The sequence below is a fragment of the Collinsella sp. AM17-1 genome (genome assembly GCF_003470665.1).
Classification (GTDB): Bacteria; Actinomycetota; Coriobacteriia; order Coriobacteriales; family Coriobacteriaceae; genus Collinsella.
Window position 1 is genome coordinate 1 of sequence record NZ_QRJZ01000021.1, and the last position, 45,417, is coordinate 45,417.

Sequence of the window (45,417 nt, forward strand, 5' to 3'; positions counted from 1 at the left end):
GTCATGCGGACTCCAAACCGGACCTGATGGTCCAACTTTTTGTCCGCAGTCCCCAGTCTTCACTGCCAGACGAGAAGGACTGTCCCAATCTGCCGGCACTTGGGGACGTTCCTAAAAGGCCGGCACAAAAGGAACGTCCCCAAGTGCCACCCAAGTGCCAAGGGTGTCCCCAACGACTAGTCATTCAAGAACGTCCCCAATGACTAGTTGGATGGAGTCGGGATTGGAGTTGGGAAGGTAGCGGATTTCTAGCTCTATGCCGAGTTCTTGCAGCTCTTTGAAGACGGCGATATCTGCGTCGTCTACGGCGACTGCGAGCGTTATGGGGTGCTTGCCCTCCCCTACCTGCATATGGCCGATGCTTATCTTGGCGATCGGCACACCACCCTTAACCAGGGCGAGCGCATCGGCGGGTGAGGCCACCATGATCAGAATCCATTGGCGCGGCGTTGCAGTATGTATGACGTCGATGGCCTTTTGCACCGAGAAAAACCTTGTCCAAACGCCTTCTGGCGCCGCGACCCTCATGGGTGCCCATTGGCGCGAATCCGCCGCGATCTCATCGTTGACGATTAGGACAAGGTTGGAGCCCACGGCCTCGTTCCACAGTTCAACGTCTTGCCCGTAAATAAAACGGTCATCAATACGTGTAAGAAGGATCCTGGGTTGAGCCATGGCAGCCCCATTCTGTTTGAGACCCATACGAGCGGGACGTCGGCCACCAACTCAACAGCAGGTCAAGCGCCAGATGAACGCCGCAGACATCACGTCTCCAATATTAGTGCATTTAAAGTGAGAAAAGCCGCCAGAACCCTTGCGCGGATGTGCGATGTCCCGTATCATAGACAGCCGTTGACGCTTCAGTTGCGTCACCATATGGCCGCCAGCGTAGCTCAGTTGGTAGAGCACCGCTCTCGTAAAGCGGGGGTCACCGGTTCGAGCCCGGTCGCTGGCTCCATTGCACAAGATAGCCGCCTTCGGGCGGCTTTTTTGTTGCCGATTTTGATTGCGCATGCGCCAACCCAAGCATCACCACGTCGACAGCTCCCCTGCTCAAAAACAGAAACCCCGCCACGTTTGATTTGAATCGCGCCCGCCCGAGTTTTCGGGGAGGTGGTCGCTATGTCCGAGTTCTGTCTTATGATCGTCGCTCTTCCTCTGGTGACCATTCTGGCCATTTTGGGCTAGGGTAAAACCTGGCCTTTAAAGACCAAAGCCGTCCTGCCTGGGACGGCTTTGTTTTCTCGATTATCAACTTCATACGGATGGATGCGGGGTTCGATACCCCGGCGGTCTGATCGGCAGGCCGCCGGGAACTCTCACTCCTCGATAAAAGCCGGCGCTCGGTTAGTTCTGCGCATCTTGAAATCGTCAGTTTCGTGGGAGACGTAGAGGATGCCGTCCATCCCGTCTCGCGATGCATATGAAAGGTGAACAGAACCGCAATCCGCTCCATCATCGTCGAGAAGATCGAACGAATTCGGATCGCTCGTTGCGGCCAAACGACCACTCAGACAAGAGCCATCGTCATTACAGATTTGCCATTCCATGTCTTCGCCTGCAAGAATCGCCATAGACGTCCTGGTCGCGCCATCGTTGACATACATCCCGTCTATGCCAAAACCGTTTTCAGCGCCATCAATAAACGATTGCTCGGACCTATACTTCGCGAATGATGCGCATAGTGCCATTGCAAGACCGATTACAAGGCCAACAATCGCTATCTTTACATAGCTCTTGGCCGTCATGCCATCCCTCTTTTCGCTTGCCTAAAGAAATGCGGAAGAAGCTGTTCGTCGCGACTTGTTTGTACGCCTTTCTGCCCCGTTCGGTTACTTAGGTTACTTGAGAGATCCTATATATAATTGTTACCCATATACGTAATATGAATTTCGGACATGTCGAAATCAATCAATGGTTGCGGGAGTTTCCAACCTCAGTGAAATGCCGCCCTATACCCACAGAATCAGACGGGCTTGACATGTGCTAATGGACGCTAATGGCACTTGGTCGGCAACGGTCTTGGCCCATCGGCCCCAACAGTGTCTCCTTCTGTCGCGCCGCGGGCCAGGCGCGCGGCGGTGGCGCTGTGCCGCGGCAGCTGGACGACCGCGTCGTCGACCGTGGCGATTACACTCGCGACGACACGCCTCGCTAGCTTTGAACTGTCCTGCCCTAGCGCGCTGCAATTCAATCAGCTGTTACAGAATCCTGAAAGAAAGGGTCGAACCGAAGTGTCTGGCCGGACGCCAATTGTCCGGGAACTGCTTCTGGTTCGACCCTCTTTTACTTTCGCCCACTCGGTGGACTTCGGGTTTGGTGGTTGGAGCCGACGATTTACCAAAGAGAAAAATGAAATATAACCTAGCTGCAATAATCGCCTTATTGGGGGCTCGAATTGGCCATATAGATCTAAAATAGTCACAATATACAAATGTCGAGAGACATTGGGGATATAGATGAAAAGAACTAAGGGTTTTCTTTTGTTGGTATTGATGCTGCTCGGACTGTTCTGCCTGAGTGGCCCTTCTTGGGCCGAGGCTGTCTGTCCTGAAGGTGAGCCTCAGCAGTCTTATACGGGCAGCCTGCTGATAACTGCTAAGGAGGGCTATGCCGACTCCCAGTCTGGGGTAAATCCCCTTGCCACTTTTGAGGGGGACGGCGGAACGGTCAAGCTTGACCATATTGGTAGCGGGATTTTGAGGTGGCAAGTTCTTCCGGACAAAATCGCGAACGATCCCTTCTCTTTTGCTGGAACGATATATCTATACAAGGTTGTGAGCGGAAAACAAAAATACGTCGATTGCTATCCGACAAACGGGTCTGGAATTGCATTCACCGGCATTTCGGGGCAGATTGATACACATGTACGAAAGGGAACCTATGTGGTGCGTTGGGTTGGAGCTGCTGCAGGTCCGATATGGATTGCGGTCTTGCGCCCCGATGTCCAAATAGGTTTCTCTCTCTAGACGGGAAGTTGCTCATGAACGCCATATATGACGGAGATGACTGGGTCGATCACTATACTTGGCGCCTGGTCGGCTCGAACGACAATGGGGATGTGGTGTTTGATGGACTATGTCCAAAGCATCTCCATCCTTTTGTCTCGTCGTTAATTGAGAGTTCCGCTCGTGTTGCCCCCTACAGCTCGGCATCGCTTCATGATACGGACGTTTTGAAGACCATAAGGGAATCAATTGACGAGGGCACGATGAGCGGCCCGCTGTTTTCTCGGCTTGTGGGGCTAGATGAGATTGGCTCGAAACGACTGCTTGCGGGCGAAAAAGTGGAACTCACTTATCGGTCGATGATTTCAATCCTGCGGCTAGCCGATGTTCTTCGCAAATAAATGAGGCTTCCCTATTCAAAAACCGAAAACCCCGCCAAACGTGATTCCCCTAGGGAAAGCACGTTTGGCGGGGTCCTAGCGTGATTTTCCTAGGGGAATCACGCCATCAGACGAACAGCTCAGCCGAGCAGCTCGCTACTCCTCCCAGTAGGCGTCGGCAAGCAACTTAAAGCAGATCTTCTTGACCGGCTGTGCGCCATCGCCCGGGAACTCGAGCGTGGGCATGTGAGGCTCGCCGGCAACGAACAGCGCGAATTTGTCGTCGGCAAGATCGCCGGCGATCGAGGCGTCGGAATCGACCAGATCATAGTCGTCCTTCTCGTCAAACTCCTGGACCAGCGTCAGGCTGCCCGTAGCGACCTTGAAGGCCTCGCGACCCTCGACGTCGATCTGCAGGTCGTGATAGCGCTGATGCGTCTCATAGTGAGCCTCGGCCTCGGGACGCGTCGTGGGAGCCATGACGTTCGCAAAGACCTTCTCACCCAGAATCGGATGGCTGCCGACCTCGAGCTCTGCCGGGTCGTTCTCCTCGAGCCAGTCGATCAGCACGTCGAGGCCCTTGAGCATTCCGCGGTACTCCTCGATATCGCCCAATGCACCGTAAATCATCTAAATCCCCTCTCGGATCACTTCTTTGGCGGCTACTCGGCAAACGCGTTACCGACGCTGTTGCCACCCACATACGCCTCGACCAGGGTAAGGTCGGGATTGAACACGACAAACTCGGCGTCGCGCCCCAGCATAATGCTACCGCACTTGTCGTCGACATGAGCTAGCAAGCAATGCCGGGGCCGACGCCCAGGCTTTTACAGCTCGGTCACGACAACGCCGTTGTAGACCTCGTCCCAACGATCCATAACCAAGTGGCCAGTCATGGGATCCATGGCATTGAGCTTGCCGCAGGTGTTGGCGGTACGCAGCACCGTCTCGTCATCCGCGCCAGCAGCAATCGCATGTGCGAAGCCGGCAATGGTCGAATCGCCAGAACCCGTAGCGTTAACGGCGGGGATATCGGGGGTCTTGGCGCGGAATGCACGGCCATTATGGAAGCCCACGGAGCCGGCAGCGCCCATGGACACGACGACCCAGGGGATATCGGAGAAGCGGGCATCAGAGGCGAGCGCGGCGCGGAGCTCGTCCACATCGTCGGTGGTAAAGCTCGTGCCCAGAAGGCCGTTAATCTCGGTCAGGTTAGGCTTGACCAGCTCGGGCTTAATTTCGGACTTAAGGGCGGCCTCGAGCGAAGCACCCGAGGTATCGAGCAGCACCTTGGCGCCGGCGTTCTCGGCAATGCCCGTGATCTTGGCGTAGTAGTCCGCCTCGACACCACGGGGCAGCGAACCCGAGATGGTAACAACAGCGGCCTTGCTCGCAAGCTCGGCGAACTTGACGGTAAAGGCATCGAGCTCCTCGGGGGCAATCGTCGGGCCGCTCTCGAGTAGCTCGGTCTGGTTGCCGGCGTGGAGGATGTTAAGGCAAATGCGAGTCTCGCCCTTGATGGGCACAAAGTCGTTGTTAATACCGTTGGCGTCCATGAGCTCGGCCATGTAAGCGCCCATGTGGCCGCCGAGCAGACCGGTTGCCACGACGTCGTCGCCCAGCTGACCCAGCACACGGGCCACGTTGAGGCCCTTGCCGCCGGCGGTCTTTTCGGGCGTCACACGGTTGACGTCGTCGATAACGAGCTCATCGAGCTGATAGCGCGTATCGACAGACGGGTTCATCGTAACGGTGAGGATCATTTTTAGCTCCTTATCTCGCAGGCTCCTTGTGCCTCGCGATACGAGTCGACAAAACGGAATTACAGAATTTCAATCGTGAACGAGCGAACGACGGTCTCCTTGGGCTTGGCGACAAGGCAGCCGCGCTTATGCTCAAGCACGTCATCCTCATCGGAGCAGGTCGAAAGGCCGCCCCAGGGCTCAACTGCCACAAAATCGCCCTCGGGCTTACTCCACACAATGAGATACGGGAAGCCCTCAAAGCTCAAGCGAACGCCCTTGTCCTCGCCCTTTTTGGAAAGCGTGACCTGCCGGCTCTCGAGCACGTCAAAGATCGTCTCCGCAAAATCGAAGAGCTCGTGCGACAGGGGCAGCGTCTTTCCCACCATGGGGTTCTTGGAGCGGTTTGCCACGTCAATCAATCCAGTCGAGGGAACGGCGGTGCAGAGCTCCGCAGCCTCGTCTTTCTCGAAGCGCAACTCGTAGTCCGTATAGGCCTCGCCCTCGTCGAGCGGGCACCTAAAGCCGGGGTGTCCACCGATAAAGAACGGCATGTCCTCGGTGCCCTCGTTGGTCACCTCATAGGAAACGCGCACGGCAGCGTCCTCGAGCGTATAGCGGGCGACGAGCTTAAACGGGTAGGGATAATCGCTCAGCAGCGCCGCGTTATCCTCCGAAGCCAGGCACATCGCCAGCTCGTTCTCGCCTTGGCCCAGCAGCTTCCACTCCTGCTTGCGCGCAAACCCGTGGCGGGCGAGCTTCACATGATGCCCGGCGAACGTCATGGCGCTGCCATCGCGCAGGCCTCCGCAAATCGGGAAGCAGATCGGCGCCTGGCCGGACCACACGGCGGAATCGCCCTGCCACAAATACTCGCGACCGTCGGCCTCAATCGAGGTAAACGAGCCGCCGGCTGTAGACACCTTAATAGAAATCGAATCGTTGGAGAGAGCGTATTCCATTGCCCATCCTTTCGAACAACTGCTTTTTGCTCGCAAGTACCCGTCTCGGCCCTAACCAAAGGACAAACCCGCACGTTCATCGATGCGTCCGGTATCCCAGCCATGCAACGGGGTACCATACAGACATTGATGCAATTACAGCTGAAAGGCCTTCTTATGCGAACCATCATCCTCTACGCCTCGCGCCATCACGGCAATACGAAAAAGCTCGTGGACGCCATCGTCGAGGCGCACCCCGAAATCGATACCCTCGATGTGAAGTCACTCGGTAAAAACGAGTACCCAGACCTGCACGAATATCATCTAATCGGTGTCGCCACGGGCATCTATTACTCCGAGATCGACAAGGACATGGCACGCGTGCTCACGAACGTGCTGCAGCCGCAGGACAAGGTGTTTGGCCTTATGACCTACGGTGGCAAAAACAAGTGGTACGGCAAGGATATCGATGGCATCTGCCGCATGAGGCAGGCCATCTTTATGGGTGTCTACGGCTGCCCCGGCTTTGATACGTGGGGGCCGTTCAAACTCGCCGGCGGTGTCCAAAAGGGACACCCGACCGCTGAGGAAATTAAGGGCGCCGTCGACTTCTTCGACAAGATCGAAGACGAGTATGGCGACATCATCGTCGAAGAGTACGCCAAGCGCGAGAAGCGTCTAGCATACGAGAAGGAGCATCCTGCAGGAGGCCTGGTGGCCGGCGTCAAGCGCACGGCAAAGAAGATCGCTAACAAGCTGTAACTGTGAAGGTGCTTTTGAGCGTTTAACCCATACGGCGGGTCCGAGCAGATTCGGACCCGCCGTCTTTTTCTATCGCTACTCGGTAAAGGCGTTGCCGACGCTCTGGCCGCCAACATACGTCTCGACGAGGGTGAGCTCGTGGTCGAACACGACAAAGTCGGCGTCGCGACCCGGCATGATGCTGCCGCACTTATCCTCGATGTGCGCGGAGCGTGCCGGCACCTCGGTTGCCATGCGAATGGCGATATCGGCGCTGGCGATGCCCCAGTCGACGATGTTCTTGACGCCCTGGGCAAGCGTGAGCACCGAGCCGGCAATGCTCTTGCCGTCGGCGAGCCAGCACAGGTTGTCCTTCATGATGACGTCCATACCACCACTGGTGTAGCTGCCCTCGGGCATGCCGCCGCAACCCAGGCAGTCGGTGATGAGCACCGTGTGCTGCCAGCCCTTTGCCTGCAGCAGCGCCTTAATGGCGGCAGGGTTTACGTGCTTGCCGTCACAGATGATCTCGGCGTAGGTCTCGGACGTGGACATGGCAGCACCCACGACACCGGGCTCACGGTGATGCAGCCCGCGCTGGCCGTTATAGGTATGCGTAAAGCAGCTGGCACCAGCGTTGATGGCGGCAATGCACTCATCGTAGGTGGCGTCGGAGTGACCGATGCTGGTCACCACACCCTTGGCGTTCAGAGCAGCCGCATAAGCAGCGGCACCGTCGCGCTCGGCCGCCATGGCACTCTTAACGATGCGACCACCCGCAGCCTCCTGCCACTGATCGAAGACCTCCTCGGAGGGATCGATAAGATAAGCGGGGTTCTGCGCGCCCACGTGCTTCATGGTAAAGAAGGGGCCCTCCAGGTAGATGCCCTGAATGCGAGCACCGCAGAAGTCGGGGCCGCGACCCTCGTCAGCCTGGGCGATGGCGGCGCAGGCGTCCTTGATCTGCTCGACGCCATCGGTGAACGTCGTGGGCAGCCAGCTGGTGGTACCGCGACGGGCAAGCTCGGTCGAGCTGATATCGATGCCCTCGGGATCGTTATCGGTAGTTGAGTGGTTATAGAAACCATGGATGTGAGTATCGACCATACCCGGTGCGATCCACGATCCCGTGTAGTCCTTAATCTCGCAAGAGGGCTCGTCGGCCTGCCAGGCGCCAAAGACGCCATCCTCGACCATAAGATAGCCGCCCAGTTGCGGACCTGCCGGCAAGAAGAACTTGTCAGCCTTAATTGCGTACGTGCTCATATGCACTCCTTGCTTCTTGAAGCAGTTAACCGTGGTGATACTTATACCCCGGTCTAAATAAAAACAAAAAGCGCCCGCCCGCCGTTATGAGCGGACGGGCGCCCTTACAGGGGGACGCGATTAAGCGGTGAAGGGGTGAATCGTCACGCCCTTGACCACGCGGTTGACCGTGCCGGTGGGGCTCGGCGTGTCGGGCGTGTTGCCCACGCGCACGGAGTTGAGCAGGCTGATAGCCTGGGCAAACATCACGAACGGCAGGGCAAGGTAGCCCTCGGGGAGTGCCTCATAGCCCTTAAAGGTGAAGGACTCGCCCTCGTAGACGGTAGCGCCATCCTGCTGAACGGCAACGGTGTGCTGAGCGATCTTGTCGCCACCGATCTCGTTGAGGATGTCGATATCGTACTGACGGGTGTAGGCATCGTTGTTGACGAACACGAACACGAGGGTCTTGTCGTCGACGAAGGACTTGGGTCCGTGACGATAACCCATAGAGGTGTCGTAGGAAGTAGCGACTAGACCGTGAGCGAGCTCGAGGATCTTGAGCTGGCTCTCCTGGGCAAGGCCACCGAAGGAGCCGGAACCCAAGTAGGTCACGCGGTTGAAGTCGCCAGCCAGGTAATCGGCAACCTCGGACTCGCGAGCGATGACCTCCTCGCCCATCTTGGCGATGGTCTCGACCCACTCGGCCTTCTGCTCGTCGGAAGCCTCGTCAAAGATGAGGGTAGAGAGCAGGGTCATGCAGGTGTAGGAACCGGTCATGGCGAAGCCCTTGTCGTTGGCGCGCGGGATGAGCAGCGTCAGCGCATTGGGGTCATCAGCGGACTCGACAGCGAGCTTGCCCTCGGGAGCGCAGGTGATGTTGAGGAACTTGACGTTGTGGACGAGCTCCTTGGCAACGGCGACGGCAGCAAGGCTCTCGGGGCTGTTGCCGGAGCGGGCAAAGGAAACCACGAGCGTGGGATCCTCGGCGCGCAGGAAGTCGCGCGGGGCGCTCACGATATCGGTCGTGGCGATGGGCTTAAAGTCGTAGAGATCAGTGTTGCCAGCGTGACGCAGGTACGGGGCGCAGGTATCGCCAACGTAGTCGGACGTACCGGCACCGGTGAAGACAACGGACAGACGGCCCTCGCCCATAGCGCGAGCCTCGGCCAGGAAGGCCTCGATGGCCTCCTTGTTCTCGCGATAGATGTTGAGCGTATCACGCCAAAGCTCGGGCTGCTGAGCAATCTCGGCCGTGGTGATCTGGGCGCCGAGCTCGGTGAGCTCCTCGACACTCTTCTCGAACATTTCTAATACCTCTCTCTAGAAGTAATCCTCTGACGTGCAATTATACACTTTGGTTGGTTATCTGGTAGTAACCAGTTAAATACAAAGAATCATCATATGGAAACGGTGCAGACACTAATCGCTACGCTGGTGGTAAACCTTGTATTTAAACTGATCGGCACGAGCAACCGAGAGCGTATACTCCACAACCTCGTTTGACTCGTTATACGTAGTCCTAACCAAATCGAGCACAGGCGAGCCCTCGACGATTTCCAAAAGGTGGGCATCGGTGGGACGGGCTATGCTCGCATAGAACTCCTCTTCGGCCACGCGTATTTTTTGCTTAAAGTCTTGCTCAATCACATCGTAAAGCGGCTTACGCTCCAGCAGCGGTCGCTTTAGGGACAGAAATTGACGAACCGGTAGATAGCTACGTTCGACCATCATGGGCATGTTGTCGGCAGAACGAAGGCGCTTGAGCTTAAAAATGCGATCACCGATACGTAATCCCATATGCTCGGCCAGATTCTTATCGGCCTCCATCTCGCAAAAATCGAGAATCGTGGTCTCGGGGTCGCGACCCATCGCACGCATCTGCTCGGTAAAGCTGTAGGACTGCATAAGATTGGTTGCCTTTGCCGAACGGTCGGTCACAAAGGTACCGCGACCGTGCTGCCGAACCACCAGTCCTAAACGCTCCAGTTCCTGCAGAGCCAGGCGTACCGTAGTGCGCGAGAGACCATAGCGCTCCGAAAGTTCGCGCTCGGAAGGAATCATGTCACCGGCGCGATATTCATGGTCAATCTTTTCGGTCAGAATATCGACCAGCTGATCGTACAGCGGTTGCTTGCGCGCTCCGATCGCCATCCTATCCTCCCTTTTGCTCAAACTAGGCTACTACCTTGGGTGTTTAGCATTATCTGTCTGCCACACCCGAATCATCAAGAAAACAAAAGCCGCGCGCTCTTTCGAGCACGCGGCTTTTAACATACACATGGCTTAAGGGGTCGGGGCGTGAGCCGCGTAGGGACACACCCCTCAAGCTAGAGCCTTACCAGATGCTCGGCCAGAGACCAAGCGGGCCAGCGCCCAGGATGCCCAGAACGAAGAGCAGCAGAATGCCCTTGGTCGGGGTCCAGCTGTGCTTAGCGAACATGTAGTAAAGCAGCAGCGTAAGCATAAGCGGGACAAGCTTCGGGACGATGGTGTTGAGGGTGTCGGCAACAGAGAAGTTGACCGGATCCTCGGTGACGGTGCCGTAGGTAACGGACTCCATGCCGTTGCCCAGATCGGTGACGCCGCACTCGACAGCGTTGCCGTCGGCATCGGAAGCGGTGAGGGCGTTGCCGTCCTCATCGGTCATGGCGATGGTACCGGCCTCAGCGGTCTCGGTATCGATGCCCTCCATACCGGTGAAGTTCTCGGCCTCCTTCTCGGAGACGATCACGGTAGTAGCGGAGAGGCCACGGGTGGTGCCGTTGGGGATCTGGAGGTTGATCTGGGTGCCGCCCATGGTGACGACCAGGCAACCGACGACGAAGACGCCCATGATGGAAGCGGCACGCGTAAAGGCCTGCATGTTGGCGGTCAGAGCGTCAATAGCGCTGGTGCCAAGCTTGTAGGACCAGTTCATGAGCCAGAAGCGCAGAGCGAACTGGACGACGTTGAAGATCACCAGGAAGATGATCGGCGCAGCGGCGTTGCCGTTGATGGCCATGTTGGAGGTGATGCCGGCCGTGATAGGCACGAGCGTCAGCCAGAACAGGGCGTCACCGATACCACCGAGCGGGCCCATTGCGGCGACGCGGACGGCGCGGATCGTGGGGATGTCAACCTTGTTCTGCTCGAGCGAAAGCACGATACCCATAACAAAGGTGACGAGGAACGGGTGAGTGTTGAAGAACTCCAGGTTGTGGCTCATGGAAGCCGCGAGGTCGTTCTTGTTGGTGTGGATCTTCTCCAGACCGGGGATGATGGAGTAGAGCCAACCGGCGGCCTGCATACGCTCGTAGTTGAACGAGGCCTGCAGGAAGCAGGAGCGCCAAGCCATCTTGTTGAGGGTCTTCTGGTCGAGCTGCGGAGCAGGAGTGAGATCCTCGTAGTGCTCCGGGATCACATACTCATTAGATGCCATCTTCGAAGTCACCTCCGTCAGAAACAGCTGCACCCTTCAGCTCGGTCTGCTGCTGGAAGTCCCAGAAGGCGATGCCGAAGCCGATGAGAGCGAGGATGAGCAGAGCAGGGGTTGCCAGAGAATCGTTGGCAACGGTGATGAGCGCGAGGCCAAAGCCCATGAGGAAGAAGCCCCACATATCGCGGTTCATCATAACCTTGAGCAGGACGGCGAAGCCGACGAAGCGCATCATGCCGCCCGCAGCGGAAAGACCGGTCTGCAGCCAAGTCGGGATGGCGGAAGCGATGGTCTGACCGATGGTGGCGCCAGCGATGAAGAACAGGGTGACGACGACGGCGAAGATCAGGCCGAGCAGAGCCATGGCGAAGTAGTTCAGACGCTCGATACCCTTGGTGTCAGCGTTGTGAGCCATGTTGTCCGCGGAGGACATGAGCGGCGACATAAGCGTGAAGACCAGGGTAACGCCGAGCTGACCAAGCAGAGCGAACGGAATGGCAAGGCCGACTGCCGCGTTGGGCTCGAGGCCCGTAGCGATAGCGAGAATGGCTGCCATGATGCCGCCGATGACGGCGTTAGGCGGCTGAGCGCCTCCGATCGGCATGTTGCCGATCGTCATGAGCTGATAGGTACCACCCACGAGAAGACCGGTGTTGAGGTCGCCAAGGATAAGACCGATGACGGCGCCGGTGACGATGGGCTGATAGAGAGACTCGAGGAAGTTGAACTGGTCGATTGCCGCGACGAACGTGACGATGAAGACCAGAGCGACCTGGATGATCGAGTATTCCATCTTGCTCCTCCTTTCAAAATGTATGTACGCACTTTGGATTTCACGTACAGAATGTCAGGGTTTCATTCCTGACAGCGTGGATCATGAGGATTACGAGAAGAGCTTGCTCGTGTCCTCAACAGGCGTGCTCGGAACGCGCCTGATCTCCAACTCCACCCCCAATTCCTGCAGCTCTTTAAACGCAGCGACATCCTCGTCGTTAACTGCGACGGAGGTGGCGACTTGGCGCTTTCCTTCCGACATGTGCATGTTGCCGATGTTTACCTTCTTTATAGGCACACCGCCCTTGACGAGCGTAAGCACGTCTTCCGGTGTTTCGGCCACGATGAAGATCTTCTGGCGCGGGCTCGCCTTGCCAATGACGTCGATGGTCTTCTGCAGGGAGAAGAAACGCGTAGCGACGCCGGCGGGAGCGGCCATCTTCATGAGGTTCTGGCGCATGGTGTTGGTCGACACATCGTCGTTGGCGACGAGGATGAGGTTGGAGCCCAGGGTGGAGTTCCACTGGGTAGCGACCTGACCATGGACCAGTCGGTTATCGATGCGGGTAAGAAGAATGTTGGGTTCTGCCATGTTGATCAGCTTCCTTTCGTTATTTGCTGACGACAGTTACTTGATCTCCTGAATCGCGTAACGCGAAACATCTACGACGGCACCGGATCGGACTTTGATTTGGACCTTTTCGCCTTCGATGCCCTTGACGGTTCCGTAGATACCGCCGGCGAAAAGAACCTCCTGACCCGGCTTGAGCTCGGTGTGCAGCTCCTTGAAGTACTTCTGCTTCTTCTTCATGTTGATTTGCGACCAGATGGTGTAAATCAAGCCCATGATGACAAGCAGGCCTAAAAGGGCGACCGAGGAGCTCAGGACGTTGGCTCCGAAATCAGCCATTAGATGCCGTCCTCGTCGCCGAAGATATCCTCTTCGTCGGAGCCGGCAACGGATGCGACCGTCTGGGCGGTGACGCCCGTCTGACCAACGGTCACGGCCTGCTCGCCAAGCTCGGCGAGCGTGGCGTTACCGCGGAGGAACAGAAGCTCAATAACCATGGGAAGGTTGGTGCCAGTCAGTACCTCGACGTTGTCGACATCCTGGGCAATCATCATCGACTGATTGAACGGAGTACCACCGAGCAGGTCGGTAAAGACGAGCACGCCATCGCACTCCTCGCGCATGGCGGTAATAGCGGCGCGGAGATCCTCACCGTAGGAAGCAGCCTGGTCGCCCTCAAAAGGAACGACGGTAAAAGCGGGCTGGTCGCCGGCAACCATAGCGATAGCACTTGCAAGGCCGGGTGCGAACTGTCCATGACCGGTAAGAATAAAGCCAACCATTCAAATTTCCCTTCCGAAGGTGTGTACGATCTGAGTCCGATGATTTTCGGAAGCCAGCGGGCGCTCGCCCTTAAAGCTTCTTGGAAAGCGTTCTTTGAAGACCAGTGGTTTCTAAACTGGTAGTAACCACGTGATGTGTTGTTGTCACTATATCACCCCAGAAGAGGTCGCTTTCGTTGATTCATACAGTAAAACGTTTTTGCACCGCTCACGGTGATAAATCGACCGTTCACCGCTCGTTAACACTTCTACCTGCAGTTTTGAAACCGTTTCGAAATGCTTTGGCAAAAGATCGGGGCTATCTTAGCGTCTGAGCAACGCAGGATGGCTAAAAAAAGCGTGTAGAAAAATTGCAGGTCATTGTGAAGATTTGTGAATTGGTCTTTTTGACTTAATACCAGTTAAAACCAGTTGTGAAATTATCGGTGAACGGTAGTTTTTGACCGTTCACCGATAATTTGCAATCGTTTGCAGCCTTTTTCCTAGATGAATTGGGGAGACTCGATGAAGCACTTGCGCGGGCGCGGGTCCTACCCCAGTGCTTTCGGTAGCAAAAAGCCCGCCAGAACGTCGTTCTAGCGGGCTCAATCAGATATTTCGACTTCGCGCTCGAAAGCTCGGGCAACCTTTAAGCAAACAGGCCGTAGATGCTGATGTTGGCCTTGGCGTAGAGGCCGTTAGCATACTCGGTCCACTTGGAGCTGGCGCTCGAAGCCTGCGAGGAATACTGCTGATAAGCAGTGTAGTAGGCGGTCATGGCCTGCTTGTAGGTGGCGCTATCGGCCGTAAAGGCATCGTCGGCGAATGCCTTAGCGTAGGTGCCATCGGCGTCCTTCCAGGTGCCCTTTGAGCTATCCCACTCATCGCCGGCAAGGTTGATGATGTAGTCGGCGTAGTCCTTGCTCGCGGTCTCCTCGTTGCCGTCGGCAGGCTCGGTCGGGGCGGTCGGCATGCTTGCGGAGCCGTCGCCAACCTTCTTCTTATAGAGCTTCTGCAGCGTCGCGGACTGACGGACGATCTGCTTGGCCTGGTCCTTGGACACGCCGTACTGCGTGGCCATGGTCTTGTAATCGGAGGTGCCGATGGACTCCTCGGCGTACTTCTTCATCTCCTTGGAAGAGACGGTAATGCCCTCGTCCTCGGCAGCATCGAGCAGAATCTGGTTGCGCACGTAAGACAGGATGACGTCAGCAGACGGAGCGGTGTAGTTGCCGTCGTCGTCCTTGACGGTGTCGAGGCTGTACTGGCTCTCGATGGCCTCGCGCGCAGTGATGTCGCTCTTCTTGCCGTTGTAGCTATAGCTTGCCACGGTCGAATCGAGCTGGCCCTCGGTCAGAGTCGCCGAGCCGACGCCCTTGCCGCCAAAGCCGCCATTGCCAATAAAGAAGCCGACCACGGCAGCGATCACGACTGCGACCACAAAGGCGGCAATCATCGTCTTCTTGTGCTTGCAAGCGTGGCCGTCCACATCGGAGTCATCGTCCTCGTCCTGCTCCTCGGGCATGAGGTTCTCGTCGGCGGCGTCCGCGGCGATCTTTGCCTCAAGACGGGCATCCTCCTCCTCGGCCGTCGTACCGGCGGCAATGTGCTCGGCAGACGTACCGGCGACCAGATCGATCTTCTCGGTCTCGTCACCGTCGGGGCCTTCGCCGCGCTCGATGATCTGGATGCCGTCGATCTCGTCCTTCTCGTCCTTCTTTTGAATCAAACCCATATCGGTTACTCCTTGTTAGGAAACATAGTCCCCAATAGAATACGCCCGACGGAGCGCCGGGCGTATTGATTCTTAGGTTATACGCAAACACTTAAGTACTATTTAGGCGTTTGCAGCCTGCATGCCTTAGGCCAGGTGCGCGATAACGGCATCGGCAAAGGCCTGCGTACCCACGGCGCCCTCAACGGAGCCGGTCTGGGCACGACGCACGTCGCCGGTAACCTGCTCGCCCTCGTCGAGCGTGGCAGAGACGGCGGCGCGGATGCGATCGGCGGCGTCGTTCTCGCCCAGGTGATCAAGCATCATCGCAGCAGACAGAATCTCGGCCGTGGGGTTAGCGATATCCTGGCCAGCGATATCGGGCGCGGAGCCGTGCGTTGCCTCGAAGATGGCGCAGTCGGCACCGATATTGGAGCCCGGAGCCATACCCAGGCCGCCCACCAGGCCGGCGCACAGGTCGCTCACAATGTCACCGTACAGGTTGGGCAGCACCAGAACATCGAAGTCGTTGGGGTTCTGGACCAGGCCCATGCAGGTGGCGTCGACAATCTTGTCGTTGAACTCGATGTCGGGATAGTTGGCGGCCACCTCGCGCGCAACGCGCAGGAACAGGCCGTCGGTCGCTTTCATGATGTTGGCCTTGTGCACGGCCGTCACCTTTTTGCGGCCGCAGCGGCGGGCGTACTCAAAGGCGTACTCCACAATGCGGCGGCTCTTGGCGATAGAGATCGGCTTGATCGAGATCGCGGAATCGGCGGCGAAGGTCTTTTGGCCCGAACGCTCGACGAGCTGCGAGAGCTCCTCGACCTCGGCAGCGCCCTCATCGAACTCGATACCGGCGTAGAGGTCCTCGGTGTTCTCGCGCACGATAACCAGGTCGACATCGCGGAAACGAGAGCCGTCGCCCGGCTGCGACAGGCAAGGGCGCACGCAGGCGTACAGGTCGAAATGCTTGCGCAGGGCCACGTTGACGCTGCGGAAACCCGTGCCGACCGGCGTGGTGATGGGGCCCTTGATGGCAACCTTGCTCTGGGCGACCGCATCGAGGACGTGCTGGGGCAGTGGCGTGCCAAACTCGTCCATGACGCCGGCGCCGGCCTCCTGGACGTTCCAGTTGATCTGGACACCAGTGGCCTCGACCACGCGGCGCATGGCCTGCGTAATCTCGGGACCGATACCGTCACCGGGAATCAGGACTACATCGTGCGCCATAATCTGTTACTCCTCGTCTTCGGCGTCGTCAGATTTTTTAACGCTAGCACGCTTCTTCTTTTTGGAGAGATCCAGGCCAAAACGTTTAACAAGCATTTCGCAAATCTCGCTCGAACGGGCCTTGAGATAGCTGCCCTTGCCGTTCTCGGCGTCGAACTTAAGGCGCAGCGCGAGCTTCTCGGCAACCTCGGCATCGATCTCGCCCTGGCCAAACTCGTACAGGCAACCGAGCATATCACGATACTCAAGGTCGCCGTGGTAGCACTGAATGGCCTCGTCCAGGATGGGCCAAGCCTCGCGCGAACGCTCAACGCTCGTGGCGCCCCACACGCACAGCAGGCGGAAGGCGGCATAGCGCAGCGTGGAGGAAATCTCGTCGAACAGCGCGGTCTCGGCACCCTCGAAGGCATCGCTCATCTGCTCGGGGCAGGTGGTGGCGAGCGCCGCCAGGGCATCGAGGGCCTCCCAGCGGGTCTGAGCCTCGGGGCGGTCGAGTGCCTCGATCAGCGCGGGCACGCAGGGCACGACGCGCTGCGGGTCGCGCTCGGCCAGCAGATGCAGCACGCGGGCGGCAAACTGGCGGATGCGGCGTGTGGGGCAGCCGAGCTCTTGGACCAGGCGGTCGACGGCATTCTCGTTCTCCTCTGCCAGCTGAAGCTGTGCCAGCTCCTCGTCGGTGAGCTGTTCGTCTTTGTTTTCTGCCATAGTTACCTCTTCTTACTATTTCTTAGCGTGCTTGCCAGCACCCTTGCTGTCATCGGTGACCGAGATGAGCTGTCGGTCGGCCGCGCCATTGCGACGCGCACGGCGGCGCTCCTCGGCGTCGCCCGCGTCGGCGGCGGCGCGATGGGCCTTGTTGACGTTAAAGACCTCGTCGTGCTTGCGCCACGGGCCGACGGACTCGCCAAAGCTCATCTTAAGGCCGGCGATAAAGCCGCCGAGCCAGCCGATCGGCGCAAACTGCACCAGCGGGAACAGCGAAAACACCCAGGTCAGTAGGACAACCGCTGCCGCACCTGCAAAATTGGCAATCCAGTAGTCGCGCTTGGTGATCACGCGCTTTTCGCAGGCCCACTGGCCGCACAAAAAGCCAATGTAGATCGCAAAGATAAAGAGCACCAACGCGAGCACCACGAACGTCCAGCTCATGGGCGCTACTCCCCGTGATGGTGGCCGCAGCAGCACTCGTGGCCGTCATCATGGCCGTGGCCGCCGCAGCACTCGTGGTCCTCGCCGTGATGGTGGCCGCAACCGCACTCATGGTCGTCGCCGTGCTCGCCGCAACCGCAGCCGTCCTCGTGAGCACCATGCTCTTCGGGACGATACTGTGACCAGTCCAGACCGGCGGCGATGGCGTCAGCCTCCTCCTTGTACAGGACCGTGATGGCCTGGGTACCCAGCTTAGCGCCACCGATGGCGTCGAGCATGTCGTAGAGCGTAAAGGCCACGTCGGCACCGGGCAGCGCGAGCTCGCGGTCATCGGCGTAGGCGAGCGCCAGACGCAGGTCCTTGATGAAGTGCTCGACCATAAAGCCGGGCTTGTAGTCGCCGTCGAGCGCCTTGGGAGCCAGGCTCTCCATGGCGCCGGACTTGCCGGTACCGCCCAGGATCATCTGGCGGGTCTTCTCCAAGTCAAGGCCGCTCAGCTCGGCAAATGCCATGGCGTCTGCCATGCCGACCATGCAGGCGCCCAGCGACACCTGGTTGGCGAGCTTGGCAGCCTGGCCCTTGCCGGCGCCGTCGAAGCAGCAGATGTTGGCCGCAAAGGTGGCAAGGATGTCGCGGACCGGCGCGATGTCGTTCTCGGTAGCGCCCACGATAGCCGTGAGCGTACCGGCGATAGCGCCCGACTCGCCGCCGGTGACGGGGCAGTCAAACGCCATGCGACCAGAAACCTGGGCGGCCTCGGCAATGTCACGGGCGAGCTCGGGCGAGCTCGTGGTGAGGTCGATCAAGACCGCGCCCGGCTTGGTGCACGCGAGTAGGCCGTCGCCCGCCAGATAGAGCTCCTCGACCTCGGAGGGATAGCCCACCATGGTAAAGACGACATCGGCGTTAGCCACGGCATCGGCCGGCGTATCAGCCCAGGCGGCACCGCGCTCGATGAGCGCCGCGGCCTTGGACTTGGTGCGGTTGTTAACCGTGACGGGGTAGCCGGCGTCCAGAATGTGACCGGCGATGGGGGCACCCATGATTCCGGTGCCGATAAATGCGACAGAGAGCTTGTTTGCCATGAAACCTTTCCTTTTGGGTTGGGTGTTATTACCAGGTTGAATACTCGGTGCCAGCGTTTGAGCTGCGGGGCGCCTGCGGTCGTAGCGCCTGTCTACTCGCCGCGCACGCGGCGGGCGATGCGGTCGGAAAGCGACGCCTTGTCGGCGCGGTTCTTGCCCCAAAACGCGCAGGCCACCATGCCGGGGCCCACGTGCGAGCCGATGGTGGGACCCACGGAGCTGCGAATGATCGTGACGTCGGCGCAGCCCTCCTCCTTGCGGATGGCGGCTTCGAGCCAGTCGCCGTCCTTTTCGGCATCGGCCGTCATAATGGCGATGGGCATGGTGCGATCGGGCACATAGTTCTCGCGGAACGACTTGAGAATGGACTTGAGCGCCTTCTTGCGACCGCGGTTGACGCCGATCAGCGACAGCGAGCCGGCCAGGTCGTAGGACAGCTCGGGTTTGACGTCGAGCTTTGCCGTGAGCTGTGCCGCCGCGGGCGGAATGCGGCCGCCGGCAGCCAGCGCGTCAAAGCTCTCGAGCGTAAAGTAACCGTGGACATAGGTCTTGGCCTCGTTTGCCCAGTCGACCAGCTGCTTGGCAGTCAGTCCCGCCGAACGCTGACGCACGGCCTCGAGCGCCAAGAGCGCGCCGGTCGCGCAGGGCAACGCGTTGTCGACCACGTACAGCTCAAAGTTGGGATACTCGGCACGCACGGCGTCCGCCGCCTGGCACGCGGAGTTGTAGCTCGACGACAACGCCGAGGTAAAGCACAGGTAGACCGTAGGCGTACCCTCTTTGGCGCACTCGGTAAAGAACTCGATATAGCGACCGAGCGACACAGCCGAGGTGGACACGCGGGCGCCGGCGCGCATGCGGTCGTAGAACTCCTTAGGGCTCATGCTCGACCAGATGTCGTCCGTGCGCTCCTCGCCATCGATAATGAAGGGGAAACCCAGGATATCGACATCAAGGTTCGCGGCGACCTCGGGGCTAAAGTCGCAGCAGGTATCGACGACGATGCGGCAACGGTCCGAATGACCGGCGGATGCGGCCTTGTCCATCAAAGCGACTCCTTACGTAAAAAGGCGGCCACCCGCATGGGATGGCCGCCAACCGTTAACTCATGCAAGTTAACGTATTTTACTCGTCAAGTGTTTCGATACGGGGCTTGATGATGCCATATCCACCATTCTTACGGTGATACACCACATTGATAAGGCCGGTCGTCGCGTTCTCGAACACGTAGAAGTCGTGGCCGAGCAGATCGGTCTGCACCAGCGCCTGCTCCTCAGTCATCGGGGTGACGTCGATGACCTTCTCGCGGACGAGCAGGTCGTCCTCCTCCTCGGGCAGCAGCAGGTCGGCCAGATCCTCGACGCGCTCGACCGGCGCGACATCCGCGGCGCTGGCACCGCCCTGGCGGTTGTCCACGACCTTGGTCTTGAACTTGCGCAGCTGGCGGGCGACCTTATCGGCGGAGAGGTCGATGGCGGCGTACATATCTGCACCGTGCTCGGCAACGCGAATCACCGAACCGCGGGCACGAACCGTGACCTCGACGATTGCCGGGTTGGGGTTCGAGGGGTTCTTCTCATAGCGAAGTACAACGTCGACCGTCATGGGCTCGATATCGAAAACCTTGAGCGCCTCGCCGATCTTCTCATCCACATGCGCACGCAGAGCATCGGTTACCGTCGTCTTGCGTCCAGAAACCTTGATATCCATACGTGGCTCCAATCTGCCTCGGGGACTTACTGTACTGGCTATGTACCCATTGCCGTGCATTTAATCACGCGGATTCCTAAAGACCCGAATAACGATTGCTTGATACCGCATACCGAAGTCTCGTACTTTTCCATGGCAAAGTGCGCTATAGGAGGGAGCCGACAGATTTGTATTTGGTCCCGAAAATTGGCTTTGACCTGCTGGTTTTATAGGGATGAAAAAGCCGGGCTCCCCTATTGGGGAAGCCCGGCAGTGCGTGTTGAAACCGTGAAGGGGTGTCCTTTCCAACGTATAGGAGACACCACCCCTAGCAATAACTAGCTATTGAGTTTGTTAATGTCGTCGTCAGTGATGGTGCCTTCCTGGCTGGACGATTTGTCCTCGGAGGATGCGGTCTCATTGTTGGAATCGGAAGACTCGCTGCCGGAGGACGTGGTCTCACTGGACTCAGAGTCGCCCGGTTGCACGTTAGCGCCCGAAACCGTCTTAGTGGTGAGGTCGTAGGGCGTCCTGCCATACCAGACGCAGTGGACTGCCTCGAGCGTACCGTCGACCGTGATGTCGTCGAGGGCATCGCTCACGGCGCGGCACAGTTCGTCATTGGACGAGAGGCCCGCAACACCAAGCGTCGAGGGCGCCTCGAGCGCACCGACATAGGAGATCTCGCTCATCAGGCGTGCAAGGTAGCCGCCGGCCGTGGAGTCGCAGATCACATAGTCGACCTCGCCGGACTCGAGCGCCTCAAAGCACTCGTTGATGTTGGAGTAGGTCTTTTGGTTGGCAGTGATGCTCTGCTTAGCAAGCGCCTCCTGCGAGGCCGAGGACATCTGGATACCCAGAGTAGACGTGTTAAGGGTATCGGTGGAAACGCTTAGCGACTCACCATCGCTGGTTTTACCGAACACGGAAGCGGCATCGTACAGGCAGGTGCCGAGCGAGCTAACGTCCCCGTCCGTGGAGTTGATCTCGCCGATAAAGATATCAGCCTTTTTGTCGCCGAGCGCGGAACCTGCCGAGGATGCATCGACAAAGGCGACCTTAAGGCCCATGCGGCTTGCGAGGGCGCGGGCGGCGTCAACCGCATACCCCGTGAGCTCGCCGTCGGCGTCCTGCATGGCCTGCGGCGCATCGGAAGTATCGAGGGCGACCGTCAGGGTTCCGGGAGTGACCAGGACATCGTCCGACACCGCCGGCGTGACCGTCTCGTACTCGATCTGGTCGATCGTGGGAGTCGTGAACGTAGACAGCGGGTTGAACGCGCATCCGCTCAGGCCCAAAACGGCAATGACCGCTGCGGTCCCAGCACCTAACCGAGCCGCGTGCATCAAGCTGCCCCTCACCATGTCCACTACCCTGCCTTCTGTGTCGTATACAATCCGTGCGTTGCGCGGAATATCAGGTTGTTCCCACCAGCTGACCTGGTATTTGACCCCACACTTGCGCACCGGGGTGTTTGCTCGGGAGGCCGCAGCCACCTTCACGACTGACCCGCTCGCCCGCGAGGCGGTATTGCCCCAAAGAAAGTAGAACGGACGGTGCGGCTTACATCTAGGACGCGCCATGATCGCGCCGCGCGCACGCGGTCGCTTACGTGGATCCCTTTGACCGCGTCTGTCTTGGACTAGGACGGGCATTTCGTCCGTCCGCAACCACAGCCTGGTAGGAACCAAGCGCATTATAGCTAAGTTCAAGCTAAAGTTTAAGGTTAGGGGCGTTATTCGCATCGCGAGTACAGATTTCGCAGGTCAGGACGGGCCGCACGCGCTATCTTCACTGCCACAAAACCACCCCTACCAAACACGTGCGATAGCAAGGCCATCGACTGCCGCAGCGCCGGCACGCTTGAGCTCCGCCGAGGCTGCTGCCATGGTCGCGCCCGTGGTGATAACGTCATCGATAAGCAGCAGGCGGCGGCCGTGCACGTCCTCAACCGTCTCGTACATGCCTTGGGCACGCTCGCGACGCTCCTCACGACCGAGTTCGCGCTGGTCGCCATGCCCGTACTTGACGAGGGCATCGAGCAGGGGAACACCCGACAGCTCGCAAAATGGGCGCGCAATGGCCTCCATATGATCAAAACCGCGCCGCCGAAACGCTGCCGCCGTCGCAGGCACAAACACCACCGCATCCGCACCGGACAGCACACCTCCTAAGCGATCGGGCGCTACGACCTGGGCATGCAGGGCGGTGTCGTAGAGCAGCTCCGCCAGATACGGCGCCAGGCGTCGCTCGCCCGCGTCCTTGTACGCTTTAATGATGCGCGGCAGCGGATGCGCATAGACGGAGCACGCCAGGCAGCGGTCGAGCGCCTCCGCCATTGCCGAGGACGTGCCCTCGACCGAACACTCAGTGCACAGCAAATCCCCAAACGGGGCGCCGCATCGGGTGCAGCTATGACGTGGGTCGATGAGCGTGAGCGCGGCCAGGCAGTCTTGGCAAATAAGCGCACCGGCGCGCTCGCAGCCGGCACATCGTGTTGGCGACAATGCCTCGAGTGCCTCGCGTGCCGCCCGCTCGGCAAACGGCAGCAATTCGTCCGCAAACGGTAGGGCGCCGGCACCCTGCAGACGGCTCAATTTGTTCAGATGGCTCTTCAAGACACAACCCTCCCTACGTTCGGTCGCAGGGAGGGTTGTTGATTCAGCGCTATGGTACCCCGACGCGATTGGGGTAAGGCGGGTTAAATCCGCTCGCGGGCGTTATTCGCCGGCGGGCGGTTGTGGTGCGGCCGAAGACGGGGTCGAGCCCTCGCCACCATCCTGGCGCGGCTTGCGGGAACGGCGACGACGACGGCGCTTTTGACCCTGGTCGGCCGAGCCCTCGCCACCGCGATCCTCGCGCGGCTCGCGCTCGTCGCGAGCGGCGCCACGCGAAGCCTTGGCAGCCGCTCCCCCGCCATCTCCGGGACGACGGCGCGTGACCTTGACCTCGCCATCCGAGACCTGATCGGCCACGGAGGGCACTGAGGGCTTCTGCTGTGCGCCCGAGGAATGGCGACGGCGCGGACGCGGCGCGCGCTCCTCCTCGCCACGTGACTTGCCGCCCTTGTCGACAGGCGCATCGGAGGCCGAGGGACCCTTGGAAGCGGCACCAGCCTCGCGAGCAGCTGCGGCGCGGAAGGCGTCCTCGCGCTCCTCGCTCGACAGATGACGGCGACGACGGCGCGTGGGATTCATGCCACCGCCGCGATTCTGCTGCTGGGGCTGTTGAACCTCGCGCTCGCGAGCGCCGTTCTTGCCGGCGGCTGCGGCCTCGCCGGCATCGGCAGAGCCCGCACGCTTGCGGCGGCGACGGCCGCCAGCGGCCTCCTCGGCCTCAGGCGTTGCGGCATTGCCACGGCCCTTTCCGCGGCCACGGCTCTCGCCCTGGCTCTGACCGGCGCGAGCATCGGATTCGGCATCGCGACGACGGCGCTTGGGCATCGACGTGCCGGCCAGACGGTCGGCACTCGACAGGCCATCGCCCACGTCGACGCCGTTCTCGCGATCGAGCTCCATGAGCGCCAGGCGCATCTCGGGCGACTCGATGCGCTCGAGCACGTCGCGCGTCACGCAGTCGGGACGGCAATTGCAGCCCTGCTCGGCAGCTTTCTTCTTGCAGCCCTCAGAGCAGGTCATGTCGGCCAAGTTGACCTTAAAGACTTTGCCGTTCTCCAGGCGCAGCACTAGCTGCTCACGCGGCGTGTCGTATTCCTGAATACGTGCCTTGCCAAGCGGCGTATCGATGAGCGTCTTCTTTTTGGGTGCACGGCTCTTAAAGTCCTTGTACGCCTCGAACTCATAGCGCAGACAGCACATCAGGCGGCCGCACACGCCGCTGATCTTGGACGAGTTGAGCGGCAGGTCCTGCTCTTTTGCCATGCGAATCGAGACGGGCTCAAACTGTCCGCCAAAGCGCGTGCAGCAGAGCTCCTGTCCGCATTGGGCATAGCCGCCCACCAGGCGGGTCTCGTCGCGCACGCCGATCTGGCGCATGTCGACGCGAATGTGCAGCGTCGAGGACAGGTCCTTGACGAGCTGACGAAAATCGACGCGCTCCTCGGCCGCAAAGTAGAACACGGCCTTCTCGCCGCCAAACAGGTACTCGACGCCGACCGGCTTCATCTCGAGGTCGAGCTCCTTGACCAGGCGACGGAAATCGACCATGGCCTCGTCGCCCTGGATGGCCAGATCATCGGCAAGCTGCAGGTCGATGTCGCTCGCCACGCGCAGCACGGGCTTGAGCGGCTGGCCGATCTCGTCCTGCGGTACCTCGAAGGGATCGGCCGTGACCAGGCCGATCTCGGTTCCGCGCTCGGTGGAGCAGATGGCATAATCGGCCTCGAGGATATCCAAATCCTGCGGGTCGAACCACAGGTCGCGCGAGGCGTAGGTAAACTTAACGGGTACGACTAACGGCATTTCAGTGCCTTCCTGATATCGAACAGCATGACCTCGATGGCCAGCTGGGGAGTAACGTTTCTGGCGATGTTGCGCTCGGCGGTCGCGACCGCCTCGAGCGCCTGGGTGGCACCCGCAACATTCGTCGCAGCGGCAAGCCGACCGATCGTGTCACGCACGTCTTCGTTCACCACGTCGGCCGCCTCGTCCTGAAGTGTCAGCAGCACGTCGCGCATGAGCGTCCGCGCGCTCGCCAGCGCTTCCATGATACCCGAACGCTCGCGCGCGTTGAGTTCGCGCTTGTTGCGGTCCTCAAGCTGCTTCAATGCTCCACGCGACAGGTAGTCGGCATTTTGCTCGAGTACCTTTTCCTGCGTGGACTTGACCTCGGCGAGCGGCGCCTTGACGGCGACGATGAGCGACTTGGCGCGACTGAGCACGTCGGCCTCGTCGGCGGCAATGAGTGAGTCGATGGCACGGACCATCTGACGGCGGGCGTCCTGGCGCTCGGCGCTCTTAAGAAACTCGATGCCGCGTGTGGGGCTTCCCGCCACGGCGACCGCCATGCGGCAACGCGCGGGGTCCTGGCCGGTGGCGCGGCTCACGGCCTGCGCGGCGACGGCGGGCGACACCAGCCGAAACGGCACGCACTGGCAGCGGCTCACGATGGTGGGCAGCATCACGTCTGCCGAGGTGCCCAGCAAGATGAACATAACGCCCTCGGGCGGCTCCTCGAGTGTCTTGAGCAGTGCGTTGGCGGTGTTGGCGCGCAGTTGCTCGGCACGGTCGATGATGTAGACCTTGGCCTTGGCGCGAATGGGTGCCAGCGGCACGTCATCGAGCAGCTCGCGGGTCTGGGCAATAAGATAGCCCGTGGCGCTCTCGGGCGTGTAATAGTGCACGTCGGGATGCGTATGCCGAGAGACGCGCACGCAACTGTCGCATGCGCCGCAGCCGTCCTGCTCGCACAGGAAGGCTTGGGCGAGCGCCCACGCGGCATCGAGCTTGCCCGCGCCGGGCGCGCCCAAAAACAGGTAGGCGTGCGATGCACGGCCGCTGGCGACGGCATTGGTCAAAAAGTCGCGCACGCGCTCTTGGGTGTCGAGCTTGGCCAGCAGGCTTGCCTGAGCGGGGGCCATGTTACTCGGCCTCCTTGGCAAGCGCGGCGGCGACAGCATCCTGGGGGATATCGAGACCGTACGCGCGAACCTGCTCGACCGTCTTCTCGAAAACTACCTCGACGGTCGTAGTGGCGTCGATGAGCTTTACGCGGTTTGGCTCCTCGGCAGCAATGGCGCAAAACCCCTCGTAGACACGCTCCTGGAATGCCATGCCCTTAGCCTCCATGCGATCTGCCGCGCCACGGGCTGCCATGCGTAGCGCCGCCTGCTCGGGCGTGATGTGGTAGACGAGTGTGAGCGCCGGGTGCGTTCCCGCGACGGCCAGGTTGTTGGCGTCGCGCACCATCTGGCGATCGAGGCCGTCGGCAAACGCCTGGTAGCAGGTCGTGGAATCGTAGAAGCGATCGCACAGGACCACCTTGCCGGCAGCGAGGGCGGGCGCGATGACCTCGTGCACCAGCTGGGCACGCGCGGCCTCGTAGAGCAACAGCTCGCAGGTATCGCCCATCGCCATATTGGCGGGGTCGAGCAGCAGGGCGCGGATCTTTTCGCTGATGGCGGTGCCGCCCGGTTCGCGCAGGCTCACAACCTGGTGGCCAGCGAGCTCGAGCGCGCGAGCAAGCAGGCGCGCCTGCGTGGACTTGCCGGCACCGTCGACGCCCTCGAGCGTGATAAAGCTATGTTGAGCGGGCTCAAAAGCCATGGACGCAGCCCCTTCCTACAAGGCGCGTAAATGCGGATATATCAACCAAGCCATGATACCCCAGGGACAGGCGCGCCCCAACGATTAGCCGACAGTTAGGGACGTTCCTAAACTGCCGGCAGATAAGGAACGTCCCTAACTGCCGGCTTCTTGGGGCAGTGGGTATAATCGTCGTATTGCATTGAAATGTGGCGAAAGGAGTGGCAATGTCTCGGTATTGCGCCTCGTGCGGCAAGCTTCTTGAAGATAATGCCAAGTTCTGCACCTCGTGCGGTGCACCCGTTGAGCAAACAGCCGCGAGCGATAGCCAGCCCGCTTTTGAGCAGACCGGCTCCCTTGATACGCCGCAAGCCAAGGCGGACGACCCCCTCGCCTATAGCCCCGACCCCGCCGCAAGGACCGAGGCCGTCGAGACCACGCAGCGCATACCCGTCGCGAGCGGCTCGCCCCAACAGCAGCCGGCTCCCGCATACGCGCCCGCTTCGCCACAGACCCCCGCTCCCAAAAAGAGCGGCACCGGGCCGCTTATCGCCGTTATCGTTGTGCTGGTGGCGATCATCATCGCCCTGGTCATCTTCTTTGCGATCAGACCGTTCGACAACGCCGCCACGCAGACGACTGCCGAGGTAGCTAAGCTGCACCATGACGTCGACGACGATGACCTAAAGCCTCTCGGCGATCCCAACAGCCTGTACGACGATGATGACGATGACGACGAGGATGGCGGCGAAGCGACCCTCTCCGAGCAAAACCTCTACCGTCGCCTGAGCGAGTACTACGACCTGCTCGAAGACCTCGACAACTACGTCCGTGGCTGCGCGCAGAACTTCAACGGCAACTATCTGGAAGAAGATCGAACCACCCGTCAAAATCTCGCCGACGTCGCCGAGCGCACGGAGGACACCATCGAGCAGTATTACGACATCGTCGAGGACCTGGACGTCCCGACGAGCTCCAAAAACTACAGCTCCTGGAAGGACATCATCGCCCTGTACGACGACCTGGATCACCGCATTGACGCAATCAGTGATGCCTGGGAGATCAGCCTGAAATACGCCAAGCCTGCGGACCACAAGAATGAGATCGTGGCGCCGCTGTCGCGCGACAACGTGGCGGGCACCAATGACAATAAGTACCGCCTAGACTTTGAGGAGCGCTATCCCGGCGCCAAACCCGTCGAAGTGAACTAGCGCTTTGTCGTTCCCGAGCCGGCAGTTAGGGACGTTCCTAAACTGCCGGCAGAAAAGGAACGTCCCTAACTGCCGGTCAAAAAAACGAGCGAGGATCATGAGACCCTCGCTCGTTTTTTGGGCATTGTTTCGACTGCGCCGTTACTTGTCGGCGACCTTCTTGGCCGTCGTCTTCTTGGTGGTCGACTTCTTGGCAGTCGACTTTTTCGCCGTCGAAGTCTTCTTCGCAGCGGTCGTCTTCTTCGCCGTGCTCGCCTTGGTTGTGGTCTTGCGGCCGCGGGCGGGCTTCTTCTCCTTGGTCGGGCAGTCCATGTTCACGCAGATACGCCACGGGCCGCGCGCCGTGTTGACCACCACGATGGGAGCGCCGCACTCGGGACAAGTCTCGCCCGTCGCCTCGAGTTTTCCACGCGCCGGCAGTGGATAGCTCACGCCGCAATCGTCATAGTTGGTGCAGCGGATAAAGCGCTTGCCGCTCTTCTCGCTCTTGTGCGCGATCAGGTCGCCATGGCGTCCGGCCTCGGCACACACCTTGCACTCGCCCACCTTAAGGTCGGGCTCGTAGTTGGTGGGGCACGTGGGGTTCACGCAGATCTCGAAGGCCTTCTGGCGGAACGGCTGGCACTTAATGCGCGGCGCACCGCACTCGGGGCACACGGCGGCCTCGCCCTCGAGCGGGCTTACCTTGACGCCACTCGGCACCGGATAGGTCACGTCGCAGTCGGGCCAGCCCATGCAGCCAATGAAGCTGCCGCGGGTCTTGGCGCTCGTCTTCATAACCAGGTCCTTGCCGCACTTGGGGCAGGCGCCCACGCGCGCATCGGCCGTGACGGCGTCGCTGATGGCGTCGCCCAGCTCCTGCGTATGCTTGAGCAGCTCGTCGAGCACGCCGGCCAGCAGCGCACGCGAGTGCGTCACGACATGCTCTTCGGTGTCCTCGCCGCGCTCGACGCGAGTCATGTCGCCGTCGAGCTCGCTGGTCATATCGGGGCTCGTGATGCGCGGGGCAAACTGCGTCAGTGCATCGATGATGGCGATGCCCAGCTGGCTTGGCTCCACGGGATCGTTTTTGAGGTAGCGCACGGCGTACAGGCGCTCGATGATGCTCGCGCGCGTGGACTTGGTGCCCAGGCCGCGCTTTTCCATCTCCTGCACGAGCTTGCCCTGGCTGTAGCGCGCGGGCGGCTCGGTCTGCTTGGCCTCAAGCTTAATGTCGAACACGTCGACCATGTCGCCCTGCTCCAGCGGCGGCATCTGCTCGTCGCGCTTGAGTCCGTACGGATACGCCTCGCGGAAACCCGGGGTCACGAGCACATCGCCCGAAGCCACGAACGGCTCACCGTTCACGTCGAGCTCGAGCTTGGTGTTCTCGATGGTCGCGGGACCCATGAGTGTTGCTAGGAAGCGACGGGCGATGAGGTCGTAGAGCTTACGCTGGCCGCCGTCGAGCGTGGACGGATCGCCCTCGCCCGTGGGGTAGATAGGCGGGTGGTCGGTGGTCTCGACCTTGCCGCGTGTGGGCTTCATGGGACCGGCAAGCACCTTTTTGCACACGGGCGCCAGCGCCGGGTTGATCTTTGCCAGGTCGCTCACCACGGCGCCCAGATCGAGCGTCGCGGGGTACACGGTATTGTCGACACGCGGGTAGCTGATGAGACCGGCCATGTAGAGGGACTCGGCGATGCGCATCGTACGCGCAGGCGAGATGCCCTCGGCCGCGGCGGCAGCCTGCAGCGAGGTCGTCGCGAACGGCGTGGGCGGCTGTTGCTTACGCGAACGCTTGGTCACCGCGGCGACGGTTGCCGTCTTGGCGCCGTCGACGTGACCATACGCCGTCTCGGCAGCATCCTTGTCGGTAAAACGTGCCGTCTTGTGGGCAATCTTAAAGCGATCGTCCTCGGCAGCGCCCTGCGCGGCACCCATGCCGCGAATCTGCCAATAGTCCTCGGGCACAAACGCCATGCGCTCGCGCTCGCGCTCGACCACCAGGGCGAGCGTCGGCGTCTGCACGCGGCCGGCGGAACGCACGTTGCCAAAGCCGCCAAACTTGGCGAGCGTCAGGTAGCGCGTGAGCACCGCACCCCAAATGAGGTCGATGTGCTGGCGGCTCTCGCCAGCGTCGGCCAGATTCTGGTCGAGCGAGACAAGATTATCGAAGGCCTGCGTAATCTCGGCCTTGGTAAACGAAGAATACTGGGCGCGGGCGACCGGCAAGTCCGGCGCGACCTCGCGCACCTTGTTGAGAGCGTCCGAACCGATCAGCTCACCCTCGCGATCGAAGTCCGTGGCGATGATGACGCTGTCGGACTTTTTAGCGAGGTTCTTGAGCGAACGAATGAGTTCTTTCTCGGCCGGCAGCTTAATGACGGGCGCCCAGGTGAGATAGGGCAGGCTCTCGAGCTTCCAGCCCTTGATGGAGATACCGTCGGCAAGAAACGGCTTGCGCTTGGTGTCGTAGGGCGGACGAGCCAGGCCATCGGGCATGTCGGCCGGCAGCATTTCGCCGTCCTCCGTGACCGAATACCAGCCCAGCTTTTTATCGAACAGCACACTGTCGCAAAAATCGGGCGCCAGGATGTGACCGGCAAGGCCGATGGTCACGCACTCCTCGCCCTTCCACTCAAAACGGTAGATGGCAGTGTTGTACACCTTGTCCTTTTTGGGCTTGCCCGTGGACAGACGCTCGGCGATCTGACGCGCGGCGTCGTTTTTCTCGGCGATGATGAGCTTCAAAAGAGGCTCCTATCTCGTATCTCTGCGGCTACGCCCGCCCGTATGGCGGCCGACTTACGCCCTTGCTTGCTCAATCTGCCCGATGAGCCAATCGCACCAGGCATCCATGCCCTCGTCCTTGCGCGCGCTCACGGCAAACCGCGGCGCCTGCGGATTGAGGTCATCGAGTGTCTTAGTATACCTATCCATGTCAAAATCGAAAGCCGGAGCCACGTCGACCTTGTTGAGCAGCTGCGCGCCGGCGTGTTGGAAGATGCCCGGGTACTTGATGGGCTTGTCGTCGCCCTCGGGCACCGAGAGAATCATGATGGACAGGTTCTCGCCCAGGTCAAAGTCGACCGGGCAGACCAGGTTGCCCACGTTTTCGATAAAGATGACGTCGATGTTCTCCAGACCCACAGCCTGGTCGAAGGCGTCGACGGCCTCCATGATCATGTTGCCCTCGAGGTGGCACAGGCCGCCCGTGTTGATCTGGATGGCGGGCATGCCGGCTTCCTTCATGGTGATGGCATCGACATCCGAGGCGATATCGCCCTCGATGACGGCACAGCGCAGGCCGGCTTTGTCACGCAGGCGCTCGTTGGTGCCCAGAATCGTAGTGGTCTTGCCCGAGCCAGGGCTCGACAGCACATTGATCACGTAGGTGTTTGTCTCATTAAATCGCTGACGCAGCTGATCTGCCAGGCGCTCGTTGCGCGACAGAATCGGCGATGCAATATCAATCGTTTTCTCGGCCATACTTAGCGCTCCTTACTTTGGCCCCTTTATACCCCATCACCAGATGGCTAGCGGGCTAATCGTCGGGGGTTTCGATTTCGATACTTGCGATATCGAGCTCGCGGCCGTGCAGTAGGCGCACGTTGGCACCACCACACTGGGGACAGCGACAGTGGAAGCGATCGTGGTCGAAAACCTCGCCGCAGTCCAGACACTCGCTTTGTGGATGGACCTCCTCCACGGCAAGCTCGCAGCCGCGCGTGAGCGGGTCCTCATCGCGAAACGTCTCCCACGCAAAGTCGAGCGCCTCGCGCACAACTTCGGTCATATCCCCGATACGCAGCGTTACCAAAACGGCGCGCGAGGCCCCCGCCCCACGCGCCGCGCGAATCACTGTATCGAGTATGCCGTTGACAATGCCAACCTCGTGCATACCGATTTACTCCTCGTCGTCCTCGTCGTCCGAGAACAGGTCCAGACGGCTCACGAACAGGCCCTCCTTGCCCTCGCGCGCGGTAATGACCACGCGAGCGATGGCGAGCGAAATCTCGTAGAGCGAGAGCAGGGCGCCATACATGAGACCCAGCGTAACGGGCGAGCCGTCGGGCGTAATCACAGCCGAACCCACGAGCAGGCCTACGTACACGTAGCGCCAGGCGCTGCGGAAGGCCGCATAGGACACGATGTGGAAAACGGACAGGTAGAAGATGATGAGCGGCAGCTCAAACGCCACACCAAAGCCGATCATAAAGAGCAGCTCCATGTTGACGTAGTTCTCCAGATCGGGCAACGCCGTAGCGACAGCCGAGGTCTCGCCGATGAGCCACTCAAAGCCCGCCGGGATGATGATGAAGTAGCAGAAGATGGCACCCAGGAAGAACAGCACCGTCGAGGCGAGCACCGTGGGCACAACCCACTTGCGCTCGTTGGGGCGCAGTGCCGGCAGGAAAAATGCCAGAATCTGCCAGATGATCATGGGCGTGCACATGACCACGGCCATCTTGATGGCAAGCGAGAAGCGCAGGCCAAAGCCGCCGAGCGTGGTGGTGATGTAAAACTTACCGTCCGGCACAAAGGAGCGGATGGGGTCCTCAAGAATATCGAGCACCACGGGCGTGGCAAAGTACAGCACGATGGCGGCGGCAAACACCGAAACGACCACGATGGTCAGGCGGCGACGGAGCTCTCCCAGGTGATCGAAGAGCGGCATGCGCGCAGGTCCGATCGGCATTACTCATCGCCTCCCTTCGGGGCGTCGGCGGCAGCAGCCTCGGCATCGTCCTCGGCCTCGAGCTCGCGAGCGAGCTGGTCGACGACGGCCTTGCGCTTGCGGGGACGACGGGCGTAGAGGTCAGCCGTCGTGGGCTCTGCCGGCTCGGGCTCGGGCTCTGCAGCAGGCTCGGGCTCGACGGCAGCAGCAGGCTCTGTACCCTCGGCCTCATCAACAGCGCCTTCGCCCTCAGCAGCACCCTCGCTTGCGGCCTTCTCGGCAGCAAGACGGGCGCGACGCTCGGCAAAGGTCTCCTTCTTGGCGGGCGCTGCCGTCTCGGCGGCATCCTCGTCCGCATCGGAATCGTCGTCGGTCGCAGCAGTCTTCTTGGGCTTGACCGGGGCCGACGCGGCCTCGCTCACCGGATCGATAATCTCGGACTGAACAACGGCCGTCATCTTTTCCTGCGTCTCGCGGAACTGACGGATGGCACGGCCGATCGTGCGGCCCATCTGCGGGAGCTTATCCGGGCCAAACAGCAAAAAGCCGAAGACCACGATGATCGCGAGCTCACCCTCTCCAATACCAAACACACATACCTCCAAGGCTCGATGTGAGTCGAGCCCGCACCGCGCCATTCGGCCGGAACTCGTCTATTCATTCGGTCAAGTATAGCGCCCGGACGCCAAAACGTCCGAGCGCATCACAAACATATGCCAAACGGCACGCCCTTTTGGGGGCAAAGATTATGCAGCGGTGATCGAAATCTCCTGGTCGACGCCCAACAGCTGAACCACGCGCATCACCGGGGGCTGCACGTTGACGCAGCTAAAACGCTTACCATGATCAGCTGCGTGGTGTGCGGCGCCCACAAGCACGCCAATGCCCGTCGAATCGATGTAGCTCACCTGGGCAAAATCGAGCTCAACGGCCTCAGTGGGCTGCTCGAGCGCCAGGTCGATGGCATTGCGCAGGCTATCGGCGTTAGAGATATCGATCTCACCGGTCACCTTAATGGTGTAGAGCTCTGGCGTGGGGTTGGTGGAAATACCCAAATCCATGTATACGCTCCTTTACGTATCGAAAGTGCGGATAGTACTAGGCGCGGACTTGCGGGGCCCTACGCGTTAGGCGCGCTCGGCACGCGCAAGCTCGGCAGCGACGAGCTTGACAGCCAGCACCAGCACATCGAGCGCAGCCTCCAGGTCCTCGACCGTGGGATAGCTCGGCGCGATGCGGATGTTGGTGTCGCGCGGATCCTTGCCATAAGGCCAGGTGGCACCAGCCGGCGTGAGCTTGACGCCCAGGTCGGCACAAAGCGCGGCGACCTTCTGGGCCGAGCCCTCGGGGCCATCGAAACTCACAAAGTAGCCGCCATGGGGATGCGTCCAAGTGGCGCAACCCGTGTTACCCAAGCCCTCGGTGAGTTTACGCTCAACGGCCTCAAAGCGCGGGCACAGGAACTCGGCATGCTTTTTCATGTGCTCCTTGACCGCCTCGATGGTGGGAAGGAAGCGCACGTGACGCAGCTGGTTGAGCTTATCGGCGCTAATAAGACCGGCCTTCAGGCGCTTGGAGAACTCGGCGATGACCGCGGGGCTCGCACCGATAAAGCCGATGCCGGCGCCCGGGAAGGTGATCTTGGACGTCGAGGCAAAGGCCACCACGCGATCCTCGGTGCCCGCCGCGCGAGCGAGGTCAAAGATATTTGCGAGCTCGTCGGTCTCGTCGTACAGGTCGTGCACGCAGTAAGCGTTGTCCCAAAAGATGCGGAAATCGGGCGCGGCCGTGGGCATCTCGACCAGGCGGCGCACAGTGTCCTCGCTAAAGGTGATGCCCGTGGGGTTAGAATACTTGGGCACGCACCAGATGCCCTTGATGGAATCGTCGGCGGCAACCAGGCGCTCAACCTCGTCCATGTCGGGGCCATTGTCGGTCATCGCGACGGGGACGTTCTCGATGCCCAAGTCGGCGGTGATGCCAAAGTGGCGATCGTAGCCGGGAACGGGGCACAGGAACTTGACCTTCTTGCCGTCGTGCGCTGCCTCGTAAGCCTCCCAAGGGTCGCTGCCGCACGAGCCACAGCGCCAGAACATGCCGGCGATGTCGTGCTCAATCAGCAAACTCGACGAACCCAGCACGAGCGTCTGCTCGGCAGGGCAACCCAGGAACTCCCCCGCCAGCTTGCGTGCCGAGGGAATGCCCTCAAAGCAGCCGTAGTTGGAGCAGTCGACGTTGCCGTCATGCAGATCGGCATCGGCATTGAGGATATCGAGCATGGGTCGAGAGATGTCCACCTGGGAGGGCGACGGCTTGCCGCGGGCCATGTCGAGCGCCAGGCCCTTGGCCTTGACCTCGGCGACCTCGGCTTTGAGCGCCTCGATGGCGGCATCGAGTTCGGTGGTTTCCATCTTCTGGTAGATCGTCTGCATGGGGTGCGACCTTTCGCGAAGCGGTACGTTGCAGTTCGTCTAAGTATAGACCGCCATCGTCGCAACGTTATGAAGCCGTGATAGATTAAGTTCATCGCAATCAATTACGAATCGCCGCGCATGCCGGCGTGGGGCGCCCAAGGAGGCACTATGGAGTACGGATCGTTTCAGGCCGAGGAATTCGGCGACTTGCAGCGCCTGGTCGACGGACTGTTTTACGACCGCCACGCCATCGACCGCCTGGATCTGATCGTACAGGCCGAAATCTTGGACCTGGCGCCCGACCTCATGGAAATCGTGAACCTTTTGCCGCCCGGCTACTACGACCGCCAGTCACTTTGCGACCAGCTCAACTCCGCCTTGGCCGCCCACGGCTGGGGCGCCGTCTACGGAACGGTGGAATAAGCCTCGAGGCCGGCGATTTGGCCCGCTTCCCGACCTTGGCGAGGCTTGTTTTAGGGCTTGTGGCCAAAAAAGGGCAAATATGAGTACTGTTACCTTTTTAGTAGCAGCGATTCTTGGTCGAAATCGGCAAAACTCGACTTGAAACTTCCTAATCACCGTCAGCTAGCGCCAAATTGGAAGTCGATGGTCACTCATTAACTTACAGTTCTTATAACTTTGTTCATTATTTTCCGCACCTAAAATGATACGCCGTTTGTGACAGTACTCACAAACGGCGTTTTTTGACCACTGGCGTGTCTGGCAGGCGGCAAGCACCGCCCGAATCCGCATTTTGAACGCGCCCGAATCGGTTCTGGAGCCGGTTTTCGCGCTCTTACTCGTCCTTGGTCGCGGGGTGCTTGCAGATCACACTCATGTAGATCATGCCAAGCACGGCTGCGGTGACCGAACCGGCGAGAATAGCGGCCTTGGCTGCAAGAACCTCAAACTGGGCCGTCGGGAAGGCAAGGCCGCTGATGAGAATCGACATGGTAAAGCCGATACCGCCCAGAATGCCCACGCCGGCAATCATGTGCCAGTTGACATTGTGCGGCAGCTCGCAGGCCTTAAGCTTAACCAGGGCAAACGTCATACCAAAGATGCCGATCGGCTTGCCCAGCAGCATGCCAAAGTACACGCCGAGCGTCACCGGGTCGGTGAGCAGCGTGCTCATGTCCACGCCCACTAAGCGAACCTGAGCGTTTACGAACGCAAAGATCGGCAGGATCACAAAGTTGACCGGCGTGGAGATCAGACGCTCCATGCGGATAAGCGGCGGGGTCACGCGGTGCATGACGCGCTCGACCTTGGTGGTCGAGACGGTAAAGTCATGCTGGCCCAGGATGTGTGCCTCATCATCGTAGCGGTCATCGAGCAGCGGCAGGCACTCGCCCAGCCAATCGGTGAGGCTATCGAGCTTGACGCCACACTTGGCCGGGATGGTAAAGGCCAAGATGACGCCAGCAAGCGTGGCATGTACGCCGCTCTTGAACATGCAGAACCACAGCAGCAGCCCCAGTACCGAATACGGGGCAAGGCGGTAATGCTGCGTCTTGTTAAGCCACACGAGCGCGCAGGTCACAAGCGCGGCGGCGCCCAACCAAAACGGATTGGGGCTCTGACCGTAGAAGATGGCGATGGCGGCGATGGAGATCAGGTCGTCGGCGATGGCGAGCGTCGAGAAGAACACGCGCACGCCGTTGGGCACGCGATTGCCCAAAAGCGACAGCACGCCCAGCGCAAAGGCAATATCGGTTGCCATGGGGATGGCCCAACCGTTGCGGGCGCCGGCATGGTTAAAGATCAGGTAGATGCAGGCGGGAACGACGACGCCGCCCACGGCCGCCAACATGGGAAGCATGGCCTGACGCGGATTCTTGAGCTCGCCGACCGTCATCTCGTACTTAAGCTCAATGCCCACCAACAAAAAGAAAATCGCCATGAGGAAGTCGTTGACGAAAAGCTCAACGGTGAGACCAGCCGTAAGGTTGCCCAGACCCACATACAGCGGGGTCTCCAAAAAGTGATGGATGGCCTCGTAGGCATCGGTATTGGCGCAGATGACGGCGGCGATGGCGGCGATCACCATGACGGCGGCAGAAATGGTGCCGTTCTCGGCAATGCGCTCCCAGATGTCGTGACGTTCAAAGCGCTTGCGCTCACGAACATTGAACAGCTGCTCAGTTGCTGCCATGGGCGGCTCCTTTCACGGGAAAGCTCCCGTCTTAAAAAAGCACGGCCCGCCCAGATGGCGGCGCCGCGCTCTAACGTATTACGCTTGCATCTAGCCTACCCTGCGCGACAAGCGCGCAAGCGCGGCCGAAAAGCGGAACCACAGGTTGAACATTATTTGCTCAACGGCACAGGCACGCCTGTCCAAGAGACGACGCGGCGACGTGCACAAAAAAGCGACCGGAGCGCGGGGCGTCCGCGATCCGGTCGTGGCGTTTGGTCAACTAAACCTAGCAGGCGGCCATAATGGGGGCAGCGACCTGCTTCTTACGGGAAAGGACACCCGGCATCCAGACGCCGTCGTGCTCGTCAGCAATGCCCAGGCCCTTCTGAGCAGCCTCGGTCTCGCCCTCGAGCAGGACCTGCGAGCCCTCCTCCATGATGTCGGTGATGCACAGGACAATGCCGTCGGCGCCCTTCTCGGCGGCGTAGGCGCGCATGGCCTCGCGGATCTCGTCGATCATGCCGAGTGCGCGGCTCTTGTCGACGGTCTCGTACTGGCCGATGAGCAGCTTCTTGCCAGCGGGCTCGAACATCTTGATGTCGTTGCCGACCATCTCGGCTGCGGTGAAGGAGCCGGACGGACGGGTGAGGAAGACCTCCATGCCAAACTTGACCGGGTCGACGCCCACCTGCTCGCCGAGCTTGGCGGCAACGGCGCGGTCGACATCGGTGGTGGTGGGGCTCTTGAGCATGAGCGTGTCGGTCATCATGGCCGAGAGCAGCAGCTTGGCCTGGACGTCGGAAAGCTCAACGCCGAGCACGCCGGCGAGCTTGGTGACGATGGTGCAGCTGGAGCCCCAGGGCAGGCAGATGTAGTGCAGCGGGCCGGCGGTCTCGAAGTCGCCGATGCGGTGATGATCGACAACACCAAAGACCGTGGCGTCCTTAAGGCCGGCGACGGACTGGGCAGACTCGTTGTGGTCGGTGAGGACGACGAGCTGACCGGCCTCGACGGAATCAATCACGCGGGGCTCGGCAATGCCGGCGTCGGCGAGCAACTTGGCGGACTCGGCCGGAAGCTGACCAAGGGCGCAGGCCTCGTAGGTGTTGCCGGCATACTCAACCTGGTTGAGCAGCTGGGACAGGACGACGGCGCTCATGATGGCGTCGTTATCGGGGTTCTGGTGACCAAAGACAAGAACGTTTGCCATGGATATCCTCCACTTGATATGTGTACTTGGACGTAGCTATGGTAGCACGCCGATGCCGAGCCTTCGCAGACGGAAGGGCCACGGCATATTTTGGGGCGCAGGCACGGGGGGGCCAAGGCTGTCCCTTTTGCACCATGTTGGTGCAAAGTAACCTGTCCCCCTTGCACCAACTATTTGCCGGCGGCGCGCAGGGCTACGTAGGCGGCACCGATGATGCCGGCGTCGTTTTCGAGCGAAGCGACCTTAATGGGCGTCTCGCGCGAGGCGGAAAGCGCGTACTGCTTAAAGTGCTCGCGGACCTTGTCGAGGTAGACATCGGCCGAGGCGGAGGCGCCGCCGCCGATGAGGAACATCTCGGGATCAACCACGTTGGCGATAAGCGCCAGTGCGCGGCCGAGATAGTCGGCCATGGTATCGGCCGCGGCCAGCGCGAGCTTGTCGCCCTCGCGGCAGGCCTGGAACACGTCCTTGGAATCAGAAGGCCCAGTGAGCTCGATGGGCTCGACGCCGGCCTTTTTGCACTCGGCAAGGTAGTTGCTCACCACGCCGGTGGCGCTGGAATACTGCTCCAGGTGGCCATGTCCGCCGCAGCCGCAGGTGCGCTCCTCTTCGGGGTTCAGGCACATGTGGCCAATCTCGCCGCCGGCGCCCACAACGCCCGACACCACGTCGCCGTTGACGATAACGCCGCCACCCACGCCGGTACCAATGGTGACCATCACCACGTTCTGTACGCCCTTGGCAGAGCCGAGCCAGGCCTCGCCCATGGCAGCGGCGTTGGCATCGTTCTCGTATTTAACAACCGCGTCGGGGCAGTGCTCCTGAATGGCGACTCTTAGCTCGGGCAGGTTAATGGCAATGTTGGCCTTGACCTTGGCATCGCCCGATGCCGGGATGGGGCACGGAACGGCCAGGCCAATACCCGCCACAAAGGCGCGCGGAATCTGGGCCTTGGCGACCACCTGGTCGATAGCCTCGGTCACCGCGGCAAAGCCCGCGGCGTCAACGATAGGCGGCGTGGGCACGCTGGCCTTGGCCAGCAGGTTACCATCCTCGTCGAACAGGCCCTCCTTAACCGAAGTGCCGCCGACGTCGATGCCGATGTAATACTGCTTAGGTTCCATGGGAGCCCGCCTTTCTCGTTTAAACATTGCCTGTATGGTACCGCTCCCAAGGCAAAAACCTGCCAAAAAGGGACAGGTTTGTTTTGGCAGGTTTTATCTGGGAAAACGCAATTGGCCGCTCAACAGACCGCGCAAGACCATCCCCAAAAATAAAGGCACCGGGAGGCGGAGACTCCCGGTGCCCGTGAAAGGGACTGTATTGTCTGTTGGACTGCACGGTCCGTCGCGGCGATAATGCCGGCTAGGCTTTCAGTGCCTGCAGCTGCTTGTGGACCTCGATGAGCTCCGTCGCCATGACGCGCATGGTCTCGGTGCCGGCCATCTGGTCCTCGGCATGCAGCAGAATCAGCGGGGCCTCGCCGTTACGCTCGCCGTTGGCCTCCTTCTTCAGAAGCCCCATGTGAACATCGTGGCCACCGTTATAGGCCTCGTCGCCCTGCTTGATAAGCTCCTCGGCGGCGTCAAAATCGCCCTCCTTGGCCTTTTGCACGGCATTGATATACATGCTCTTGGCGGTACCGACGTAGCTGATGATCTCGAAGCAGGTCATCTGCAACTCGTTCATATCCTCCATATGCTTCACCTAGCCCATCACGCTGACGCAGTGGTCGATGATACCGGCAGCGTTCATGCGGCCGTAGTCGACCATGTTGATGACCTCGACCGGGAAGCGGCCAGCGGCCTCCTTCTCAAAATCGCCCTTGGTGTAGCCGATCTGCGGGCCAAGCAGCAACATGTCGCACTCGTCCAGGTGATCGTGGGCCTCGTTCATGGGGCGAGCCTCGACCTCAATTTCCAGGCCACGGTTTGCAACCTCGGCCTGCATCTTCTGGACCAGCAGGCTCGTGGACATTCCGGCATTGCAGCAGAGCATGATCTTCTTCATGGTTTCCTCCTTATAACTGCGCGGCGCGCAGACGACGACTGGTTTTATTCCTTGCGGCTATTGTGCCCACCCCCTGCGTCTTTGCACAAGGGAGAGAGCTGCGGGCACTGGCACCGCGTACCGGCGCCCGCAGCGGTGAAAGGGACGAACGTTAGGCGTTCTACTCGGCGAGAGCCTCCTGCTTGGCGATTGCCTTCTCGGAAATCTTCATAAAGGGCAGGTAGACGGCCATGCCAATGACAATCTCGAGAGCCTGCCACACGCCGGCGCGCCAGTCAAAGCCCGTAGCGAGCAGGGCATTGATGACGGGAGGCATGGTCCAAGGCACCTGGGCGATGCAGGGGCTGATGATGCCTGCGCAGGTAAGGCCATAGGTGATGCCGATGAACAAGTCGGGAAGGAGGACAAACGGAATCATGAGCGGCAGGTTGTACACGATGGGGTAACCGTAGATAACCGGCTCGTTGATGTTGAACAGACCAGGCAGGATAGCCATCTTGGAAACGGTCTCGGAAGCCTTGTTCTTGGAGAACAGGAGCGTGTCGAGCAGAAGCATGAGGGTGCAGCCCGAGCCGCCGATGAGGGCGAAGCTGTTAACGATCTGCATGTTCATGTAGTGATCGGGCTGGATGGTGCCACCGGCGGCAAAGGTAGCCATGTTGTCGACGATGAGCATGGTCAGGATCGGCTCGACGGTAGCGCCAGAGATGGTGGACTGGTGAATACCGACGCAGAACAGCAGGTTGGCAAGGGTGTAGATGAGGATAACAGCCCACGGACCGGCGTTCATGATGTTCTTGAGCGGGTTGGAGATGCACGTGGAGATGATGGTGCACAGATCGGTGCCGGCGCACACGGCGAGCAGGGCTGCGGCAAGAGCGAAGATCGCGAGGTTGAGCAGCATCGGGATCATGACGTTGAAGGAGTTGGAGACCGCGGGAGGCACGCCCTCGCCCAGCTTAACCTTGAGCTTCTCGACGCCAGAAATCTTGATGAAGAGCGAGACGGAAAGCAGAGCGATGATAATAGCCGAGAACAGACCGTTGGTGCCGGTGTTGGCAGTCGAAAGGGCGCCCGTGACCTCGGCGGAGGTGATCTTGTCGGTGAGCAGCGGGCTCGTGGCGGCAAGCGTGGCGGTGATCTGCTGCGGCATCATGATGACGAAAGCAGAGATAGCGACGACCACGCAAGCGAGCGGGTTATCGAAACGCTTGTTCTTAGCGAGGCTGTAGCCAATCAATCCGGCCAAGATAATGGCAGAGACGTTGAGGGTGCCCAGCGTAATTGCCGAACCCCACGTCTGAAGGTTGGCAAGGCCCGCCGCATCGAGCGGGAACAGGGGGAACACGACGTTGTTGATAAGAACCGCGATACCCGCAAGGATATAGAGCGGCGTGATGGTCGCGAAGGCGTCGCGCAGGGAACGCAGGTGAACCTGGTTTCCCACCTTCGCAGAGACCTCGGCAAACTTGTCGAGGAAGCTCTTTCCGTTGTCACTGGCCATGATTGCTCCTAACTATCAAATCCGGCCTTTTCCTATGCGCACGGTGGTCCGTCGCCCTCTGCCACCAGATGTGCCATGTGTTGCGCGCGGCGGCGCGCGGTCTGGGCGTTCGCCCGGTCGCTAATCAACCACGTGGGTCGTGGCGACCTGTTTGAGCCAGGCCGCCGACTTCTTAAGACGACGCTTGTAGCCGTCCATAAGGTCGACCTCGACAAAACCGTAACGGTTCTTAAAGGCATTGGCCCAAGACCAGTTATCGATGACAGCCCAATAATGGTATCCGCGGCACTTGGCGCCCTCGTCGATGGCCTTGGCCACCCACTCCAGGTGCTGGCGTACAAAGTCGACGCGGTAGTCGTCCTGGATGGTTCCTTCGGCGTCACGGTTCTTGTATTCGTCCATGATGCCGATGCCGTTCTCGGAAACGAACCACTCAAGATCGGGGTAGTTCTTGGCGCAGTCCATGCCAAAGTCGTAGAGGCCCTGCGGGTAGATCTCCCAGCCGCGGCTCTCGTTCATAACGGCGTCGGGCCATACGTACTCGTCGGCAAAGTGCGGCAGGCCGTACTGGTCGACCTTGCTCGCCGGTGCTTGAACGCGCGTGGGGTGGTAGTAGTTGCAGCCGAGCCAGTCGACAACACCCTGCTTGAGAATCTCTTGGTCGCCGGCACGGAACGGGAGCTTAACGCCGCCCTTGGCCAGGCTGTCGAGCACGTCGGCAGGAAGCTCGCCCTTGGTAATAAGGTCGAGCCACCAGCGATTGTTGATGCCGCTGGTCATACGCACGGCCTCGAGGTCTGCCTCGTTGGGGTTCTCCTTGGTATAGACCGGGGTAAAGCAGTTGATCATGCCGATTTTGGCATCGGCGCGAATAGCGCCCTCGTCATAGGCCTTGCGATAGTTGGCCACGGCCAGCGCATGCGCCAGCGAAATGTGATACTGCACGGTGCGGGCGCGGCTAAAGTCGTGGAGCTGCGGGAACCACACGCCCTCCTGATAGCGCTGTTCGGGCTCGACGATGGGCTCGTTAAAGGTGAACCAGTACTTAATCTCCTGGCCAAACTCGTGGAAGGCGACGTCGGCATAATGCGCGTAAGCCTCGACGACCTCACGGCTCTCCCAGCCGCCGCGGTTAAAGAGGTAGGTGGGCATGTCAAAGTGGTACAAGTTGACAAACGGCTCCAGGCCGGCCTCGCGAGAGGCGCGGAACAGCTCGTGATACCACGCGGCGCCTTCCTCGTTGAGGTTGCCGTCGGCATCGAGCAGACGGCTCCACTGGATGGAAGTGCGATAGGTATCCAGGCCCAAGTCCTTCAGAATGCGAAGGTCTTCCTGGTACTTGGCCATAAAGTCATTACCGGCATAAGAGCCAACGCAGTTGTAGAACGAACCCAGATCCTGGATGGACCAGGTGTCCCACAGGTTCTCGAGCTTGCCTCCCTGGTTCCACTGGCCCTCAGTCTGCGGGCCGGACATAGCGGCGCCAAAGAAGAAGTCACGGGGCAGCTGATACTGTGCCATCAAAGTCCTCGCTTTCGTGTCTTAGAGCTTCCGGTTGGAGACGGGTTTGCTTTGGCAGGTTATCCGGCGCGGGCGCGCACCGGTCATACCGATATCCAACCCGCCAAAACAAAACCGTCCCCAAACAGTACAAGGAAACGCCAATGCATCTCGCTTGTTGTCTGTAACTATAGCGCTCTAATTTTCTATGTAAAGCGTCTTTTTCATTTTTCTTTATCGAACTTCTTTCATGAAAGCCATATGGATGCTTTTTAAGTAGGTATACTTTCTAAATATCGACGCAAATATGAAGGGAGGATTGCATGATTCCCAAATACGAGGCAATAGCTGCAGATATCCGTCGAAGCATCGAGGACGGCGCCCTTAAGCCGGGCGATAAGTTGCCCACCGTCGTTGAGTTCTGTGAGCTCTATGGCGTTTCCAAAATCACCGTCAAACGGGCGATTGAGCAGATTACCGAAGAAGGCCTTATTACCAGCCGGCGCGGATCGGGCACCTACGTCAAGGACACGGCGGGGCTTCCCGGCCAGGTGTTTTTTCAAGGCAAGAACGACCGTGCCCAGGGCTTTTCGTATGAGCACCGCGGGGAAAAGGTGACCTCGGTGGTCTACGATTTCTCGATCGTCAATCCGCCGGCAGAGGTTGCGACCCAGCTGGGAATGGCCGAGGATGACTTCGCCTATCACATCGTGCGCGTGCGCCAGGTCGACGAGAAGCCCATCGTCATCGAGTACACCTATATGCCGCTCGAACTGATCCCGGGCCTTAAAAAGAAGGACCTGTACGGATCGGTCTACGGCTTTATCCGCGAGCAATGCGGGCTGAAGATTTCGAGCTTCCATCGCACCATTCGCGCTGTCGCGGCAACTGAGGAAGAGGCTGAGCGCCTGGATACCAAACCCGGCTCTCCCCTGCTCGAACTCAACCAGATTGGCTTCTTGGATAGCGGCACCGCGTTTGAATATTCTATCTCGCACAACGTAGGCGACCGCTTTGAGCTGCACAACGTAACGCTGGCCTAGTTTTGTAATCCGGTGGGTGCCCGTTTTGAGCTCTCTTACGCGGCACCCGCACAACCTTATGGGAGTATGCACATGTCCGATTTGATTAAACTGACGCCGATCTTCCACGAGAAGATCTGGGGCGGCCGCCAGCTGGAGACCGTGTTTGGTTACGACATTCCCGAGGGCCCCATCGGTGAGTGCTGGGCCATCTCGGCCCACCCCAACGGCGACTGCCAGATTGCGGAGGGCCCGTATGCCGGCCACACGCTGTCGTGGCTGTGGGCCGAGCACCGTGAGCTCTTTGGCGACTGCGAGGGCAAGGAGTTCCCGCTGCTCATTAAGATTCTGGACGCCAAGGACGACCTTTCGATCCAGATTCATCCCAACGACGAGTACGCCGCCGAGCACGAGAACGGCAGCCTGGGCAAGACCGAGTGTTGGTATGTCCTGGACTGCGAGCCCGGCGCCACGATTATCGTCGGGCAGCGCGCCAAGGATCGCGCTGAAGCCGCACAGATGATCAAGGACGGCCGCTGGGACGACATGCTCAACGTGCTGCCGATCCACAAGGGCGACTTTTTCCAGATCGATTCCGGTACCGTGCACGCCATCAAGACCGGCACGCTCATTTTGGAGACGCAGCAGTCGAGCGATGTGACCTATCGCCTGTACGACTATGACCGCCCCGGCACCGACGGCAAGCTGCGCCCTCTGCACATTGAGCAGAGCCTCGACTGCATCGATTTTGATGTCCAGGCTCCGACCGACGGCACCGTGACTGCACCCGAGGTCGACGGCGTAACCGAGCTCGAGTCCAACCCCTGCTACACCGTCGATCGCGTGCGCGTCGACGGCAGCAAGACCCTCGACCAGCGCTGGCCCTTCATGTGCCTGTCGGTCATCGACGGCGAAGGCACCGTCTGCGGCGAGGCAGTCCATAAGGGAAGCCATCTGCTGGCCCCGAGCACCGTCACCTCCATCGACCTCGAAGGCAAGATGGAACTGATCATCTCGCACCTGTAAGCTACCGGTCCCCGAGCGCTCGCCGGGACGGGGCGCGGGGTTTGGTCGCCTGCTCGGACAGTCCTGCTCGCGCGGAGAGCACATTAAGTGCTCTCCGGCTCGTGCGGAACTCGCGATCGACCAAACCCC

At 60.2% G+C, this 45,417-nt stretch carries 48 protein-coding genes and 1 tRNA gene; 9 read left to right on the top strand and 40 right to left on the bottom strand.

Annotation, left to right across the window (positions count from 1 at the left end; genetic code table 11):
- Positions 1-180 precede the first annotated feature (180 nt).
- A complete protein-coding gene (locus tag DW195_RS08705; protein WP_118206479.1) occupies positions 181-675 on the bottom strand; it encodes a PTS sugar transporter subunit IIB in 495 nt (164 codons plus the stop codon).
- A 207-nt stretch (positions 676-882) separates the two neighbouring features.
- On the opposite strand from DW195_RS08705, the gene DW195_RS08710 reads away from it, so the two are divergent.
- Positions 883-958, top strand: a tRNA-Thr gene (locus DW195_RS08710).
- Between the two features lie 361 nt (positions 959-1,319).
- On the opposite strand, the gene DW195_RS08715 is transcribed toward DW195_RS08710, so the two are convergent.
- Positions 1,320-1,748 (bottom strand): hypothetical protein, encoded by a 429-nt coding sequence (locus tag DW195_RS08715; RefSeq protein WP_118206480.1) that lies wholly within the window; start codon positions 1,746-1,748, stop codon positions 1,320-1,322.
- 251 nt (positions 1,749-1,999) lie between these two features.
- Between DW195_RS08715 and DW195_RS10440 the strand changes: the two genes are divergently transcribed.
- From DW195_RS10440 to DW195_RS08725, 3 genes are all read left to right on the top strand, one after another.
- The gene (locus tag DW195_RS10440; RefSeq protein ID WP_158567927.1) at positions 2,000-2,158 is read left to right on the top strand and encodes a hypothetical protein; all 159 of its coding nucleotides are present in this window, start codon (positions 2,000-2,002) and stop codon (positions 2,156-2,158) included.
- A gap of 301 nt (positions 2,159-2,459) precedes the next feature.
- Entirely contained in the window at positions 2,460-2,969 is a 510-nt protein-coding gene (locus tag DW195_RS08720) for a hypothetical protein (RefSeq protein WP_118206481.1), read from the top strand.
- Between the two features lie 14 nt (positions 2,970-2,983).
- Entirely contained in the window at positions 2,984-3,349 is a 366-nt protein-coding gene (locus DW195_RS08725; RefSeq protein ID WP_117766459.1) for a hypothetical protein, read from the top strand.
- A 135-nt stretch (positions 3,350-3,484) separates the two neighbouring features.
- Here DW195_RS08725 and DW195_RS08730 read toward each other — a convergent pair whose 3' ends face one another.
- Genes DW195_RS08730 through DW195_RS08745 form a run of 4 tightly spaced genes read right to left on the bottom strand, consistent with a single transcriptional unit; the run spans position 3,485 to position 6,032 of the window.
- Entirely contained in the window at positions 3,485-3,958 is a 474-nt protein-coding gene (locus DW195_RS08730) for a YhcH/YjgK/YiaL family protein (protein ID WP_118206482.1), read from the bottom strand.
- A 32-nt stretch (positions 3,959-3,990) separates the two neighbouring features.
- A complete protein-coding gene (locus tag DW195_RS08735) occupies positions 3,991-4,128 on the bottom strand; it encodes a hypothetical protein (protein WP_199412179.1) in 138 nt (45 codons plus the stop codon).
- A gap of 27 nt (positions 4,129-4,155) precedes the next feature.
- Positions 4,156-5,091: a hexose kinase gene (locus tag DW195_RS08740; RefSeq protein WP_118206483.1), complete on the bottom strand. Its 936-nt coding sequence runs from the start codon at positions 5,089-5,091 to the stop codon at positions 4,156-4,158.
- Between the two features lie 59 nt (positions 5,092-5,150).
- Positions 5,151-6,032 (bottom strand): aldose 1-epimerase family protein, encoded by an 882-nt coding sequence (locus DW195_RS08745; RefSeq protein ID WP_118206484.1) that lies wholly within the window; start codon positions 6,030-6,032, stop codon positions 5,151-5,153.
- A gap of 156 nt (positions 6,033-6,188) precedes the next feature.
- Here DW195_RS08745 and DW195_RS08750 point away from each other — a divergent pair, with 156 nt between their 5' ends.
- The gene (locus tag DW195_RS08750; RefSeq protein WP_229026464.1) at positions 6,189-6,773 is read left to right on the top strand and encodes a flavodoxin domain-containing protein; all 585 of its coding nucleotides are present in this window, start codon (positions 6,189-6,191) and stop codon (positions 6,771-6,773) included.
- A gap of 75 nt (positions 6,774-6,848) precedes the next feature.
- On the opposite strand, the gene nagA is transcribed toward DW195_RS08750, so the two are convergent.
- The 20 genes from nagA to tmk form a co-directional block, all read right to left on the bottom strand.
- Positions 6,849-8,018: an N-acetylglucosamine-6-phosphate deacetylase gene (gene nagA, locus DW195_RS08755; protein ID WP_117646248.1), complete on the bottom strand. Its 1,170-nt coding sequence runs from the start codon at positions 8,016-8,018 to the stop codon at positions 6,849-6,851.
- Between the two features lie 120 nt (positions 8,019-8,138).
- On the bottom strand, positions 8,139-9,305 hold the full coding sequence (locus DW195_RS08760) for an SIS domain-containing protein (RefSeq protein WP_117640368.1): 1,167 nt from the start codon (positions 9,303-9,305) through the stop codon (positions 8,139-8,141).
- 114 nt (positions 9,306-9,419) lie between these two features.
- Positions 9,420-10,151, bottom strand: a complete 732-nt coding sequence (locus DW195_RS08765) for a GntR family transcriptional regulator (protein ID WP_117635805.1) — start codon at positions 10,149-10,151, stop codon at positions 9,420-9,422.
- Positions 10,152-10,335: 184 nt separating this feature from the next.
- Positions 10,336-11,418, bottom strand: a complete 1,083-nt coding sequence (locus DW195_RS08770) for a PTS system mannose/fructose/sorbose family transporter subunit IID (protein WP_022094609.1) — start codon at positions 11,416-11,418, stop codon at positions 10,336-10,338.
- Complete coding sequence (locus tag DW195_RS08775; RefSeq protein ID WP_089572403.1) at positions 11,408-12,208, bottom strand: PTS sugar transporter subunit IIC; 801 nt, start codon at positions 12,206-12,208, stop codon at positions 11,408-11,410. The genes DW195_RS08770 and DW195_RS08775 overlap by 11 nt, the downstream gene beginning before the upstream one ends.
- A gap of 90 nt (positions 12,209-12,298) precedes the next feature.
- Positions 12,299-12,781: a PTS N-acetylgalactosamine transporter subunit IIB gene (agaV, locus tag DW195_RS08780; protein ID WP_089572404.1), complete on the bottom strand. Its 483-nt coding sequence runs from the start codon at positions 12,779-12,781 to the stop codon at positions 12,299-12,301.
- Positions 12,782-12,817: 36 nt separating this feature from the next.
- On the bottom strand, positions 12,818-13,099 hold the full coding sequence (gene yajC / locus DW195_RS08785; protein ID WP_022094612.1) for a preprotein translocase subunit YajC: 282 nt from the start codon (positions 13,097-13,099) through the stop codon (positions 12,818-12,820).
- Positions 13,099-13,542 carry a PTS fructose transporter subunit IIA gene (locus DW195_RS08790; RefSeq protein ID WP_117772902.1) on the bottom strand — a complete coding sequence of 148 codons (444 nt, stop codon included), beginning with the start codon at positions 13,540-13,542 and terminating at the stop codon, positions 13,099-13,101. The genes yajC and DW195_RS08790 overlap by 1 nt, the downstream gene beginning before the upstream one ends.
- A gap of 628 nt (positions 13,543-14,170) precedes the next feature.
- Positions 14,171-15,256, bottom strand: coding sequence for a hypothetical protein (locus tag DW195_RS08795; RefSeq protein WP_118206485.1), 1,086 nt, complete (start codon positions 15,254-15,256; stop codon positions 14,171-14,173).
- A 126-nt stretch (positions 15,257-15,382) separates the two neighbouring features.
- Positions 15,383-16,468, bottom strand: a complete 1,086-nt coding sequence (locus DW195_RS08800) for an isocitrate/isopropylmalate dehydrogenase family protein (protein WP_118206486.1) — start codon at positions 16,466-16,468, stop codon at positions 15,383-15,385.
- Between the two features lie 6 nt (positions 16,469-16,474).
- Entirely contained in the window at positions 16,475-17,173 is a 699-nt protein-coding gene (locus DW195_RS08805; protein ID WP_118206487.1) for a hypothetical protein, read from the bottom strand.
- A gap of 15 nt (positions 17,174-17,188) precedes the next feature.
- Positions 17,189-17,617, bottom strand: coding sequence for a hypothetical protein (locus DW195_RS08810; protein WP_118206488.1), 429 nt, complete (start codon positions 17,615-17,617; stop codon positions 17,189-17,191).
- A gap of 5 nt (positions 17,618-17,622) precedes the next feature.
- Complete coding sequence (locus tag DW195_RS08815) at positions 17,623-18,702, bottom strand: NAD(P)-dependent oxidoreductase (RefSeq protein WP_118206489.1); 1,080 nt, start codon at positions 18,700-18,702, stop codon at positions 17,623-17,625.
- 92 nt (positions 18,703-18,794) lie between these two features.
- On the bottom strand, positions 18,795-19,748 hold the full coding sequence (locus DW195_RS08820) for a DegV family protein (protein ID WP_118206490.1): 954 nt from the start codon (positions 19,746-19,748) through the stop codon (positions 18,795-18,797).
- A gap of 79 nt (positions 19,749-19,827) precedes the next feature.
- Positions 19,828-20,412, bottom strand: a complete 585-nt coding sequence (hpf, locus tag DW195_RS08825) for a ribosome hibernation-promoting factor, HPF/YfiA family (RefSeq protein WP_118206491.1) — start codon at positions 20,410-20,412, stop codon at positions 19,828-19,830.
- Positions 20,413-20,729: 317 nt separating this feature from the next.
- On the bottom strand, positions 20,730-21,755 hold the full coding sequence (locus DW195_RS08830; RefSeq protein ID WP_233540852.1) for an ABC transporter substrate-binding protein: 1,026 nt from the start codon (positions 21,753-21,755) through the stop codon (positions 20,730-20,732).
- 447 nt (positions 21,756-22,202) lie between these two features.
- A complete protein-coding gene (locus DW195_RS08835) occupies positions 22,203-23,009 on the bottom strand; it encodes a double zinc ribbon domain-containing protein (protein ID WP_233540049.1) in 807 nt (268 codons plus the stop codon).
- Between the two features lie 102 nt (positions 23,010-23,111).
- Positions 23,112-24,812: a regulatory iron-sulfur-containing complex subunit RicT gene (locus tag DW195_RS08840; protein ID WP_117785958.1), complete on the bottom strand. Its 1,701-nt coding sequence runs from the start codon at positions 24,810-24,812 to the stop codon at positions 23,112-23,114.
- Positions 24,803-25,930: an ATP-binding protein gene (locus DW195_RS08845; RefSeq protein ID WP_117776801.1), complete on the bottom strand. Its 1,128-nt coding sequence runs from the start codon at positions 25,928-25,930 to the stop codon at positions 24,803-24,805. Before DW195_RS08845 ends, DW195_RS08840 begins: the two co-directional genes overlap by 10 nt.
- 1 nt (position 25,931) lies before the next feature.
- On the bottom strand, positions 25,932-26,615 hold the full coding sequence (gene tmk, locus DW195_RS08850; protein ID WP_117629904.1) for a dTMP kinase: 684 nt from the start codon (positions 26,613-26,615) through the stop codon (positions 25,932-25,934).
- A gap of 206 nt (positions 26,616-26,821) precedes the next feature.
- Between tmk and DW195_RS08855 the strand changes: the two genes are divergently transcribed.
- Complete coding sequence (locus tag DW195_RS08855) at positions 26,822-27,805, top strand: zinc-ribbon domain-containing protein (protein WP_117776802.1); 984 nt, start codon at positions 26,822-26,824, stop codon at positions 27,803-27,805.
- 141 nt (positions 27,806-27,946) lie between these two features.
- Here the strand turns inward: DW195_RS08855 and DW195_RS08860 are convergent, their stop codons facing one another.
- The 7 genes from DW195_RS08860 to DW195_RS08890 all read right to left on the bottom strand — a co-directional run bounded on the left by DW195_RS08860 (position 27,947) and on the right by DW195_RS08890 (position 34,897).
- The gene (locus DW195_RS08860) at positions 27,947-30,538 is read right to left on the bottom strand and encodes a DNA topoisomerase I (RefSeq protein ID WP_118206493.1); all 2,592 of its coding nucleotides are present in this window, start codon (positions 30,536-30,538) and stop codon (positions 27,947-27,949) included.
- A gap of 54 nt (positions 30,539-30,592) precedes the next feature.
- Positions 30,593-31,276 carry a hydrogenase nickel incorporation protein HypB gene (gene hypB / locus DW195_RS08865; RefSeq protein WP_117766435.1) on the bottom strand — a complete coding sequence of 228 codons (684 nt, stop codon included), beginning with the start codon at positions 31,274-31,276 and terminating at the stop codon, positions 30,593-30,595.
- Positions 31,277-31,331: 55 nt separating this feature from the next.
- Positions 31,332-31,688, bottom strand: a complete 357-nt coding sequence (gene hypA, locus DW195_RS08870; protein ID WP_022093859.1) for a hydrogenase maturation nickel metallochaperone HypA — start codon at positions 31,686-31,688, stop codon at positions 31,332-31,334.
- A gap of 6 nt (positions 31,689-31,694) precedes the next feature.
- Positions 31,695-32,486: a twin-arginine translocase subunit TatC gene (gene tatC, locus DW195_RS08875; RefSeq protein WP_055285525.1), complete on the bottom strand. Its 792-nt coding sequence runs from the start codon at positions 32,484-32,486 to the stop codon at positions 31,695-31,697.
- Entirely contained in the window at positions 32,486-33,058 is a 573-nt protein-coding gene (locus DW195_RS08880) for a twin-arginine translocase TatA/TatE family subunit (protein ID WP_158550143.1), read from the bottom strand. Before DW195_RS08880 ends, tatC begins: the two co-directional genes overlap by 1 nt.
- 153 nt (positions 33,059-33,211) lie before the next feature.
- Positions 33,212-33,526: an STAS domain-containing protein gene (locus tag DW195_RS08885; RefSeq protein WP_089572422.1), complete on the bottom strand. Its 315-nt coding sequence runs from the start codon at positions 33,524-33,526 to the stop codon at positions 33,212-33,214.
- A gap of 66 nt (positions 33,527-33,592) precedes the next feature.
- On the bottom strand, positions 33,593-34,897 hold the full coding sequence (locus DW195_RS08890; RefSeq protein WP_117646237.1) for an aminotransferase class I/II-fold pyridoxal phosphate-dependent enzyme: 1,305 nt from the start codon (positions 34,895-34,897) through the stop codon (positions 33,593-33,595).
- A 150-nt stretch (positions 34,898-35,047) separates the two neighbouring features.
- Here DW195_RS08890 and DW195_RS08895 point away from each other — a divergent pair, with 150 nt between their 5' ends.
- Positions 35,048-35,302, top strand: coding sequence for a hypothetical protein (locus DW195_RS08895; protein ID WP_022093864.1), 255 nt, complete (start codon positions 35,048-35,050; stop codon positions 35,300-35,302).
- A 373-nt stretch (positions 35,303-35,675) separates the two neighbouring features.
- Here the strand turns inward: DW195_RS08895 and nhaA are convergent, their stop codons facing one another.
- From nhaA to DW195_RS08930, 7 genes are all read right to left on the bottom strand, one after another.
- Positions 35,676-37,034, bottom strand: coding sequence for a Na+/H+ antiporter NhaA (nhaA, locus tag DW195_RS08900; RefSeq protein WP_118206494.1), 1,359 nt, complete (start codon positions 37,032-37,034; stop codon positions 35,676-35,678).
- A 268-nt stretch (positions 37,035-37,302) separates the two neighbouring features.
- Positions 37,303-38,226 (bottom strand): manganese-dependent inorganic pyrophosphatase, encoded by a 924-nt coding sequence (locus tag DW195_RS08905; protein ID WP_055251253.1) that lies wholly within the window; start codon positions 38,224-38,226, stop codon positions 37,303-37,305.
- Between the two features lie 170 nt (positions 38,227-38,396).
- Entirely contained in the window at positions 38,397-39,350 is a 954-nt protein-coding gene (locus tag DW195_RS08910) for an ROK family protein (protein ID WP_233514534.1), read from the bottom strand.
- 241 nt (positions 39,351-39,591) lie between these two features.
- Complete coding sequence (locus DW195_RS08915) at positions 39,592-39,924, bottom strand: PTS lactose/cellobiose transporter subunit IIA (protein ID WP_199407153.1); 333 nt, start codon at positions 39,922-39,924, stop codon at positions 39,592-39,594.
- A 9-nt stretch (positions 39,925-39,933) separates the two neighbouring features.
- The gene (locus DW195_RS08920; RefSeq protein WP_118066284.1) at positions 39,934-40,236 is read right to left on the bottom strand and encodes a PTS sugar transporter subunit IIB; all 303 of its coding nucleotides are present in this window, start codon (positions 40,234-40,236) and stop codon (positions 39,934-39,936) included.
- Positions 40,237-40,396: 160 nt separating this feature from the next.
- The gene (locus DW195_RS08925; RefSeq protein WP_117637075.1) at positions 40,397-41,740 is read right to left on the bottom strand and encodes a PTS sugar transporter subunit IIC; all 1,344 of its coding nucleotides are present in this window, start codon (positions 41,738-41,740) and stop codon (positions 40,397-40,399) included.
- 120 nt (positions 41,741-41,860) lie between these two features.
- Positions 41,861-43,261: a glycoside hydrolase family 1 protein gene (locus tag DW195_RS08930; protein ID WP_118206495.1), complete on the bottom strand. Its 1,401-nt coding sequence runs from the start codon at positions 43,259-43,261 to the stop codon at positions 41,861-41,863.
- Positions 43,262-43,563: 302 nt separating this feature from the next.
- Here DW195_RS08930 and DW195_RS08935 point away from each other — a divergent pair, with 302 nt between their 5' ends.
- Positions 43,564-44,283 (top strand): GntR family transcriptional regulator, encoded by a 720-nt coding sequence (locus DW195_RS08935; RefSeq protein ID WP_117637077.1) that lies wholly within the window; start codon positions 43,564-43,566, stop codon positions 44,281-44,283.
- A 72-nt stretch (positions 44,284-44,355) separates the two neighbouring features.
- Complete coding sequence (locus DW195_RS08940; protein WP_370215167.1) at positions 44,356-45,288, top strand: type I phosphomannose isomerase catalytic subunit; 933 nt, start codon at positions 44,356-44,358, stop codon at positions 45,286-45,288.
- Positions 45,289-45,417: the final 129 nt, after the last annotated feature.

What these genes read in the sequence shown, in the direction of transcription:
- DW195_RS08855 (WP_117776802.1), top strand. Translation starts at nt 26,822, where the DNA reads ATGTCTCGGTATTGCGCCTCGTGCGGCAAGCTTCTTGAAGATAATGCC.
- DW195_RS08720 (WP_118206481.1), top strand. Translation starts at nt 2,460, where the DNA reads ATGAAAAGAACTAAGGGTTTTCTTTTGTTGGTATTGATGCTGCTCGGA.
- DW195_RS08715 (WP_118206480.1), bottom strand. Translation starts at nt 1,748, where the DNA reads ATGACGGCCAAGAGCTATGTAAAGATAGCGATTGTTGGCCTTGTAATC.
- DW195_RS08790 (WP_117772902.1), bottom strand. Translation starts at nt 13,542, where the DNA reads ATGGTTGGCTTTATTCTTACCGGTCATGGACAGTTCGCACCCGGCCTT.
- DW195_RS08840 (WP_117785958.1), bottom strand. Translation starts at nt 24,812, where the DNA reads ATGCCGTTAGTCGTACCCGTTAAGTTTACCTACGCCTCGCGCGACCTG.
- tatC (WP_055285525.1), bottom strand. Translation starts at nt 32,486, where the DNA reads ATGCCGATCGGACCTGCGCGCATGCCGCTCTTCGATCACCTGGGAGAG.
- DW195_RS10440 (WP_158567927.1), top strand. Translation starts at nt 2,000, where the DNA reads ATGGCACTTGGTCGGCAACGGTCTTGGCCCATCGGCCCCAACAGTGTC.
- DW195_RS08830 (WP_233540852.1), bottom strand. Translation starts at nt 21,755, where the DNA reads ATGGTGAGGGGCAGCTTGATGCACGCGGCTCGGTTAGGTGCTGGGACC.
- DW195_RS08705 (WP_118206479.1), bottom strand. Translation starts at nt 675, where the DNA reads ATGGCTCAACCCAGGATCCTTCTTACACGTATTGATGACCGTTTTATT.
- DW195_RS08745 (WP_118206484.1), bottom strand. Translation starts at nt 6,032, where the DNA reads ATGGAATACGCTCTCTCCAACGATTCGATTTCTATTAAGGTGTCTACA.
- DW195_RS08760 (WP_117640368.1), bottom strand. Translation starts at nt 9,305, where the DNA reads ATGTTCGAGAAGAGTGTCGAGGAGCTCACCGAGCTCGGCGCCCAGATC.
- DW195_RS08895 (WP_022093864.1), top strand. Translation starts at nt 35,048, where the DNA reads ATGGAGTACGGATCGTTTCAGGCCGAGGAATTCGGCGACTTGCAGCGC.
- DW195_RS08885 (WP_089572422.1), bottom strand. Translation starts at nt 33,526, where the DNA reads ATGGATTTGGGTATTTCCACCAACCCCACGCCAGAGCTCTACACCATT.
- DW195_RS08845 (WP_117776801.1), bottom strand. Translation starts at nt 25,930, where the DNA reads ATGGCCCCCGCTCAGGCAAGCCTGCTGGCCAAGCTCGACACCCAAGAG.
- DW195_RS08890 (WP_117646237.1), bottom strand. Translation starts at nt 34,897, where the DNA reads ATGCAGACGATCTACCAGAAGATGGAAACCACCGAACTCGATGCCGCC.
- DW195_RS08750 (WP_229026464.1), top strand. Translation starts at nt 6,189, where the DNA reads ATGCGAACCATCATCCTCTACGCCTCGCGCCATCACGGCAATACGAAA.
- DW195_RS08930 (WP_118206495.1), bottom strand. Translation starts at nt 43,261, where the DNA reads ATGGCACAGTATCAGCTGCCCCGTGACTTCTTCTTTGGCGCCGCTATG.
- DW195_RS08910 (WP_233514534.1), bottom strand. Translation starts at nt 39,350, where the DNA reads ATGGAACCTAAGCAGTATTACATCGGCATCGACGTCGGCGGCACTTCG.
- nhaA (WP_118206494.1), bottom strand. Translation starts at nt 37,034, where the DNA reads ATGGCAGCAACTGAGCAGCTGTTCAATGTTCGTGAGCGCAAGCGCTTT.
- DW195_RS08730 (WP_118206482.1), bottom strand. Translation starts at nt 3,958, where the DNA reads ATGATTTACGGTGCATTGGGCGATATCGAGGAGTACCGCGGAATGCTC.
- DW195_RS08810 (WP_118206488.1), bottom strand. Translation starts at nt 17,617, where the DNA reads ATGAGCTGGACGTTCGTGGTGCTCGCGTTGGTGCTCTTTATCTTTGCG.
- hypB (WP_117766435.1), bottom strand. Translation starts at nt 31,276, where the DNA reads ATGGCCGAGAAAACGATTGATATTGCATCGCCGATTCTGTCGCGCAAC.
- DW195_RS08740 (WP_118206483.1), bottom strand. Translation starts at nt 5,091, where the DNA reads ATGATCCTCACCGTTACGATGAACCCGTCTGTCGATACGCGCTATCAG.
- agaV (WP_089572404.1), bottom strand. Translation starts at nt 12,781, where the DNA reads ATGGCAGAACCCAACATTCTTCTTACCCGCATCGATAACCGACTGGTC.
- DW195_RS08820 (WP_118206490.1), bottom strand. Translation starts at nt 19,748, where the DNA reads ATGGACAAGGCCGCATCCGCCGGTCATTCGGACCGTTGCCGCATCGTC.
- DW195_RS08770 (WP_022094609.1), bottom strand. Translation starts at nt 11,418, where the DNA reads ATGGCATCTAATGAGTATGTGATCCCGGAGCACTACGAGGATCTCACT.
- hpf (WP_118206491.1), bottom strand. Translation starts at nt 20,412, where the DNA reads ATGGATATCAAGGTTTCTGGACGCAAGACGACGGTAACCGATGCTCTG.
- DW195_RS08800 (WP_118206486.1), bottom strand. Translation starts at nt 16,468, where the DNA reads ATGGCGCACGATGTAGTCCTGATTCCCGGTGACGGTATCGGTCCCGAG.
- yajC (WP_022094612.1), bottom strand. Translation starts at nt 13,099, where the DNA reads ATGGCTGATTTCGGAGCCAACGTCCTGAGCTCCTCGGTCGCCCTTTTA.
- DW195_RS08775 (WP_089572403.1), bottom strand. Translation starts at nt 12,208, where the DNA reads ATGGAATACTCGATCATCCAGGTCGCTCTGGTCTTCATCGTCACGTTC.
- DW195_RS08905 (WP_055251253.1), bottom strand. Translation starts at nt 38,226, where the DNA reads ATGGCAAACGTTCTTGTCTTTGGTCACCAGAACCCCGATAACGACGCC.
- DW195_RS08805 (WP_118206487.1), bottom strand. Translation starts at nt 17,173, where the DNA reads ATGGCAGAAAACAAAGACGAACAGCTCACCGACGAGGAGCTGGCACAG.
- DW195_RS08920 (WP_118066284.1), bottom strand. Translation starts at nt 40,236, where the DNA reads ATGAAGAAGATCATGCTCTGCTGCAATGCCGGAATGTCCACGAGCCTG.
- DW195_RS08795 (WP_118206485.1), bottom strand. Translation starts at nt 15,256, where the DNA reads ATGGGTTTGATTCAAAAGAAGGACGAGAAGGACGAGATCGACGGCATC.
- DW195_RS08765 (WP_117635805.1), bottom strand. Translation starts at nt 10,151, where the DNA reads ATGGCGATCGGAGCGCGCAAGCAACCGCTGTACGATCAGCTGGTCGAT.
- DW195_RS08725 (WP_117766459.1), top strand. Translation starts at nt 2,984, where the DNA reads ATGAACGCCATATATGACGGAGATGACTGGGTCGATCACTATACTTGG.
- DW195_RS08925 (WP_117637075.1), bottom strand. Translation starts at nt 41,740, where the DNA reads ATGGCCAGTGACAACGGAAAGAGCTTCCTCGACAAGTTTGCCGAGGTC.
- DW195_RS08915 (WP_199407153.1), bottom strand. Translation starts at nt 39,924, where the DNA reads ATGGAGGATATGAACGAGTTGCAGATGACCTGCTTCGAGATCATCAGC.
- DW195_RS08815 (WP_118206489.1), bottom strand. Translation starts at nt 18,702, where the DNA reads ATGGCAAACAAGCTCTCTGTCGCATTTATCGGCACCGGAATCATGGGT.
- nagA (WP_117646248.1), bottom strand. Translation starts at nt 8,018, where the DNA reads ATGAGCACGTACGCAATTAAGGCTGACAAGTTCTTCTTGCCGGCAGGT.
- DW195_RS08935 (WP_117637077.1), top strand. Translation starts at nt 43,564, where the DNA reads ATGATTCCCAAATACGAGGCAATAGCTGCAGATATCCGTCGAAGCATC.
- hypA (WP_022093859.1), bottom strand. Translation starts at nt 31,688, where the DNA reads ATGCACGAGGTTGGCATTGTCAACGGCATACTCGATACAGTGATTCGC.
- DW195_RS08940 (WP_370215167.1), top strand. Translation starts at nt 44,356, where the DNA reads ATGTCCGATTTGATTAAACTGACGCCGATCTTCCACGAGAAGATCTGG.
- tmk (WP_117629904.1), bottom strand. Translation starts at nt 26,615, where the DNA reads ATGGCTTTTGAGCCCGCTCAACATAGCTTTATCACGCTCGAGGGCGTC.